The organism is Steroidobacteraceae bacterium, from assembly GCA_041395505.1.
Classification (GTDB): Bacteria; Pseudomonadota; Gammaproteobacteria; order Steroidobacterales; family Steroidobacteraceae; genus JAWLAG01.
In genome coordinates, this window is sequence record JAWLAG010000001.1 from 2,416,867 (window position 1) to 2,474,537 (window position 57,671).

Genomic DNA, 57,671 nt, shown 5'->3' on the forward strand with positions numbered 1-57,671 from the left:
CTCGCATGTCACGCTCGTGCACCGGCGGGACCGGCTACGCGCCGAGAAGATCATGCAGGATCGCCTGTTTGCACTCGAGCAGCAGGGACGCGTTGGCTTCGAGTGGAATTCGACGGTGGCCGAGGTGCTGGGCGACGATACCGGTGTCAATGGACTCGCCATCGTCAGTCGCGACGGCACGCGAAAATCGCTCGAGGTGACCGGCGTGTTCATCGCCATCGGCCATACGCCCAACACCGGGATCTTTACTGGCCAGCTCGAAATGAACAACGGCTATATAAAGGTGCAAAGCGGTACGGATGGCAATGCGACGGCCACCAGCGTCCCGGGCGTGTTCGCCGCCGGCGACGTCGCCGACCATGTGTATCGGCAGGCCGTCACTTCGGCGGGTTCCGGCTGCATGGCGGCGCTCGATGCCGACCATTACCTCGAAACGCTGGACCACGGCGCAGGATAGACGGACCGTGCCTGCGCCAGGCGCGACGCTGCACTCGAGCATCCGGCAGGTCGACGCGGCGCAATGGAATGCCATGGTCGGAGGCTATCCCTTCCTGCGCCACGAATTCCTTGCGGCGCTCGAGCGTCATGGTTGCGTAGGCGGTGATACGGGTTGGCAACCGCTGATACTGACCCTTTCCGACCGCGCGGGCATTTGCGCCGGCGTCGCGGCCTATCTCAAGTACCACTCCTACGGCGAATTCGTCTTCGATTTCGCCTGGGCCCAGGCCTATCATCGTCACGGGCTCGAGTATTACCCGAAGCTGCTCATCGCCGCGCCATTCACGCCCGCCACCGGACCGCGCCTGCTGGTGCGCGACACCGATGCCTTCGAACTGCGCGCCGCCGAGCTCATCGCTGCGCTGCAGGCGCTGCAGAGGCAGCAGCAGTTCTCCAGCATCCATGCGCTCTTCCTTCCCGAGCGCGAGCAACGCGCCTTCGCCGCCGCCGGCTGGCTCGCCCGACGCGACTGCCAGTTTCACTGGCAGAATCGCGGCTATTCGAGTTTCGAGGGCTACCTCGAGACGTTCAGCGCCGACAAGCGCAAGAAGGCGCGGCGTGAACGGCGCAGGGTCAGTGAAGCCGCGATCCACTTCACGACCCTGAGCGGATCGGATGCATCGCCCGCGCAGCTCGAGCAGGTCCATGCAATGGTGCGGTCAACCTTCCTTGCGCGTGGCCATGAACCCTATATTTCCCTGCCCTGCTTGCGGGAAATCGCCGAGCACATGGGCGATGCCTTGTTGATCAAGCTCGCGTGGCAAAACGATGAGCCGGTGGGTACGGCGATATTCTTCCAGGATGAGCACACACTCTATGGGCGTTACTGGGGTGCCCGCGAACATTTCCACAGCCTGCACTTCGAGACCTGTTACTACCAGGGAATCGAACATGCCATCGCCGCCGGGCTCGAGCACTTCGATCCAGGTGCCCAGGGCGAGCACAAATTGAGCCGCGGATTCGACCCGGTGCCGACCTGGTCGGCGCACTGGATCGGCGACAGCCGGTTCCGGCGCGCGATTGCCGACTACCTCGAGCAGGAAACCGTCGCCGTCGCGCGCTATCAGCAAGAAGCGGCACTTCATCGACCTTTCCGCAATCCATGAACCGCAAGCCGCGCATGCAGGGCATCGTGTGGTTGCCCGCCGACGGCGATCCCGATGACTTTCCGCCGGTCGAGCAGGCACTCGAACAACCCGACGGCCTGCTGGCGGCCGGCGGCGACCTGTCGCGTGCACGACTGCTCAGCGCCTATCGCCGCGGCATCTTTCCCTGGTACAGCGATGGCCAACCCATTCTGTGGTGGTCCCCCGACCCACGCGAGATCCTCTGGCCCGCGGAATTTCATTGCAGCCGCTCGCTCGCGCGCAGCCTGCGCAAGCGCGGCTACGAAACACGCTACGACAGTGATTTCGCGGCGGTCATCGACGCCTGCGCTGCACCACGGGGCGACTCGACCGGCACCTGGATCACCGCGGCTATGCGCTCGGCCTACCTCGACCTGCACGCCTTCGGTCTTGCCCACAGCATCGAGAGCTGGCGGGACGGGGTACTGGCGGGCGGCCTCTACGGCGTGCAGCTAGGCAGGGTGTTCTTCGGCGAGAGCATGTTCAGCCACGAGACCGATGCATCGAAGGTCGCACTTGCGCGCCTGGTTGGCGACGCCCGGGCTCGCGACCTCCAGCTGATCGACTGTCAAATGGCAACCCAGCACTTGCGTCGCATGGGCAGCCGGCCGATGCCGCGCGCCGATTTCGTCACCTGGCTCGACAAGCTCTGCCCTGCCGTGGCGGGAGATCGGCCCCATTGATTGCAATGCCGCGGCCATTTATGCAGAATGCCGCGCTATTTTGGCGTATCGATCGGGTTTAATGGCGAAAGAAGACGCAATTCAGATGGACGGCGAGGTTGTCGAAACCCTGCCGAACACGACATTCCGGGTCAAACTCGAGAACGGCCACGTCGTCACTGCCCATATCTCGGGCAAGATGCGCAAGCACTATATTCGTATCCTGACGGGCGACCAGGTGAAGGTCGAGATCACGCCTTACGACCTGACCAAGGGCCGCATCATCTACCGCGGCCGCTAGCGCTGGCGTCAGCTCTCCTGCGGTGCCGCCAGTTCGCGTCGCGGCATCGGTTCGCTCGTCAACGTAAGCTCCTTGCCATCGGCGCTGACACCGACCTTGACCGTACCGCCGTCGGCCAGCTTGCCGAACAGCAGTTCCTCGGCCAGCGGCCGCTTCACGCGTTCCTGAATGAGCCGGGCCATCGGCCGGGCGCCCATCTTGACATCGTAGCCATGGGTCGCAATCCACTGCCGCGCCGCCTCATCGAACAGGATCGCAACGCCTTTTGATTCGAGCTGTGCCTCGACCTCGACCAGCAGCTTGTCGACGACACGTTCGATCGTTTTCGTATCGAGCGGCGCAAACTGGATGACGGCGTCGAGGCGATTGCGAAACTCCGGAGAGAATAGGCGCTTGATCGCCTCCATGCCATCGGGCCGATTGTCGGACTCGGTGAAGCCGATGGCCGGCCGGCTCATCTCCTGCGCGCCGGCATTGGTGGTCATGACGATGGTGACGTGGCGGAAATCGGCCTTGCGTCCGTTGTTGTCGGTCAGTGTGCCGTGATCCATGACCTGCAACAGCAGATTGAAAACGTCCGGATGCGCTTTTTCGATTTCGTCAAGCAACAGGACGCTATGTGGATGCTTGGTGATGGCCTCGGTGAGCAACCCGCCCTGGTCGAATCCCACGTAGCCCGGCGGTGCGCCGATCAGACGCGAGACCGTGTGCCGCTCCATGTACTCGGACATGTCGAAACGGATGAGTTCGACGCCGAGTGCAATCGCGAGCTGGCGAGTCACCTCGGTCTTGCCAACGCCGGTCGGACCTGCGAACAGCAGGGAGCCGACCGGGCGACGCTGATCGCCAAGCCCGGCGCGCGCCATCTTGATGGCAGCACCCAGCGTTTCGATCGCCTGGTCCTGGCCGAATATGACCAGCTTGAGGTTGCGCTCGAGATTTCGCAGCACCTCGCGGTCGGAGGTCGAGACGCTCTTGGGCGGAATGCGCGCCATGCGCGCGACGACGTCCTCGATGTGCGAGACATCGACCACTTCCTCGCGCTCGGCAACATTGCGCAGTCGCATGCGCGCGCCGGCTTCATCGACCACGTCGATGGCCTTGTCCGGCAGGTGCCGTTCGTTGATATGGCGCGCGGCGAGCTCCGCCGCGGCCGCAAGTGCCGCATCGGTATAGCGGATGCCGTGGTGCTCTTCGAACCGGCTGCGCAAACCACGCAGTATCTCGACCGTTTCGCTGACACTCGGCTCGACGACGTCGATCTTCTGGAAGCGCCGCGCGAGCGCATGATCCTTCTCGAAGATGCCGCGGTACTCCTGATAGGTCGTCGAACCAATGCAGCGAATCTCGCCATTGCTCAATACGGGTTTGATCAGGTTGGACGCATCCATGACGCCGCCGGAGGCCGCGCCGGCACCGATCACGGTGTGAATTTCGTCGATGAACAGGATGGCGCCCGGGAGCTTCTTGAGCTCGCCGATCACGGCTTTCAGCCGTTTTTCGAAATCGCCGCGGTACTTCGTGCCCGCGATCAACGCGCCCATGTCGAGGGCGAATATGGTGCAGTCGGTGAGCACCTCCGGCACGTTGTTCTCGACGATGCGCCGCGCCAGTCCTTCTGCGATGGCGGTTTTGCCGACGCCGGCCTCGCCGACGAAGAGGGGATTGTTCTTGCGACGCCGGCACAGGATTTCGATGGTCCGCTCGAGTTCCAGCTGCCGACCGATCAGCGGATCGATGTGCCCCTCGCTCGCCCGCTGGTTGAGGTTGATCGCGTATTTCTCGAGCGCGCTGCCGCCTTCCGCGTCGCGCTCGCCTTCCGCCGTTTCGGTCTTTTCGGTTTTCTCGTCGCCGACGCGGGCAACGCCGTGGGAAATGTAATTGACGATGTCGAGCCGTTGCACGTCCTGCTTGGCGAGCAGGAACACCGCGTGGCTCTGCTTCTCGCTGAAGATCGCGACCAGCACGTTGACCACACCCACTTCGCGCTTGCCGCTCGACTGCACGTGAAAGACCGCCCGTTGCAACACCCGCTGGAAACCAAGCGTCGGCTGCACCTCGTGCTCATCCTGCCCGGCAATGCGCGGCGTATTGCGATCGACGTGCTCGGTGAGCTCGTGCTTGAGGGCGGTGAGGTCCGCACCGCATGCGCGCAGCACTTCCTGGACGCGCGGCGAGTCCAGTATCGACAGCAGGAGGTGTTCGACGGTGAGAAATTCGTGGCGCGAATCCCGCGCGCGGCGGAATGCGTCGTTCAGGCATTGTTCGAGTTCGCTCGACAGCACCTCAGGCTTCCTCCAGGGTACACATCAGTGGATGTTGGTTGTCACGCGCATAGGTCATTACTTGCGCAACCTTCGTCTCGGCGATTTCGTAAGTATAGACACCGCAGACACCCTTGCCGCGAGTATGTACCTCGAGCATGACGCGCGTCGCATTCGGTCGGTTCATGGAGAAAAAACGCTCGAGGACATCAACGACGAACTCCATGGGCGTATAGTCGTCATTCAGGAGGACGACGCGAAACAGCGGCGGCTTCGCGAGCTTTGGCTTGGCCTCTTCGACCAGTATTCCGGTATCGCCGCGTTGTGGGTCCTGTTCGCTCATGGGAGTCGTTTGGGTGCTGGTCGCCGTTTGGCAACAGAGTTTACTCGGATCAGGTCACATTTTGACGAAACAAAACAGTCACTTGTGATGCAATCCGGGCAATCATTAATATTAGACCCTTTATAGCGGATTCGGTTGCACTCGTGCCCCGGGGAAAAGGACGATGAACGCACTGTCATTGGGTGGAGCATTTGGCCACCAAGCCGGCCTGCGTCAGCTGCTCAATACCCGTGGGCCGCAATGGCTGACAATCATCCTGGGCCTCGTCGTCGCCGTGCAGCTTGGCCTGCTGGTCACCAGCATCGGCAGCGATCCACTACCCGATCTTCGCGCGGGCAACGCCATCGCCAACTCGACCCCGGCTGCGCGCTCGCTCGATCTGGCGGGGCTCATCAATGCGCACCTGTTTGGCGAACCGGCGGCCGTGCCTGGCTCGCTCGACAACAACGCACCACAGACCTCCGCATCGCTGGTGCTTGCGGGCGTGCTGGCGGCCGACGACCCACAGCGCGGTGTCGCACTGATCGGCCAGAGCGCGGCAGCCACCAAGGTCTACGCGGTGGGCGACAGCCTGCCGGGCGGTATGAAACTGCACGCTGTCTACAGCGACAAGGTATTGCTCAATCGTGGCGGCAGCATCGAGTCGCTGCCGCTGCCGCGCCAGCGCAGCGGCAGTCTGACCGCGCCGCCTCCCAGCGCGAATGCACTGCAAATGACACCCAACCCGGTCGTCAACCAGATGCGACAGCTGGTCACCCAGAACCCGGCGGCGGTGGGCCAGCTCATCCGGCCGCAGCCGGTTTTCTCGCAGGGCAAACAGGTTGGCGTGCGCGTCTACCCTGGCGGCAACAGCCGCGCGTTCTTCCAACTGGGCTTGCGCCCCGGTGACCTGGTGACCGCGATCAACGGCACCACGCTCGATGATCCGGCCCGCAGCGACGAGATCTTCCGCACCATCGAGTCGTCCAGCCAGGTCGAAGTGGCCGTCACGCGCAACGGTCGGCAACAACAACTCACACTGAACATGTCGGACATCGCCAATTCCGCACAGGAACTGGCGAATTCGGCCGCCAACGATCAATCCGCGGCAAACCCGGATCCACCGCCAGGACCGAGCGACGCTCCCGTGCAGTGAAGCCGCAGCAAGCACAACAGAATCGACGGAATCGAATGATGAACATGAAAGCACTGACGATCCTCCTCACCTGCGGGTTGCTCGCCCTGGCCGGATCCCGGCCGCTCGGCGCCCAGCAGGGCGGCCAGCGCATCACGCCAAATTTCAAGGACGCGGACATCACGCAGATCGTCGAGGCGGTCAGTGCCGCGACCGGCAAGAATTTCATCATCGACCCGCGGGTGCGCGCCAACGTCACCATGCTGTCGACGACCCCGATGTCGCCGGATGCGTTCTACGAGGCCTTTCTGTCGATCCTGGCGGTCCATGGCTACGTCGCCGCGCCGTCGGGTAACGTCATCAAGATCGTGCCGGATGCGAATGCGCGGCAGATGCCGGGCGATGACCTGCCCAATCGCATCAGCTCGACCTCGGACGAGATCGTCACCCAGGTGATCGCGGTGCGAAATGTCAGCGCGGCGCAGCTCGTGCCGATCATTCGGCCATTGATTCCCCAGCAAGGTCACCTCGCGGCCTACCCGGGCTCGAACATCCTGATCATTTCGGATCGCGCGAACAACGTGAACCGCATCATGCGCATCGTGCAGCGCATCGACCAGACGAGCGATGCCGAGATCGAAGTGGTCCAGCTGACACACGCATCGGCAGTGGAAGTCGTGCGAATTCTGAGCAGCCTGACGCAGGGCCAGGGTGCCGACGCAGGTGGCGGTGGCGGTGTGCGCGCCGTGGCGGATGAGCGATCGAACAGCATCCTGCTGTCGGGCGACAGCGGCCAGCGGCTGCGCACCCGGACGCTCATTGCCCACCTCGATACGCCGCTCGAGAACGGCGGCGCGACCCAGGTCCGCTATCTTCGCTATGCGGATGCCGAGAAAATCGCCGCGAGTCTCAAGGAACAGGCGACGGGTGTCGTGCAGGCAGCGGCGGGCGGCGGCCAGGCCGGCGCAGCGGCTGCGGCTGCGGCCGATCGCAGCACCACGATCTGGGCGGAACCGGAAACGAACGCGTTGGTCATCACCGCGCCGCCCAAGATCATGCGCGAGCTGATGGCGGTCGTCGACAAGCTCGACATCCGCCGTGCCCAGGTGCTGGTCGAAGCCATCATCGTGGACGTCGTTGCCGGCAAGGAATCACAGCTCGGCGTGTCCTGGGCCGTGGACGGCTCCAAAGAGGACCAGGCGGTCGGCGGCTTTCTGCCGAACGGCGGCGCCTCGCCGGTCATCAATCTCGCCAATGCGGCGCTCGACCCGACGGCGGCCAATGTCGGCACCCTGCCCTCCGGGTTCCTGGTCGGCATCGGACGACTGCAGCAGACCGGCATCAATTTCGCCGCGGTCCTGAAGGCGTTGCGCACCGATACCAGCACCAACATCGTCGCCACGCCCTCGGCCGTCACCATGGATAACCAGGAGGCGGAGCTCAAGGTCGCTCGCGAAGTGCCGTTCCTGACCGGCCAGTTCACCAACACCGGCGCGACCAACGGCTCTATCAATCCGTTCCAGACCATCCAGCGCCAGGAGGTCGGAACCATCCTGAAGGTCACGCCGCAGATCAACGAAGGCGACAGCGTGCTCCTGAAGATCGAGATCGAGAGCTCATCGCTCGAAGGCAGCACCGCCGGCGGCGTGGCCAATCTCAATCAGATCACCAGCAAGCGCAGCATCAAGACCAATATCCTCATCGAGGACAATGGCACGGTCGTGCTCGGCGGACTGCTGAGCGATGAGTACACGGAAAGCGAGTCGCGTGTGCCGTTTCTTGGTCGCATCCCGTTGATCGGCGAATTGTTCCGTGACCGCGGCGCCAAGAAGGACAAACGCAACCTGATGGTCTTCCTCAAGCCGCGCATACTGCGCGACGGAGTCGATGCCGCCATCGAAACCAACGCCAAATACAACTATATCCGCAACGAACAGCAGCGCAGCAATCGCAAATTCGAAGTACTGCCGTTGCTGCCGGGGGTCAAGAAACCGGAGTTGCCGCCCGGCGATCCACCGCCTGTCAAGCGCGAAGCGCCCGCGGCACCGGCAAATAAGAACCAGTCTGAATCCCCGACGACGACGGAGCCGCCGACTGCGGAGCCCCAGACGGCAACCCCAACGGAACCCAAATCGTGAGCGTCGCCGCCAGTGATATGTCGCCGGGCCGTGTCTCGTTTGCATTTGCCAAACGCCACGGCGTCGTCGTCAAGAAGATCACTGACGGCGTCGCCGAATGCGCCTACCGCAGCGGCGCCACCCCGGCTGCGCTCTCGGAACTTCGGCGCGTGGTGCGCATTCCGGTCAAGCTCGAGAAGCTCTCCGCCGAGGATTTCGACAAGCTCCTCCAACGTGCCTATGAAGCGGGCTCGGATGCCATCGAGGCCGCCTCGGGCCTCGATGACAACAACGACCTGGCGCACCTTGCGCTGGAGCTGCCCGAACAGGCGGATCTGCTCGAGAGCGAGGACGATGCGCCGGTCATACGCCTGATCAACGCGCTGCTCACGCAGGCGGTCAAGGAAAACGCTTCCGATATCCATATCGAACCGTTCGAGAACCGGCTGGTCATTCGCTTTCGGGTCGACGGCGTATTGCGTGAAGTCCTGCAGTCAAAACGCGCCGCTGCGCCGCTCGTCGTATCGCGCATCAAGGTGATGTCCAAGCTCGATATCGCCGAGAAGCGCCTGCCCCAGGATGGCCGTATCAGCCTCAAGATTGCGGGGCGCGCGGTGGACGTACGCGTCTCGACCATTCCGTCCGGGCACGGCGAACGGGTCGTGTTGCGCATCCTCGACAAGCAAGCGGGCCGCCTCGATCTCGGCCAGCTCGGCATGGACTCGAAGACACAGTTCATGGTGGATGAACTGATCCACAAGCCGCACGGCATCATCCTTGTGACAGGCCCGACCGGATCGGGAAAAACCACGACGCTGTACGCCGCGCTCGAGCGCCTCAATGACAACACCCGCAATATCATGACGGTCGAGGATCCGATCGAGTATTACATCGACGGCATCGGCCAGACGCAGGTCAACACCAAGGTCGAGATGACTTTTGCGCGCGGCCTGCGCGCCATACTGCGCCAGGACCCTGATGTCGTGATGGTCGGCGAAATCCGCGATCTCGAGACGGCGCAGATCGCGGTGCAGGCGAGCCTCACCGGACACCTCGTGCTCTCCACGTTGCACACCAACACGGCAGCGGGTGCGGTGACGCGCCTTCGTGACATGGGCATCGAGCCCTTCCTGCTGTCATCGAGCCTGATTGGCGTCCTCGCGCAACGCCTGGTGCGCGTACTCAATCCGGAAACAAAGAAAGCCTATGCGGCCGGCGAATACGAACGGCGCCTGCTCGGAATCGACAACCAGGCGGAAGCGCCCGTGTTGTACCGGCCAGGCGATGACCCGAGCGGTGGTTATCGTGGTCGGACGGGCATCTACGAACTCATCCCCATCGACGATCAATTGCGTGCCATGATTCACGATGGCGCCTCGGAGCTCGATATCGAACGCTATGCGCGCACGTTTACGCGCTCGATCCGCGACGATGGCCGTGACAAGGTATTGAAAGGCGAGACCACGCTGGAGGAAATTCTCCGCGTCACCCGCGAGGATTGATGGGGGCATACGAATACACCGCGCTCGATGCCGATGGCCGCGAGCGCAAAGGTGTTCTCGAAGGGGACAATGCACGGCAGGTGCGACAGCTCCTGCGCGAGCGCCGGCTCCTGCCTGTCGCGGTCGATGAGGTCAGCGAGGAAGCCAGCAAGCCGGGCGCGCGGGTCCTGCTGCAACGGCGCGGCGCATCGAGTGCGGACGTTGCGCTCCTCACCCGCCAGCTTGCGACCCTGTCCCGAGCCGGCCTGCCGCTCGAAGAGGCCCTGCTTGCGGTGTCGCAGCAGACGGAAAAGCCGCGCGTGCAGCGCATCGTCATGGGCGTGCGGGCACGGGTCATGGAAGGACACAGCCTCGCGACCGGCCTCGCGGAGTTTCCGCGGGTCTTTCCGGAAATCTACCGTGCGACGGTTGCGGCGGGCGAGCAATCAGGACACCTCGACACGGTGCTGGAGCGACTGGCCGACTACACCGAGGGCCGCGAAGTCATACGCCAGCGTATCCTCGGCGCGCTGCTCTACCCCATCGTCCTGACCATCATGTGCCTTGGCATCGTCGCCGGTCTCATGGTCTTCGTGGTGCCGAAGGTCGTGGGCGTGTTCGAGTCGAGCCGCGCCAAGCTGCCCTTCATCACCCGTGCCTTGATTGGCATCAGCGACTTCCTGCGCGATTACGGCATCTGGCTGGTCCTCGCGCTGGTCGTCGCAGTGGTGCTGTTCGTGCGGGCATTGCGGGACCATGATTTCCGGCGCCGCGTCCATCGACGCCTGTTCGCGCTACCGCTTGTCGGCCGCCTGGTGCGCGGCTTCAACACGGCCCGCTTTACCCGCACCTTCAGCATCCTCGCCGGGAGCGCCGTACCCATACTCGAGGCACTCAGGATTTCGGGCGAAGTTGTGACCAACATCCCGATGCGCGAGGCGGTCGCACAGGCGGCGGAGCGCGTGCGCGAAGGTGCGCCCATCGGCCGGTCGCTCGGCGTGAGCAAGCTGTTCCCGCCCATGACCATTCACCTGATATCGAGCGGCGAATCCTCAGGCGAACTCGACTCGATGCTGGAACGTGCAGCGCTCAGCCAGGAGCGGGAGCTGGACGGGCTGCTGACGGCGATGGTCGGCCTGCTCGGACCGCTCCTTATCATTGTGATGGGTTTGTTCGTCATGGGCATCGTTTTTGCGATGCTGCTCCCGATTTTCGAAATGAATACCCTAATTCGCTGATCGGCCCCATTGCAGTGCGCCCCCCGCTTGCGCTATAGATCGCCCGTCAAGCGGACGAAGCTCCTATGGGCGACAAAGCGAAAGCAAAACAGGTCGAGACCGAAGAGGACGAGGACGATCTCGTCGACGACATCGACGACGAACTCGACGACGATGGTGATGACGTCGACCGTGTATTTCGTGACCTTGAAAAAGCCGGCCGGATCGGCGCCAAGTGCGATGACCCGGCCTGGCGGCGCCTGGAACGATTACGCGAGGAAAAACTGACCGCCGAGCTGGTCAGCGATTTCGACGATTACGACATTGGAGTCGACGACGACGGCGATACGCCGGCGGGCAAACGCACGTACCGACGCCTCGCGGGCTGATCAAACGCGATTCTTCGCCACCGGCCGGTCGGTGTGGCGCGGCGCCGCTGCCCGGTGTCTGCTGGTTTAACCAGCCGCCGGCAGCCTGAAGTGGCGCAGCCGAGCCAGGCCTGCTCACCCATGCCACCATCGCCTGCCGAGTCGGCAACATGGCCGTTCGCGGTCGACGCACGCTCGCCGTCATGGTGCCGCCGGTCGCCACCATCGATGCGCTGCTGCGTGCCAACACGATGAAATCGTGCCGCAAGCTCCGGCCTTGATTCTCCCCGGCAGTCACCTTGCTCTGCAGGCCAAAACCGAGCAGCACGACCTCGACTTGCAGCGGGCCCGACTGCGTGACCGGCTCGAAGCTGACATCGACCTGCTGATCCTGCACGGCGAGTTCCAGCACGCCCGCCGGGAGGCGACGCCCGGTGACAGTGCGCTCGCCGGCGTACCAGCCACGCCATTCGCGGCCGTTCACCACGAAGCCCGGCGTATAGACGGTGCTGGAGCCCTCTGCATCGGCATGTTGCGATTGGCGCTGGCTGTTGGCACGGCTCGCGAACGGATCGCGCCAGCCGAGTTCGTCCCAGTAATCGACGTGAAACGCGACCGGAATGAAATCGCGCCACAGACCTTCTCGCGTGACGAGCGAACTCAACCAGCGATCCGCCGGCGGACAGCTGCTGCAACCTTCGGACGTGTAGAGTTCGACCAGCGTCGTTTGCGTGAAGCCGCTACGAAAGCGTTGTGCATCCGCCGCCCCGACGGCGGCGCTGATTGCCAGGGCAGCAAGGAGCACCGCGGCCGGGTAACGGGCAGAGATCATTCTCATACCACAAGATGACCGGCCGGGTCAGGCCGGTATTGCAGCCATCATGCCCGCAGGGCGCGTGTTCCACCTCGTGCCGCCGCTACGAATCCTCGTCCGCGGTAGCGGTCGGCGACTGGTGCGGATGGCTTGCGCTCGCGAACAGTTCACCACTCGAACTCGTGCCCGGCGGCGTACTGACAAAGGGCGATTTCTGGGGCGCAGGTACGGGCGCACGGCGCACGATGCGATACAGGGAGAAAGCTGCGAGCGAGATGTGCATTGCGGCCAGCAGGTACAGGAACGATCCATTGCCTGCCTTTTGCATGATCGCAGCAACAAGGACCGGCCCAACCGCCGCGCCCGCGCCGTTCAGCAGCACGATCGTGCCGCTTGCGCTCAGCATCTGCGCATCACTCAGTTGATCGTTGATATGGGCAAGGTTGAGCGCATAGAGCGTCAGGCTGAACCCGCCGTAGATACCGATCAGCGGCAGCAACCACGCCCCGCCGCGTGCAATGTCCTGGGCCGCAGACAGCGCCGCCGCCGCCGAGAGGACGCAGGCGGCAACCAGCACGAATCGGCGATCGACGCGGTCGGAGAGGCGACCGACCGGCAGTTGCGTGAGGCAGGCCGCGAGAATCGCCGCCGCCATGAAACTCGCCACCTCGGCGGCATCAAATCCGAGCCTTGCCACGTAGACCGCCCCGAGCGAGAACAGGCAGCCGGAAATCGCGCCCGACATCGTGACGCCGACGACACCGAGGGGCGACATCCTGTAGAGCTCTGTCACACGCACGGCCACGGCGGCGCGCGGCGCGGGCGCTGTACGCGAAGCGAGTGCCATGGGCACCAGCGCGAGCGCGATCAGGATGGCAACCAGCATGAACAACTCGACACTTGCCGGATCCGCGAGATTCAGCAACAACTGGCCGAGGCCCTGGCCGCCGAAGCAGATGAGCATGTAAACCGCGAGCAGCGCGCCGCGCTGCGTCGCGCTCGACTGGTCATTGAGCCAGCTCTCGGCCACCACGTACAAGCCGGCGAAGCAGAACCCGGAGACGAACCGCAGCGCTATCCACAATGGCGCGGCAATCAGGAAAGTCATCGACAGGACGACCACAGCCGCAAGCGCGCAGAATGCGGCGAACACGCGAATATGGCCGACATCGCGCACGAGGCGCGGCGCCGCGGCCGAGCCGGCGACATAGCCGACGTAATAGGCGGCGAGGATCAGCCCCGTCACCAGCGTCGAATAGCCCTCGAGGGTCGCGCGCAAGGCGACGAGCGTGCCTTGCAGGCCCCCGCCCAGCATCAGCAATGCCATGCCGAGCAAAAGCGTCCAGGTGGCTCCCAGCGTCGTGCGCATCGCCCGTCATCGACTCCCTGTTGCACGCAGCTGGCTGCGCACTCGCGCGATTTTAGCTGGGCCGCCGCTCGTTATTGCTGCATTCTGTGCCGTGCCGACCCGGATTCGGGTCGGCACGTGGCGTTTGCAGCGTATTGGCAACGCTCAGTGAAAATCGCGCGAACGGGTGGCCAGCCGACCGAGCCAGGCGGTGCGATTGAGCAACCTGGCGGCGATCACATGCGTGACGATACCCTCGCGCTGCAGCTCGCCATGTACCTCCATCAGCCGCGACTCGAGCAGCGCGCGCCGTTGCGCCTGGCCCACGCTCTCCCAGACGATCAGGTTGACATGACCGGTCTCGTCCTCGAGCGTGACAAACGTGACTCCGCTTGCGCTCGCGGGCCGCTGCCGGGTGATGACGATGCCGGCAACGCGCACCGACCTGCCATTGTTCAAATCACCCAGTTGCGCCGCAGTGACGATGCGCTGGCGTTGCAGCCGTTCGCGCAACAGGGCCATGGGATGACGCCCGAGCGTCAGGCCGAGAGCGCGATAATCGGCAACGATATTCTCAGCCTCCGTCGGTCGGCTGAGCAGCGGCCGCGCTGCATCTGCGACCGCGACCGGCGCAAGCGGCAACTCGCGCTCGGTACCCGCCACGTCCCAGAAAGCCAGATGGCGATGCCCGGTCAGCCGCGACAGCGCGCCGGCGGCGGCGAGCGCCTCGAGATCGCCGCGCTCGAGCACCGCCCGCCGCGCGAGATCGGCCACGGAGGCAAAGCCCGCGTGCGCACGCGCCGCCATGATGCGCTGCATGGCAACGCCGGACAGTGACTTCACCAGTCGCAGGCCGAGTCGCAACGCAGGCCTGCCTTGCGCATCAGCGCTGCCGCGCTCGAGCCGTGCGTCGGCATCGCTCGCCGTGACACAGACCGGCAGGATCTCGACGCCGGCATGGGCCGCGGCACGCACCAGCTGTGCCGGCGCATAGAAACCCATCGGTTGACTGTTGAGCAGCGCCGCCGTGAACGCCGCCGGTTCGTGACATTTGAGCCAGGCGGACACATAGACCAGCAAGGCGAAGCTCGCGGCGTGCGATTCTGGAAATCCGTATTCGCCAAAACCAAGGATCTGCTGAAAGATCTGCCGGGCGAACTGCTCGTCATAGCCGCGCTCGCGCATGCCATTGATCAATCGCTCTTCGAACGGCCCGAGACCCCCGCGGCGCTTCCAGGCCGCCATGGCGCGACGCAGGCGATCTGCCTCACCCGGAGTGAAACCCGCTGCGACAATGGCGAGCTGCATGACCTGCTCCTGGAAAATAGGCACGCCGAGGGTGCGCTTGAGCACATCCTTGACCGCTTCGCTGGGATAATCGACAGCCTCCTCGCCGTTGCGCCGCCGCAGATAGGGGTGGACCATGTCGCCCTGGATCGGGCCCGGGCGGATGATCGCAACCTCGATCACGAGGTCGTAGTAGTTGCGCGGCTTGAGGCGCGGCAGCATCGCCATCTGCGCGCGCGATTCGATCTGAAAGACCCCGGTGGTATCGCCTTGCGAGATCATCTCGTAGGTGAGCGGACATTCGGGCGGGACATCGGCCATGGTAAATGGCTGGCCGCGCCAACCCGAGATGAGGTCGAGTGCGCGGCGGATTGCACTCAGCATGCCGAGCCCCAGCAGGTCGACCTTGAGCAGACCGAGATCATCGAGGTCGTCCTTGTCCCACTGGATGACGGTTCTCTCGGGCATGGCCGCGTTCTCGATGGGCACCAGCTCCTCGAGCAGCCCTTCGCTGATGACGAAACCGCCCACGTGCTGCGACAAATGGCGCGGAAAGCCTTGCAACTCGCCCGCCAGCTCAAGTAGCAGCTGCACCCGCGGGTTGTCGGGATCGAAACCGACGTCGCGGATACGACTCGCATCGATCCCCTCGTGCCACCATTGCATGGTGCTCGCGAGCTTCTCGCTCTGCAGCGGATCGAATCCCAGCACCTTGCCGAGGTCGCGCAGCGCGCTGCGCGCGCGGTAGCTGATGACGGTGGCCGTGAGCGCCGTGCGCTCCCGACCGTATTTGCGGTAAACATACTGGATGACTTCTTCGCGCCGCTCGTGCTCGAAGTCGATGTCGATATCGGGTGGTTCGTTGCGCTCGCGCGATATGAAGCGCTCGACCAGCATGGACATGCGCGCCGGATCGACTTCGGTGATGCCAAGCGCATAGCACACGGTCGAATTGGCGGCCGACCCGCGTCCCTGGCACAAAATACCCTGGCCACGCGCGAAACTGACCACATCGTAGACAGTGAGGAAGTAGGGTTCGTAGCCGAGATCGGCGATGAGCGCGAGTTCGTGTTCGATCAATGCGCGCACTTTCGGCGCCATGCCCTGCGGCCAGCGTCGCTCGGCGCCTTCGTAGGTGATGCGGCGCAGATAACTGGCGGGTGTCTCGCCCGCGGGGGTGACTTCACGTGGATACTCGTAGCGCAGTTCGTCGAGCGAGAAATGGCAGCGCTCGGCAATGGCAACCGTGGCCGCGAGCCAGTCGCGCGGATAGATGCGCAGGAGCCGTTCGCGCTCGCGCAGATAGCGCTCGCCATTGGCATACAGCGCCGTGCCCGCCCCGCCGAGGGTCGTGCCGAGGCGGATCGCCGTCAGTGCATCCTGCAAACGACGGCGCTCACGCCGATGCATATGCACATCGCCACTGGCGACGATCGGCAAGCCCAGCTGCGCGCCGAGTCGCTCGAGGCGGCGCGCGCGCAGCGCATCAGTGCCATCGCACAACAGCTCGACGGCGAGCCAGGCCGCGCCGTCGAAATGGGTCTTGATCCACATCGCCTGCTCCATGGCCTGCGCCTCGGCAGCACCCGAAATCGCACTCGCTGGAGGCAACCAGAGCAGCACGCAATCGTGCAGCCATTCGACAACGTCTGCGCGCGTGAGCCGGTAGCTGCCTTTGTCGGCAGCGCGGCGGCCGCGGGTGATCAAACGGCACAGACGACCATAGCCGCGCCGATTCTCCGCAAGGGCGACCAGACGGGTACCGCAATCGAGCGTGAACTCGGCGCCGATGATCAGCGGCAGTGCGTGCTCCCTGGTCGCCGTGTGCGCACGTACCACGCCCGCCACCGAACACTCGTCGGTGATGGCCAGTGCGCGGTAGCCGAGTTCCCGGGCGCGACAGACCAGCTCCTCGGGCCGCGATGCACCGCGCAGGAAGGTGAAGTTCGTGAGGCAGTGCAGTTCGGCATAAGCCGGTGCAGCGGCGCGCATCATGCACTTCTCACGGCACGCATGAAATCACTTTCGGTGTGTGGCCCAGGCGAATGGGTCACGGCGTTCCTGAAAACAGGACAGGATACGCAGACAAGCACAACGACATTCGAACACGCGTAAGTGCGAGGCACTAGGCAAACACACCATGCAGATACCAGGCATGGGGCGGTGAACGCTCGCGATAAACCCACAAGCTCATGCCCGCCGCATTACACGCAAGGTAATAGTCGCGTGCGATATCGCGGCCATCCCACCAGCCGCTCTCGATTCGTTCAGGCCCGGACGACAATTGCAGAGTCTCACCGTAGCAAGGCCGGCCCTCGCGGGTATCGAGCCGCTGCGGCTCGCCCAGCAACCACAGTGGCCGCCGGTACATCGACGTCTCGGACGGATATGAAGTCGGCACCGAAGCACTGGCCAATGGCGAGAGGACGGGCTCCGCAACGCGCCAGGCCGCTTCCGGCCGATGTTCCGGCACCAGGCACAAGCCATGGACTGCCTCGACGCCAAGGCGCGCACGCAGACGCTCGATGAAAGCCGGCAACTCCCGGTCGGCGCTGCCGCCATGCTCGCCCCGTCGCCACAGCGATGCGCTGCTGGTGGTCATGGGCAAGAGCGGCCCCGTGCGCAGCTGCAACCCTGTAACGGCCGCCGGCAGCTGCAATCGCGCCAGATGTTCTCCGAACAGGAAATCCAATTGTGCGGCGGCGAACTCGGTTGTAGTGAGAGTCAATCGCAAGCTCGTTGCCGGTCGTGCACGATGCGACAGGCGCAGCTGCAATTGATTGAGCGCCGACTGGCGCTGGCGCAGGAAATCCTCGAGCTGCCATAGCAGTGGCTGCAGCGCCAGACGAATCTGTGCGCTGCTGGTCAGCTCGTGATCCAGCTCGACACGGCCGTGAAAGCGCTCTGCGGTGATGAATGTGCGGCGCGGTGCGGCTACCTTGCCGGCAAGCTCATCGAGCATGCGCAATCGCGCAGGACCGAAACGCTGCGCAAAACCGGCGCGCGGCAAACGCAGCAATTCACCGAGGCGATGCACGCCCATGTTCGCCAGACGCGCAAGCTCATCGTCCGGCCAGCGCAATGCCCCGAGCGGCAGCTTGGCCAGTTGTCCCCGGAGTTGCCCAGGGTCGGTGATGTGCGCACCAACACCCGCGCGGGCGCAGATCAGTGCCGCCAGGGCCTGCGGCGTCAACGCCTGGGTGACGGCGATACCCGCATCCTCGCAAGCCAATGCAATCTGCCGACACAGCACCGCTGCGCCACCGAACAGGCGCAGACTGCCCTTGACCTCGAGCAGCACCGCATCCGGCGGCTCGAGGCTGACCCGCGGCGAGAACTGCAGCATGCACGCCGCGAGTCGCTCGAGCAGTGCCCGCTCCCGTGCCGGGTCGCGCTCGCACACGCGCAGGTCTGCCTGCAGCGCAAGCGCGGCATTGAGCCCCATGCCAGGCGCGATTCCCGCCTGCCGCGCCTTGCTATTGGCGTGGAGTACCCGCTGCACACGCTGTTCGATGGCGACGACAACGAGAGGTGAATCGTCAGTTGCAATTGCCACTGCCTGCAGTGCGACTGCAGGAATGTGCAGCGCCATCCACAACTGCGATGCGATCGCGGTACGCTGGGTTTGTTCGACGACGGTAATGGCCGGGGTCGTCGGAGCCGGTAACGACGAGGTGTGCGGGGCGCACAGCAAAGTCTGTTTCACCAAGCGAGTATCGGGGAGCGACTGAAACAGACTTTGCTGTGCGCTCCGTGCACGCCCTGCCAACCGCAGGCCTCTCAATCTGCGCTCAGCCATGACCGGATGGCCAATCGATATCGATGGGCGCACGCGTGCCGCCACGACTCTTGTGCAGCGTGACGCGCAAGCCGCCCGGACGCGGGTTGAGGATCAGCCGCAGTTGCGCCGCCGATGACTCGCGTGCGCTTGATAGCGCACGAAACACGAAACCGAGCGTCTGGCCGCGCTCGCTGGCGATCTGCAGACGGCGGATGCTGCGCGGACTGGCGCGGCGCACCCAGGTCAAGGCCACCGTGCAGGCACCGCCGCCGAGCGCCTGCTCCATGGCCCACAGTGCCGTCTCGGTGCGCACGATGAGCTGCCGCGCCAGCGCCAGGCCATGTGCAACGAGGGCGGGTGCATAGGGTTCGAAGGGTGGTGCAATCCAGGTGATCCAGCGAGCGGGCTCGGCGTGGCTGGCCTGCGCCAGCATGGGCATCAACAGTCGCAATTCACCCAGGCCGTGATATGGCGTGAGAATCTCGACCAGACCGGTTTGTGGCCAGCCCCCTCCGGGCAGACCGGTATCGAGCAACTGGAAGCCGCTGCTGAAACAGGGGATGGCGGCACTGCTGCGACCGCGCCAGATGGCGGGGTGCATCAGCAACTGTGCGAGACGAGGCTCCTTGAGTGACTCCCTGAGAGAATCCTTGGACATGGGGCAGGCTGCGGCTTGAGCACGGGGCGATTACCCGGACTGCCCGAAATGGGGATTCTCGATGAGACCGAAGACATTGCCGAAAGGATCGAGCACCGTGGCGACCTTGATGCCACCGCCGACATCCTGGATGTCGGCATGCGGCTTTGCGCCGAGGGTGAGCAGATGTGCGCGAGCGGCCACGATATCGGGCACGCCCCAGTAGACCGTGACACTGCCCTCGCCTTCGGCGCTACTCGCGGGATCGGGATCGAGGCCGAGTTCGAAGCCGCCGACATTGAAACCGACATAGAACGGTTCGTCGAAATAAGGTGCGATGCCGAGCGCCTGGCTGTACCAATCGCGCGCGCGGGTAATGTCGGTTGCACGGTACTTGGCAGTGCGCAAACCGAGGAAGCTGACTTTTTTGTTGGCGTTCATCGCAATGATCTCGCGGCTGGGCAATAGCCAACGAATCAGGTGAGGCCGGCGCGGGCCGAGCCGCGGCGCACGACACCGACGACGACGCCCTCGATGAGCATCTCGGTTTTCTTCAGATCGACCTTGATGGGCTCGAAGTCGGGGTTCTCCGGCAGCAACCAGGCGAAAGCGCCCTCCTGGCGATAGCGCTTGACGGTGACTTCGTTCTCGAGCCGCGCGACGATGATCTGGCGGTTGCGCACCTCAGCCGTGCGGTGCACGGCGACCAGATCGCCATCGAGGATGCCGGCGTCTTTCATGGACATGCCGGTGACCTTGAGCAGGTAATGCGGGCGCGGCGAGAACACGGCCGGGTCGATGGACAGGTGCGCTTCGAAATTCTCCTCCGAGAAGATGGGTTTGCCCGCCGCCACCCGACCGATGAGCGGCAGACCGAGCTGCTCGCGCAGGGTGTCCTTGAGCTGAATGCCGCGGGAGGTGCCCGGTATGAGCGCAATGACCCCTTTGCGGGCCAGGGCACGCAGATGCTCCTCGGCGGCGTTGGCGGACTTGAACCCGAGCTCTTGCGCGATTTCTGCCCGCGTGGGCGGCATACCGGTCTCGGCAATGGCTCTCTGGATGAGGCGGAGAATTTCTGTCTGGCGAGGTGTCAGGTCGGACATGTGGAACCTGTTGGGATATACAGTATCTGTGATTATATACAGCTTCCAACCAGATGCAAGCCCCACGCTGCCGTTCTCAATTCCTCTACAAAAGCCGCCTAAGCAATTGACCTTGGTACACAATCTCGCCCCGTCGCTCGCCCAAAACCCGTGGAGACCTGCCCGTGCCCCCGGCCGGACTGCCCATCGAGTTCCTGCTCTTCGGCGCTACCCTGCTCGCCGTCGCCCTGTGGCACGACCACAGCCTGACCGCCGCGCTGCTCGGCCTGCTCGTGATCACGCTCTACAAGATACTCATCACCGGCTTTGGCGCTGCCACGGGACTGGCCGGACTTGGCCACCACCTCGCGCATGAGTGGGTCACACTCGCCAACCTCTTCGGCCTGCTCGTCGGCTTCGCACTCATCGCACGACATTTTGAACTGAGCGAACTGCCAAGGAAGCTGCCCCACTACCTGCCCGACAACTGGACCGGCGGATTGTGGCTGCTGTTCGGCATCTTTGTGATCTCGAGCTTCCTCGACAACATCGCCGCGGCATTGATCGGTGGCGCGCTGGCGCACAGCGTCTACCGCGGCCGCGTGCGCATCGGCTATCTGGCCGCAATCGTTGCGGCAGCCAACGCCGGCGGCGCCGGCAGCGTCATCGGCGACACCACGACCACCATGATCTGGATCCATGGCAAGGCGCCGTCGGAAGTGTTCCACGCCTACATCGGTGCCATCGCCGCACTGCTGGTCTGCGGCATTCCAGCCGCCCTGGCGCAACAGCGACACGCACCGATCATGGCCGACACGCCGAAGGACACACGCGTCGATCTGCCGCGCATTCTCATCGTGCTGCTCGTGCTCGCGCTGGCCGTAGCAGCCAATGTCATCGCCAATACGCATCAGCCGCAGCTGCTCGAACGCCTGCCGCTGCTCGGTGCCGTGGTGAGTGGTAGCTTGTTGTTGAGCGTGCCGTTGCGCCGGCCCGACTGGACCGTCCTGCCGAGCGCGCTGCGCAGCGCACTGTTCCTGCTCGCACTCGTGACTGCAGCGTCCATGATGCCGGTTGAACGATTGCCGACGCCGACCTGGCACTCCACCGCCGGCATCGGCATCGTGTCGGCACTGTTCGACAACATACCGCTGACCGCACTGGCGTTGCGCCAGGGCGGATATGACTGGGGCGTCCTTGCCTATGCGGTCGGCTTCGGCGGCTCGATGATCTGGTTCGGCTCATCGGCAGGTGTCGCCGTCACGGCCCTGTACCCCGAAGCGCGCTCGGCGCGTCGCTGGTTGCGCGAGGGCTGGTACGTCGCATTGAGCTATGTCGCCGGCTTCGCTGCCCTGCTCCTGCTCGCAGGGTGGCGGCCGGACTAACCGACCCGCGCCGATCGCGCCAACGCTGGCATGATGCACTCGTCATCGTGATGAGGAGTTCGACATGCACCGCCGCTTTGCCTTGCCGTTCGCGTTGCTGCTCACATTATCCTTCCATTTTCCACTCGGCCGCGCCGAACTGCTCGGCGATGACGAAGTGCGCACGGGCCTTGCCGCGCTCGACTGGAATGCGAAAATGACCTGCGGCACGACCGAGGCGGGCGTCACCCGCTACGGTTTGTGGGAGGGCCGACTCTACAGTCGCGTGCCCGGCGAGCGCGACCGACACCTCTTCAATGTCATCGGCATCAACACGCGCCAGTGCGCGCGCCTCGAGGATGCCAGGCGTGGTCCTGGTTTCCGCAGTGTCTCGCGCGAGGTCATGATCTATCTCGACCCGAAGAGCAACGAGATCGTCGATCGCTGGACCAACCCCTGGACCGACGAGACGGTGGACGTCATCCATGTCGCGAACGACCCGGTCAACATGCGCGCGCCGGCCTTCGCCTTTGCCGATGACGGTACCGCCTCGCGCGCTGCACTGCGCCGCTACGACGACACCGTGGTCTCTTCGAGCGAGTTTCCACTCTTCTATACGAATCCACTCGCGGGCGAGTATCAGGACTATGTCGGCGGCACCTACCACGCGATCGAAATCTTCAATACCTATTATCGCGCGGCCGATTTTCTCGATGCGCGCAGGAAGCGCATCGGCGAGTCACGCATCTCCTGGCAGCGCGTGTCCGCATGGATGCCATGGATGAAAATGGGCGACCGGCCCGGGCTCATGATCTTCAACGCCACCGGCTTCTCGACTTTCGACGCCAAGCGCATTCCCGCGCAGCTCATCGACGCGCTGAAGTCGCGCTACCCGGCCTATCTAACGCCGCCGCCGCTCGACGACACGCGGCCGAACGAGACGACCTGGACCGTGACGCGCAGGATCATCGACGAGGCGCGCGCGAAGAGTCGCTGATGTGCAATTACCGCAGCAGGATGAAGTGACCATCGCGCGTGGCCACGCCAGTCGTACGGTCGCTCGTGCGGGTGACGGCCTCGCCCTGCTCGATCTGCGCGAAGGTATCCAGCGCGAGTAACGACCACCGCAGGAGCTTCCGGTCTTTCCACGCGACCAGCACGGAATTGCCGCTCACCAGCACCAGGGGATATTTTCCGGCGCCGAGCGCTGCGCGCCGCGTGACTTGCATTGCATCGAGATCGACTGCGGCCAACAACACGGCGCCGTCGTGCTCCCAGGCGATGACAGCACGCTGAGCCTCGAGCGCCATGCCCACACCGGAGATCGGGCAAGCGTCGATGATCCAGCTCTCTGCATCCAGGCGCAGTCGTCGTTGTTCGCCGGTTTGCAGATCAACGCGCTGCAGATACTCGTCGCGCCTGTTGCCCTCCCGGTCGCGATAAACCGCCCACAGCACTTGATCGGCATTCATTGCGAGCGAGGTGTCGCAACATTCACATGCCAGGGAACGCAATTCGAGCGGCGCGGCGAATTCGTCGGCACCCGATGCCCTGCGCGCAACAAAGACGGCGCGATCATCGTGCCAGGCGACCGTCACGATATTGTCGAACGCTGTAATCGAATAGCCATCCGCACCGCCACGATATGCGTAGCTCGTAGCGACCTCTGGCCCGGGGCCCAATTGCGAATACATTACCCCCCAGGCCGTGCGATCGAGCCCCAGCGCATAGGCCCGGTTGTACCAGACGATATGCGCCCGGCCATCGGCCGTGATCGCGATCTTCGGGCCACGGAACAGTCCGCCCGCCGCAAAACCCTTGCGCTCATTGATCCGTAGCGATGGCGCGAACTGGCGCCCCAGGTCAGCGCTTACCGTGTAGTACAGATCGTCGTTGCGCAGAAAGGCGAGATGCAGCCTGCCGGCCGCATCCATGGCCGCATCGGCGAGAGTGCCGTTGTCGGGCACGGGCAGCACCCGCACGCGCGCGCTCGCCTGGCCGGCGTTGCCATCGCAGGCGGCCAGGGTGAATGCCACAGCGGCCGTGCCCATCGTGATCCGCAGCAAACTACGGCGTTTACGACTCGCGCATGCATCGCTCACTTGTCTGCTCCACCCCGGATCCCGATCGCCAAGCCCTATCGTACGCCCAATCCGGTCGAGGGCGACTCGTGCCGACGGAGCGCCTTCGCGTCGCGCCGCGATTTGCTGCTGTTGACGGTTCAAGTGCAATTAGTTACAATTGCAACTAATTACCCGCTGGCGGAGATGGTGCGGTGGCAGATTTGTTCGACAACCCGATGGGGCTCGACGGCTTCGAATTCGTCGAGTTTGCTGCGCCCGACAAAGGCGCACTCGAATCCGTTTTCGACAGCCTCGGCTTCAATGCCATTGCAAGGCATCGATCCAAGGACGTCACGCTCTATCGCCAGGGCAACATCAATTTCATCGTCAACCACGAGCCCAAAAGCCTCGCCGCCTACTTCGCCGAAGAGCACGGCCCCGGCGCCTGCGGCATGGCCTTCCGTGTGCGCGATGCGCACAAGGCCTATCAGCTTGCACTCGATCTCGGTGCGCAGCCCATCGATATCCCCACGGGCCCGATGGAATTGCGCCTGCCGGCCATCAAGGGCATCGGCGGCGCGCCGCTTTATCTCATCGACCGTTATGGCGAAGGCAGCAGCATCTACGACATCGACTTCCAGTTCTTCCAGGACGCGGATCGCGCGCCCGCGGGTGCCTTGCTGACCGAAATCGACCATCTGACGCACAATGTCTACCGTGGACGCATGGGCTTCTGGGCGGCCTTCTACGAGCGGCTGTTCAATTTTCGCGAGATCCGATATTTCGACATCAAGGGTGAATACACCGGCCTCACCAGCAAGGCGATGACCGCACCCGACGGCCGCATCCGCATTCCGCTCAACGAGGAAGCGGCCCAGGGCGGCGGCCAGATCGAGGAATACCTGATGCGCTTCAATGGCGAGGGAATCCAGCACGTCGCACTGTCAACGCCCGACATCTTCGCGACCGTCGACCGTCTGCGCGCGAATGGTGTCAAGCTCATGACACCGCCGCCCGATACCTACTACGAAATGCTCGAAGAGCGCCTGCCGGGTCATGGCGAGGACGTGGCCAGGCTGCAAAAGCGAGGCATTCTTCTCGATGGCACGACCAAGGGCGAACCGCGTCTGCTGTTGCAGATCTTCTCCGAATGCCTCATCGGCCCGGTCTTCTTCGAGTTCATCCAGCGAAAGCGCGACGAAGGATTTGGCGAGGGCAACTTCAAGGCGCTGTTCGAGTCCTTGGAGCGTGATCAGATGCGCCGCGGCGCACTGAAGGTCTGAGTCACCCAACCACCAGGAGCCCGCATGGCACTCAAACGCATCCATCACGTGGCCTATCGTTGCAGCGATGCCAAGCGCACGGTCGAGTTCTATCGCGACTTGCTCGGCATGGATTTCACCATGGCTTTCTCCGAGGACTACGTCCCTTCGACCAAGGCTTACGATCCTTACATGCACGTGTTTCTCGATGCCGGCATGGGCAACGTGCTCGCGTTCTTCGAGTTGCCGCAGCAACCGCCGATGGGCCGCGACGAGAACACGCCGCCCTGGGTGCAGCACATCGCATTCGAGGTCGACACGCTGGCCGAGCAACAGGCCATCAAGGAGCGCGCCGAAAAACACGGCCTCGAGATCGTTGGACCAACGGACCATGGACTGTTCAGGTCGATATATTTTTTCGATCCCGATGGTCATCGCCTCGAGGTTGCGGTCAACACCGGCACGGCCGAAATGTTGCGCAAAGCGAAGGAAGTCGCGCCGGCGATGCTCGACGAGTGGAGCCGCACCAAGAAGGCGCCGCGACATGCTGCTTTCCTTCACGAAGGGGAATTCAACAGTGCCGGCACTCGCGAAAAGGACTGACGAGGAGCCTCTCCTGCGGCTCGAGACCTTCCTGCCCTATCGACTCTCGGTCGTCTCGAACACCATCAGCAACGCAATCGCGGCTGCTTATTCGGCCCGCTTCGATCTGTCGATTCCAGAGTGGCGCGTGATGGCCGTACTCGGCGCGACCCCTGATCTCGCGGCCGCGGAAGTCGCCGAGCGCACGGCCATGGACAAAGTCGCTGTCAGTCGCAGCGTCGCCTCCCTCCTGCAAAGCGGGCGGTTACTGCGACGGACAGATGCAAACGACCGGCGGCGCTCCATACTGCGCCTGTCGGCACGGGGCCAGGCGGTCTACAACGAGGTCGCGCCGCTCGCGCTCGGCTACGAGCGCGCCTTGCTCGCCGGCCTCGATGACGGCGACCGCCGCGCGCTCGAGCGCATTCTCAATCGTCTGCAGCAAGCAGCGAACGCCACGCCGCATCGACCGCACTGCGCCTGAAGCGGGCCGAGCCCGCAACCACGGGTCGCCCGCCCGCACGCCACCGGTCGATCAATTCGCGGTAATCAGCGAACAGCGGCGTCAACATGCCCGAGCCCGCAAGGGCGCAACGCAACCTGGACCCAAGTGGCGCACCTGCGCGAGCGAGAATTCGCTGCGATTTCTTCACCGGCAAAACCGGCTGGCGGGGATCCAGGACCTCCCGTGCCGCACCGACATCGTGCGCCAGAACCGGCGTGCCGACGGCATTGGCCTCTGCGAAAACCAGCCCGAAGGTCTCTGGCAAGACGAAGTTCGGACTGAAGACGGCCAGGGCGGAGCGCATTTCGGTTATTCCCCGGTCGCGCGGCAGCGCACCGAGCCATGTCACGCCGGGGAGCCTGGTCGGCAGGTTGCGTTTGTAGCCGGGATTCGTGACGTGAAGACGCAATTGAGGCCGGTGACGGCGCAGCGAGGCGAAAGCCGCGAGCGCATAGTCGAGGCCCTTGTTGGGCGAAGAAGCGAACAACAGCTTGTCCGGATCGACCGGAGTCGCGTCGGGCAGCAGATCGTCCGCGATAGCGTTGTATATGGTGGTGGTAGGTGGCGCGGGTTGTACCGACGCATTGCGAAGGGTTGCCTCGACCGCCTTGCGCTGGGACTCGGACACACAGACGATGCCGGCCAGCGCACTGCCGATGGCAGGCAACGCTTTCAGTAATTGCCGGGCGCGCGTCGAACCGGGTTCGATGCGATCATGACACCACAGCAGGATACGCGCCGCTGGAAACAACCGCCGCGCCGTGGCAACTCCGTCCGGGTCGCGCAGCACGATGACATTGCCGACGCCCGCGCGCCCCGCCACGGGCAGGTAGCGACCGTCGGCCGCAGTGCGATTGTGCTGCATCACCTCGAGATCGAGCGATTCGGCGAGACCGATGACCATGGCCTCGGTCCCACCGATGCCACCTTGCTGCAACGACACGCCTGAATAGGCGCGCGGGCAAACGCCATCGAATATGACCGTCGTAGATCGGCCGCTCATTGCCTGCGCTGCATGGTCTCGCTTTTCACGCCGGGCCGCAGGAAGCTCCGGCCGGCCTCGCGCTGCGCCAACCAGACCCGCAGGTATTTCTCGCGCACGTAGCGAGCCTCGACGAGATGAAAGGCGAAACCGCGCCAGCCATCCAGCACTCCGGCCTTTATCAGCATGCCGCGCAGGAATCGCCACCACGGCCGCAGCCAGACACCGGGCGCGGTCACACTGCGCCCCGATTCGTGCAGGGACTCGGCCATGAGTGTCGCGTAGCGGCTCATGCGCGTGAGGTGATCGTCCAGGTCCCGATAGGAATAGTGCTCGAGTGGCGCGGCGATGCGCCCCACCGTCCCCTCCACGCGCACATGTTCATGGACTTCGCGTCCAGCGTACTGGCCACGACGACGATCGAACAGGCGCACGATGCGATCCGGCCAGGCGTTGCCATGACGAAGGAAGCGGCCGGCGTATTCGGTCATGCGCGGGATCGACCATCCGGCATGTTGCTGGAAGCCCTCCGCACGCAATGCCAGAATCTCCTCGCGCAATGGGTCAGTCACCACCTCATCGGCATCGACGCACAGGATCCACTCGTGCCTTGCCTGCTCGACTGCGAATTGCTTCTGGCTGCGATAGCCGGTGAAAGGCCGGCTCAGAACCCGCGCGCCGCGGGCCGTGGCGAGCGCCACGGTGGCGTCGGTCGACAGCGAATCGACCACGAGGATCTCATCGCAAAACGTGAGTGCCGACAGACAGCGGTCGATCCGGTCTGCCTCATTGTAGGTGATCACGCAGGCGCTCAGCTTCACGCGCCTAGAATAACCTCAATAGTCGGGCGCCGGCGTCTGGCGGCGGCGTGCCGGCGCGAAAAACGGGCCATCGACCACGCGGCATCGAGCCATGGTGCGATGCCACTGCAATTCCTTGCGATAGTAGATATCGGCCCACAGCTCATCGCCGGCCGCACCCCAGGGCATCTCGAGCGAGGCCAGCGCAATACTCGCTTTTGCGGCTGGTGACCACATGGACGAAGTCACCGCGCCGACGACCTGCTGGCGGCGGTTGTAGATGTAGGCATCCTTCGCGGGTTTGTTGCCTTCGACGTCGAGTCTGACCAACCGATAGCGCGAGCCGCGCTCGAGTTCGCGCGCGAGCGCGCGGCGGCCATTGAAATTCGCCTTGTTCATGTCGACGAGCCAGGCAAGGTCGAGCTCAAATGGCGAGCGCGTGCGCCCGGGCCGCACGGCACGGTCAGCCGGCAGGAAATCGACGCCCGCCTGGATGAACCCCGCCTCGATGCGACTCAGGTCGAGCGCCAACGTGCCCATCGGCGCGATGCCATGCTCGCGGCCTGCACCAAAAAGCTGATCCCAGAGTCTTTCCGCGTGGCTCGGTGCGATCCACAATTCGTAGCCGAGGTCGCCCGTGAAACCGGTGCGCGAGACCATCAGCGTCGCGCCGAGAAAATCGTATTCCGCCATGGCGAAGGGTTTCAGTTGTTCGATATTGGGCAGCCCGAGCGCTTTCAGCACCGCGCAACTCGTCGGTCCCTGCAGTGCGAGCGCCGCGACGTCGTGTGTATCCTCGCTGATGCGCACATCGAATCCCTGCGCCGCGGCACTCAGCCAATCCAGCTGTCGCTCCTGCGAACAGAGCCTGAATACATTGTCGGTCAAGTGGAAGATAGTGCCGTCGTCGATCACCTGCCCCGCATCGTCACACCACACGGCATAGCCAACGCGGCCGGGCTTGAGCTTGGCGACATCGCGAGTCACGAGCCGGTTCATGTAGGCGAGCGCATCGGGTCCTCTGATCAAGTGCTTGGTCATCGGCGACAGGTCGAACACGGTGCAGCGCGCGCGCAGCGCCGTGTATTCGAGCGCCACATCGAAATAGGCGTCGGCGACGGTGCAATCGGACCAGCGATGCCACAGGTTGAGCACATTGGCTGCCTGCGTGCGGCTGTGAAACGGGCTCGGATAAACGGCCCGGCGATGATGCTCGCGGGTAATGTTCATGCCGCATCCTCGATCAGCGCCCGTGCGGCATTGCGACCCGCGTGTCCCATCAGTCCGCCGCCGGGATGCGTTCCGGCGCCGCCAAGGTAAAGGCCGGCAACCGGCGTCGCATACTGCGCGGCACCGTATACCGGACGCAGCATCAGCCACTGATCGAGCGAGAGCTCCAGGTGATGCCAGTGGCCACCGCTATTGCGATGGCGTGTCGCGAGATCGGCGGCGCTCACCACTTCCGATGCGACAACGAGACCGCGCAACCCCGGCGCATAGCGCTCCAGAACGTCGATCAGCCGCTCGCGGAATGCATCCCGCCGCTCGTTCCAGCCGCCAGCGAGGTCGTGGGGTGCGTACTGGACGATGGCGGACAATACATGACGCCCCTCCGGGGCGAGGGTGCGATCGTGCACGGTCGGAATGTTGATCTCCATCACGGGCTCGGCGGAGAACTCGCCATACTTGGCCGGATTGAAGGCGCGCTCGATATAGTCCATGTCCGGCGCGATCAGCAAGCGCTCGCCCACCTCGGCCTCGGGCAGGCCAGTGAAGCGCGGCAGATCGGCCAGCGCGAGATGCAGCTTCGCGGCCATACCCTGGCCACGTGTGTGCTGTACCCGCCGCGTGAATTCGATTTCCAGGTGCCGCGGTCCGAGCAATTCGAGCAAGGTCGTGCGCGCATCGGCTGTCGAGAGCACGGCATCGGCGCGCACCTCCTCGCCGCTCGCAAGCCGCACGCCCGCCGCTCGACCATCGTGCATCGTAATTTCGCTGACAACGGCATCGCACTGAATCCTGACACCGGCCGCACTCGCTGCCGCCGCCAACGCGAGCGACAATGCACCGAGCCCGCCTTGCGGCAAGTCGTAGCTGACGGCGCCGCCGTCGCCCGTACCGAGGCGATGCAGCGCGTTGAACACGCTGTTGCCCGAACGCGGGCCCAACCGAGCGCCGATGACACCCTCGAAGGCGAGCATGCCTTTCAAGGCCTCGCTGCGGAATCGCTCATTCAGCAAGTCATGGATATTCATGGTGACGATGCGCAGGAATTCGCGCATCTCGCGCCGCCCCAGACGTCGCAGGTCAAGCCCAAGCTTCGCCGCCGGTGCGGCTTCGCCGAGCGATCCGAAGGCGAGCCGAGGCGGTGTGCGTCCATGCTGGCGGGCGAGCAGCGCCGCGAAGCGGCCCATGCGCGCGAGATATCCGCGCAACTCGCGACGATCGTCGTCGTCAACCTCGCCACCCACGACCTGGTCACCCGCCAGCACGAGGGGTTCTTTGTCAACGCCAAGCCCGACCGAGCGCAGGTTCCGCCGCGCATATCGAAGGCCATGTCGCTCGAGGTCGAATTCGCGCGCAATCGTCGTGTCGAACAAGCTGATCAAATGCGCGCAGCAGGAAACATTGAAGCCGGGCGCGAATTCGCGCGTCGCGGCCATACCGCCCACCTGGGCGCCGGCTTCGAGGAGCTGTACGTCGCATCCTGCGCGCGCAAGATCCGTCGCGGCAACCAGGCCGTTGTGGCCGCCTCCGATGACGATGATGCGGCGCCTGTCAGTCATCGCTCCACCCTTCCGGCACCAACCTCGGTCGGCGCAGATCGCGCAGGATCTCGCGCGCCGCATTGGCACCGGGCGCCGCCATGACGCCGCCGCCCGGATGGGTGGCCGAACCGCACATGTACATGCCCTTCACCGGACCACGATATTGCGCATAGCCGGGGAAAGGCCGGTTGAACAGCAGTTGATCGAACGTCAACTCGCCCTGGAAAATATTGCCCTCGGTGAGTCCGACCTCGCTTTCCAGTTCGCGCGGCGTGCGCACTTCGGCATGCAGGACCAGCTGGCGGAAGTTGGGACTGTAGCGACCGATCTGCTCGAACACCGTATCGCGAAAAGCGTCGCGATCGGCATCGGTCCAGTCGCGGCCATTGATGGTCGGCGGAACATATTGCACGAAGACAGACATGTAATGCTTGCCGGGCGGCGCCATGGTCGGGTCGGTCAGTGACGGGATCAGCAGGTCGAGGTAGGGATCCTTCGACCAGGTGCCGGCTTTCCAGTCATCGTAAGCGCGTTCGTAGCGCTCCAGTGTGTCGAGGAAATGGAGGTCGCCCGCGTGCAGCGGGTTGTTCTCCCCCAGCGCCGGAAAATCGGGCAGCCCATCGAGTGCGATATTGAGCTTGCCCGAGGATCCGCGGATCTTGAAATTCTTCGCCAGGCGCAGCAGGTCCGCATCGAGATCACGTTCCTCGAGGAGCTTCAGGAAGGTGCGCCTCGCGTCGAGGTTCGACACCACGATGCGCGATCGAATCTCCTCGCCGCTCTCGAGGGCGACACCGCGTGCGCGGCGACCGCGGGTGATGATCTGCGCGACAGGGGCCGAAGTGCGGATCTCGCCCCCGTGCGCCTTGAGCGCCCCGGCCAGTGCCTGTGATACCGCGCCCATGCCGCCACGCGCAAAACCCCAGGCCCCCATTTGCCCGTCGACGTCGCCCATGTAGTGGTGCAGCAGCACATAGGCCGTGCCGGGCGATTGCACGCCGAGCGCCGTGCCGATGATGCCGCTGCCGGCGAGATGCGCCTTGATGAGGTCCGACTCGAAGTACTCGTTGAGATAATCGGCGATCGACAAGGTATAGAAGCGCATCGTGTCATAGATGCCCTCCTCGCCCAGCCGCGCGAACTCGCGCCCCAGGTAGAGCATTTCGCGCAGATCGCGCCACCGCCAGGATGTGGGGTCGGGCGGCGTGCGCAACAGCAACGAGCGAATAAAGCGCGTCTGGCGCATGGTGTCGCGTGCATAGCGCAGGTAGGCGTCGGCGTCGCGCGCATTGTGGCGCGCGAATTCGCGGCGGCGCACATCCTTGTCGACGTAGCCACCGATCACATCGCCATCACGCGAGAATGTTGCGCCACCACCGTAGGGAGCGACCGTCAAGCCGTGCCGCGCCAGCTCGAGGTCACGGTAGATCTCCGGCCGCAACAGGCTGCACACATAGGAGCAGTTCGAATAGATCCAGTTCTCGTGCAGCTCGCGACTTACCGCGGCGCCGCCGATGTGCGGGTTCTTCTCGAGCACCAGAACTTTCAGTCCCGACTTCGCCAGATAGGCGGCGTTGGTCAGGCCATTGTGGCCCGCACCAATGACAATGGCGTCGTAATCGGCAGCACTCATGGTTCGTGCGCTAGATCAGCGCGTCCAGTTGATCGGCGTACCAGCGATCGAAGGTATGCACGCAGTCTTCCGAGGATTGATAGGGACCCTGACGGTAGCCGCGCGATGCAACGCCCGCCTGCGTGCGCTCACAGAGCTGCCAGTCCTGGCGATTGGTGATATCCCAGAAATCGACGATGTCCGACGGATCGAAATCGCTCGCGGCGGCCGCCTCGGCCGTGACAAGCCATTCGCAGACAATGCGCGTGCGATCGGCGGCAAGCGGCCAGACCGTGTGCACCAGCACGTAGTCGGGATGCGGACTCAACAGCATGTTCGGATAGACGACGTAGTAGTGCACATAGCGGCAATCGTCGTGCGACAACCCGGGGATTGTCGGCAGGCTGCGCCGGCCGCTGTTTGACATGGTCTCGACGCCCGCACGAAGACGCATCGGCCCGCCATTGAAGCAATTGCCGACTTCCATCTCGCGTTCATTTCGGCCGATGGATTCGGTCAGGCGATGCAGCTGCGGATGCGCACCGGCACAGTGATAGCACTCGCTGTAGTTCTCCGTCAGCAATTTCCAGTTGGCCGCGACGTCGTACTCGATCCGCTTGCCGCACACGAGATCGGCCATGCGAAAGCGCGCAAGGTCGGGCATCTCGGCAAGTGCCTCAGCCAATGCCGGCGCCGATTCATCCAGATTGACGAACACGAATCCCTGCCACTCGGCACAACGAACCGGAACAAGACCACTCGCTGCCCTGTCGAAGCCAGGCGGCATCTGCGGCGCGGAGTGCAGGGAGCCATCCAGGTTGTAGCTCCAGGCATGATAGGGACAGACCAACCTCCCCGATGCATGACCTTGGCAGGAATCGACCAGCCGCGAGCCGCGATGCCGGCAGACATTATAGAAGGCGCCAAGGCGGCCGCCGCCATCGCGCAGCAGCAGCAACGGATTGCCGGCGACCTCCACGGCGAGGAAATCGCCAGCCGTGGCGACATCGCGCGCCCGTCCTATGCACACCCATTGGCGCGCGAACAGACCGCGCCGTTCCAGCTCGAAAACCCCAGGCGAGGTATAGACCGCGCCTGGCAGTGTTTCGGCCGACGCGAAGGATTGGCGGGTCTTCGCGAGTTCGGCATGCGTGACTGGCACGGCCGGTGACCCGAAGCCACCTCGATCCCTGGGTACGGCAGCGTGCAGCTGATGTTTCATGGCGGCGCCCGATAGCGGTTGTATTTCTCAAGCAAGCCGATCAAGCGATCCTGCGGCAATGCAATCACGCGCCGGTTGTCGACGCCTGTCATGGTGCGTGCCGCCACCAGCGCATTGATGATGGCCTCCTCGGTCGCTTCCGCTGTTGCCTGGAACAACGGTGTGATGCGATCGTTCGGCAGCATTTTAATCGAAGCCAGGGATTCGGGCGAGCGCTCCCCGGCGGGCGCGGTCGAAAATGCTATGAATATGTCGCCTGAAGAATTGCTGGCGGTGCCACCGGTGCGGGCGATGCCCATGCTGGCGCGCTTGGCGATTCGTTTGAGCTGATGCGGCAGCAGCGGCGCATCAGTCGCGATGACGACGATGATCGAGCCCATGTCGCTCCCGCCCTGATGGCCGCGCAGGTTTGCGTAGGCAGGCTCCTCGGTGATCTCCTCTCCAACCGGCACGCCGGCCACCACCAGTTGCCCCCGGCGGCCGAAGTTTGCCTGTACCAGCACGCCCAGTGTGTACTCTCCTGCCGCATCGGCAACGCGGCGCGACGCCGTACCGATGCCGCCTTTGAACTCATAACAGATCATGCCGGTGCCGCCACCGACATTGCCTTCGGCCACAGGACCGCTCGCCGCGCCGTCGAGTGCAGCGAAGGCGTGCGACTGCTTGACGTGAAAGCCGTTGAGGTCGTTGAGCCAGCCGTCCCAGGTCTCGCCCACAACCGGCAGCGCCCACCAGTCCTCCAGGTCGATCTGGTAACGCGCGAGCGACCAGGCGATGACGGCGTCGCGCACGACGCCCACACTATGCGTGTTGGTGATCATCACCGGGCCGTACAATTCACCGGATTCCTCGACCCAGGTGGTGCCGGTCATCTCGCCATTGCCATTCTGCGTGAACCATGCAGCGAAGACGGGATCGGCCGGCGCATTCTTGCCGCGTGGCAACACGGCCGTGACACCAGTTCGCACCGGACCCTTGCCCGCCACCAGCGCGCCTTCACCCTCGATCAACGTCACATGCCCGACCTCGACGCCGGCAACATCCGTGATCGCATTCCATTTGCCGGGTGTTCCCGTGAACGGCACCCCGAGATCGCGGGCACGCGGCGCGCCGGCCGACGGCGCTGCCATTGACGCCGCGGAGCAATATGCCAACGCGATCAAAATCGACAGCACTCGCCGGGTCATCACGGCGCCTCCGCAGCGTGCTGGTGCACGTCCGGGCCGATCCGCACCAATAGCCAGAGTATGGCTGCCAGCACTGCGAAGGCCGAACCGCTCGCGAGGGTCGCAAACCAGCCGAGCCGATCCACGATCAGGCCAACGACGGGCGCCAGGAAACCGGCGAGATTCCCGCCCATGTTGAGCACACCGCAGGCTGCTGCGGTGTGCGGTCCGGCGGTGAAGGTCGTCCCCGACCAGTACGCACCTTCGGTGAACTGCGTAAATCCGAAACACAGCGACAGCAGCGCGACCGCCAGTGTGGCGTTCGATGCCTCCGCACCCGCAAGCAGGAGGACAGCCACCAGCAACAGACCGACGACCGCCGGCAGACGGCAGCCCCAGCGCGGCCCAAGTCGATGGCAAAGCCAGTCGCAGCTCAAGCCACCGAGCGTGGCGAGCACGGCACCGACGATGAACGGCAACGCATACAGCAGTCCGCTTTCGAGCAGCGTGAAACCCCTCTCCTCGACCAGATAGGTGAAAAGCCATTGGCTGAAGATATAGAACACATAGTTCATGCAGAAATAACTGCCGGCGAGCAATAGCACATTCGGGCGGGTCAGCACATCGCGCCAGTTCGACGGCGCAGTCGCGGCAACGTTGTCTCGACCCGCCTCGATCAACGCGATTTCCTCGGCAGTCGTGGCGCGATGTTCGCGGGGCCGGTCGCGCCCATACCACCACCACCACGCCGCGGCGGCGAATCCAACTGGCGCCAGGACGTAGAACGACTCACGCCAGCCATATCGCACGATAAGAAAGGTAACGACCGGCCCGACGGCCGCCTGGCCGAGGGTCAGGCCCGCGCTCAGCATGGAATTCGGGAATGCCCAGTTGCCGACCGGAAACCAGTTCGCAAACGTACCAGCGGCAACAGGAAACATCGGCGCATTGGCGATGCCCATCAGGAAGCGCGCAATCATCAAGGCGTACATTGCGCCCGCTGCCGAAGCGGCCATGAGACCTGGCGCGAACCCCGTAAGCAGCGACAACAATCCCCAGCTCGCTGCGGCAATCGTGAGCGCAAGGCGCGGTCCCGCGACATCACCGAAAATACCGCCCGGCACCTGGAAAAGCGCATAGGCAATATTGAAACTTGCCAGTATCCAGCCTATTTCGACCGATGAAAACCCGAACTCCTCGCGAATGCTCGGCAGTGCAACTGACATGTTGTTGCGCAACAGGTAGTTGACGAAACTCAACACGAACAGCAATCCGAGTATGCGCATACGCACCGGTAGTGCACCTCTGCGCGCAGCCATCACATTTGTATTCACTTTTTGGTCTCCGGCGCCGCGACGGGGCGCGTGCTCACGCTGCCCCCAGCGCGCCATCGCGCAGCAGTTGTCGTGCCGCATTGTAGCCCGGCGCACCCGTCACACCACCACCCGGGTGGCCGCCCGCGCTGCAAAGGTAAAGGCCCCGCAGCGGCCCGCGATAGCGGCTGTATTGCGGCACCGGCCGCATGTGCCACAGCTGGTCGAGCGCGATGTCGCCGTGGAAGATATTGCCTTCGGTGATCCCGAAGCGCTGCTCGAGATCGAACGGAGTCAGTACGTCGCGCGCGACAACCGTGCTCGAAAACCCCGGCGCGTAATTTTCGATTTGGCGTGTCACCTGGTCGCCGAGTGCATCGCGACGCGATGGCCAATCGCCATCGCTCGGTTGCCATGGCAGGAACTGCACGAAGCAGGTCATGACGTGCCGATCGGCCGTGACCAATGAGGAATCCACGTTCGATGCGAGCACGCAATCGATCCACAGCCGATCGTGGATCTTGCCGCGCTGCGAGGCGTGGTAGCCGGCTTCGGCGTCGGCAAGAGTCGGCACCAGTGTGAACAACGAGCGCTCGGCGGGCGTGCGGTCCGCCGGCATGCCCGTAACACGCGGTTCGGCACTCAACACGTAATTGACCTTGCCGCAGGGTCCAGCCATGCGAATGGCACGCACGGAGTTCAGGAACTGCGGTTCGAACCAGCGCGCATCGAGCAAGCCGAGGTAGGTGCGTTTGGGGTCGGCGTTGGACAGGACGACGCCGGCGGCCAGCGATTGCCCACATTGCAACGTTACGCCACGCACCGCATGGTCGTGCACGTCGATCGATGCGACCTCGCTGTCGCAGCGAATTTCAACGCCCAGGTCACGACAGGCCGAGGCGAGCGCCGCCGTGATGCTGCCCATGCCACCCATGACGTGCCCCTGGAACCCTGCCTGGCGCCGCTCGCCACCGGATAACAAATGAAACAGCAAGCCCATCGCCGTGCCGGGCTGCCAGGGTCCGCCGTGCTTGCCGTAAAGCGAATTCGCGAGGACGAGGCGTTGCAGCTTGGGGTGTGCGAATTGGCTTTCGAGCAGCTGCGCGAGCGATGTCGTCATGAAGCGCGTCAGCGGCGCAAGATCCCTGCCGCGCAGTGCACGCAGTCGCCACCACAGTTGCAGCCAGTCACGCCAGCGCGCAACGCCGCTCGCCGCGAAATCGGGCGGCGCCTGCAGGAAGAGCGGTTCGAGATAGCCCGCGAGGTGCTTGAGCTCCTGCTCGAGGGCGATGAAACCAGCCACGTCGCCCGGTGAAACAGCCTCGAGTTCGCGCACGAGGCGCCCCCGATCCGACCACCACGCAAGCACACTGCCGTCTTCGAATGCGACTTGAACGCCCGGCTCGCAGGGCTCCATGCGCAAACCGTAATTGCCAAGCCGCAGGTCGCTGATGACTTCCGGGCGCAGCATGCTGGCGATATAGGATGCCGTCGACACGCGACAGCCGGGCGCGCGGAGCGGATCGATTTCCTCTGTGACGGCGCAACCGCCGACAACGGCGCGACGCTCGAGCACCAGCACGCGTCGGCCGGCGCGCGCCAGGTAGGCAGCAGCGGTCAGGCCATTGTGGCCCGCGCCCACGACGATGACGTCGAACTGACGATGCGTTGCTGCCGCGCCCATGCTGGGGCCCGCTTATAATTGTTGCACTGCCGCCAGTTTGACAGGAAATCCGATGACCGGCACACCCGAACCCGTGGGCACCGTGGAGGTTGCGCTGGCCCATACGGCGCGCCTCATGGAGCAGGATCCCGCGCTCGCCGCGACACAGGCTCGCGAAATCCTGCAACAGTTGCCAGAACACCCGATCGCGCGGCTGCTGCTTGGCGGATCGCTGCGCCGCAATGGCGAGCTCGATGCCGCCATCGCCGTGCTCGAACCCCTGGTACAGGAACAACCACTGGCAGCCGCTGCCCACTACGAGTACGCGCTCGCGCTCGGTCGCGTTGGCCGCGGCGACGAAGCCGTCGCGCAGATACGCCGCACGCTCGAATTGAAGCCCGACCTGGCCGACGCCTGGCTGGCGCTCGCCGATCATTTGCGCGCAATCGGCGAAACGCATGCAGCCGACGAGGCCTATGCGCGGCACATCAAGACCGCAGCACGCGATCCGCGTCTGCTCGCACCCGCCACCGCATTGTGCGACGGCCGGATTGCGGTGGCCGAGAGCCAGTTACGCGAGCACTTGCGCGATTATCCGACTGACATTGCCGCCATCCGCATGCTGGCGGAAGTGGCGGCCCGTCTCGGTCGCGACAGCGACGCCATCGCGCTGCTCGAGCGATGCCTCGAACTCGCGCCTGGATTTACCGCGGCGCGCAACAACTATGCGACCCTGTTGAATCGCCAGAATCGCAGCACCGAGGCACTGCAGCAGATAGAGCGGGTGCTCGCAGATGAACCGCAGAACCCCGGCGCGCGATTTCTCAAGGCTGCCGCATTGACTCGCATCGGCGAGTACGAGGCGGCGATCACTGCCTACGAGGACGTTCTTCGGGAATATCCGCAACAGGCGAAGGCCTGGATGAGTTACGGGCACACGCTCAAAACGACCGGACGCACCGACGAGAGCATTCGCGCCTATCGGCGCAGCATCGAACTGATGCCCGAGCTCGGCGAAAGCTACTGGAGTCTCGCCAATCTCAAGACCTTTCGCTTTGCCGCCAAGGAGCTCGAGGCCATGTCGCGGCAGCTCGCCCGCAGTGATCTCGATGGCGAGCATCGCTTTCATTTTCATTTTGCCGTCGGCAAGGCGATGGAAGACGCGGACGAATTCGAGGCCTCCTTCCGCCATTACGCCGAGGGCAATCGCCTGCGCCGTGGCATGTTGAAGTACCGCGCCGAGGATACGAGTGCGCAACTCAAGCGGATCGAAAAAACACTTACGCGGGAATTCTTCGCCGCCCGCACGGGCATGGGCCACGAGGCGCCGGATCCCATTTTCATCGTCGGCATGCCGCGGGCCGGCTCGACGCTCCTAGAGCAGATCCTGGCGAGTCACTCGCAGGTCGAAGGCACGATGGAGCTGCCCAATATCATTGCCATGGCGCGCGAACTCGGCGGCCGCCAGTCGCGGCAGGATGAGAATCGCTACCCCGAGATCCTGGCCGAACTCGGCGCGGACGAACTCCGTGCCCTCGGCGAGCGCTATGTCGCGGAAACCCGCGTACAGCGCAAGACCGATGCCCGGTATTTCATCGACAAGATGCCGAACAACTTCCAGCACGTGGGACTCATCCACCTCATCCTGCCGAATGCCCGGATCATCGACGCGCGCCGTCATCCCCTCGGGTGCTGCTTTTCCGGGTTCAAGCAGCACTTCGCGCGCGGCCAGAACTATTCATACAGCCTCGCGGACATCGGCCAGTTCTATCGTGCCTATGTCGAGCTGATGCGTCACTACGATGCGGTGCTGCCAGGACGGGTTCATCGCGTCATCTACGAGCGGATGGTCGATGACACCGAACAGGAGATTCGCCGCCTGCTCGACTATTGTGGCCTGCCCTTCGAGGATGCCTGCCTGCGCTTCTACGAGACCGAACGCGCCGTGCGTACGCCGAGCTCCGAGCAGGTCAGGCAGCCGATTTTCCGTGCTGGCGTCGAACAGTGGCGCAAATACGACAACTGGTTGGAGCCGCTGAAAATAGCGTTGGGACCAGTACTCGATGCTTATCCCGGTGTCCCCCCTTTCTAAAAGCCCATGCTCCCGGTGTAGAATCGCGACAACAACGATTCGGGGAGATACTCATGACGCGCAGTCGTAAACGCAAACTGCAACGCGCCAAGGTGGCACTGGCCAGCATGCCCATTGCTTCGGGATTCCTGGCGGCAAGCCAGGCGGCGATGGCGCAGGATGAAGCGGCCACGAGTGGCGGCCTCGAGGAAGTGGTCGTCACGGCGCAGAAGCGTTCCGAGAATCTGCAGCAGGTCCCTCTCAGCATCCAGGCGATTGGCACCGAAAAGCTCGACCAGCTCAATATCACGAGCTTCACCGACTACGCCAAGTTCCTGCCGAGCGTCGCCTACACCAGCATTGGCCCGGGCCAGTCGGCCGTTTACATGCGCGGCGTGGCCAGCGGCGAGAACAACAACCACTCGGGACCGCTGCCGAGCGTCGGCATCTATCTCGACGAGCAGCCCATTACGACCATCCAGGGCTCACTCGACATCCATCCCTACGACATCGCGCGCGTCGAGTCGCTCGCAGGTCCGCAGGGCACGCTGTACGGCGCCAGCTCCCAGTCGGGCACGATCCGCATCATCACCAACAAGCCGAGCACCGAGTACGTCGACGGCGGATACGGCGTCGAACTCAATCAATACACAGGCCATGGCGCCGGCTACATTGCCGAGGGCTTTGTCAACCTGCCGATCAACGACAAGGCCGCGGTGCGCCTCGTCGGCTGGGCCAAACGCGACGGCGGCTATATCTCGAACCTGGCCGGCACCCGCAATTACGAAAGCGGCGCGGTCGAGGACACGACGCCTTTCGCGGGCAAGGACCTGAACGAGGTCGACACCTATGGCGCGCGCGCGGCACTCGGGATTCACCTCAACGAGTCCTGGACCGTGACGCCCACGCTCATGGCCCAACAGCAGAAGTACGATGGCAGTTTCAGCAACGACCTGACCAAAGGCGACTTCGCGACCCAGCACTCGCGTGCCGAGTTCTACAAGGACAAGTGGTGGCAGGGAGCGATGACCGTCGAAGGAAGAATCGGCAATTTCGATGTCGTCTATGCCGGTGCCTACCTCAAGCGTGATGCGACGGGCCTCACCGACTACGCGGACTACACCTACTGGTATGACCAGTACTACGCGAGTTTCGGCACCGGCGCGTGCTTCTCCTGCTATTTCTATGACAATGCCGGCGATCCGGTTGCGAATCCGTCGCAATACTTCCGCTCGAATGACCGTTACAACAAGATCAGCCACGAAGTACGTTTGTCCACGCCGAAGGAAAATCGCGTGCGCGCGGTCTTCGGCTACTTCTGGCAGCGCCAGGTCCACAACATCGAGCAGCGCTACATGGTCGACGGCATCGCCGATGCCATCACGGTCACCGGCTGGCCCGATACCATCTGGCTCACCGAACAGCAACGCGTCGATCGCGACAAGGCATTGTTCACCGAAGTCTCGTTCGACATGACCGACAAGTTGAGCGGCACGGTCGGCGTACGCTTCTTCGAGGCGAACAATACGCTGCACGGCTTCTTCGGCTACAGCTCCGGGTTCAGCAGCCGCACCGGCGAGGCCGCCTGCGTGACGCCAGTCGTGGCCGGCAGCGGCGTCAACGGCGGACCCTGCATCAATCTGTATGCCCTGTCCGATCCGACAGGCGCCACACCAAAAGGCGTCAAGGAAAGCGGCAACACACCGAAGTTCAACCTGACCTACAAATTCGACCCCGACCGCATGGTCTATGCCACCTACTCCCGAGGCTTCCGTCCGGGTGGTGTCAACCGGCGTGGCGATTTCGAGTCTTATCGTGCCGACTTCCTCAAGAACTACGAGCTCGGCTGGAAGACCAGCTGGGCGGACAACCGCATTCGCCTCAACGGTGCGATTTACAAAGAGGATTGGAACGACATCCAGTTTTCGTTCATCCCGCCCGGTGGCAGCGGCCTCACCGTCATCGGCAATGCCGGCAAGGCGGAAGTGAAAGGCATCGAAGCGAGCCTCGACTGGCGGCCCAACGAAAGCCTGCTGTTGAGCCTCGGCGCCGCGTACAACGACGCCAAGCTGAAGGAAAACTATCCGCCCGGCTCCACGGCGGCCAATGGCGACGTGCAGGCGCCGAACGGCACCCAGCTGCCGGTCACGCCCAAGTTCAAAGGCAATCTGATCGCGCGCTACAACTTCCCGCTCGGGGCCTACGACGCCCACGTGCAGGGGGCATTGTCGACGCAGTCGAGTAGCTGGTCCGACCTGCGGGACAGTGACCGCGCGGTCCTTGGCCAGAATGACAGTTACAGCATCGCCGACTTCACCTTCGGCATCGAGAAGGACCGATACGCCATCGAACTGTTCGTCAACAATGCCTTCGACGAGCGTGCCGTGGTGACGACCTTCGTCGGCTGCGAAACCAGTGTTTGCGGCCCCGAGCCTTACATCACGGCTGTGACGCCGCGCAAGGTCGGCATCAAGTTCAGTCAGAAGTTTCGCTGATAACTGACTGATTCATAAACATTGAACGGCGCCGCTTGCGGCGCCGTTTTTTTATATGGTCGGGCCTGGCACGATCGGCGTACCGTCGAAAAACCGGCTGAGACGAAACGGCTCGAGTTCGCAGGCCGTGCTGGCGCCCAGCATCATGCGCGCAGCCAGTTCGCCGGCCGCGGGCCCCAAGCCAAATCCGTGTCCGCTGAATCCGGTGGCGAAGGCAAGCCCCGGATTCGACTCTGCGCCGCTGATGATGGGCAATACATCGGGCGAGGTTTCGATCATGCCCGCCCAGGTCTCGACGATCGGAACCCGGGTCAGTGCTGGGAAAAACTTCCCGAGCGCGCGGCGGATTTCGCCGAGCAGCGCGGCGGATGGCAGCGGGGCCAGCATGCGCTCGCGCTCGAATACGGTTGCGGGAGGCTGCGCTCGCGAAGGCTCGCCGACCTGACTGCTCGCGGACGGGAACAACCGCATGCGGATCGAGCCATGTTCCTGGCGCAGCGCAGGAAAGAACATGCGCGCCAGGCGAAGGCTATCCCATTCCAGGAAGTGTTCGAACGCCGAACCATGGGCGACGGTGTAGCCGCCATCACGACGCCGGCGCAAGGCCACGGCATCCGACCACGCGCAACCATCCAGGAAGGCCGGCGCGGCTGCGGTGCGCGCCACCGTGCCCCGCACGCGCAACTGCGGCAGATCGATGCCAAGCATGCGGGCAAATTCGCGCGACCAGGCGCCGGCGGCAACGAGTATGGATTGCGCTTTCACCACTCCATGTTCGGTCACGACGTCGCGCCATTCACCTGCAACGCGCTCCAGGCCGCGCACCGCGCAGTGACTGACAACGCGCGCACCTGCCGCGACCGCAGCGCGTGCAAAGGCAGGCGACGCCAGGTGCGGCTCCGCGCGCCCGTCGCTCGCGGTATAGAGCGCGCCGGCCCATGCGCCGCCATCGCGCAATACGCGGGCGAGTGCCGCACGATCGAGGCGTTGCGTGTCGAGCCCGGCCTCACGCGCAGTCTCGAGCCAGGTGCACAGCGCATCGAGCTCGGCGACCGTTCGTCCCAGGTAAAGGCAGCCGCCTTGGGCGAAACCCGTGACCTCGCCGGTCTCAGCCGTGAATGACTTCCAGATGTCGAGGCTTCGCATCATCAGAGGCAGTTCGACGCGCGCGCGGCCCTGCTGCCTCACCCAGCCCCAGTTGCGGCCCGATTGCTCGCCGCCTATGCGGCCTTTCTCGAGGAGCAATACGGGAACACCGTGGCGCGCGAGGTACCATGCTGCCGCACAACCCACGATGCCGCCGCCGACGATGACGACGGCGGATTGCGCAGGTAGCCGGTCATGCACAGGATCGAACCGCCACTCATCGAGGACGTGGCCTGCGACCTGCTGCTCGCCCTGGTGCCGTTGTGACAGAATGTCTGCCATGAGTTTTCGCCTGACCTACGCGACGATGTTCGACCCGCCGGCCGAACTGCACGATGCCTTCGACGCGGCACTGCTGCGTGTCCGGTCCCGACTGGGGGCTACCCACGCGCACTATATCAACGGCCGCGACTGCAATGCGGCGGGGACCCAGGCCACGGTCTCGCCCATTGACACCAGTGTGCGTCTAGGTGACTTTCCACGCGCATCCGCCGACGACGTCAACGCAGCCGTCAGTGCCGCCGCGGGCGCATACCCGGGCTGGCGTCGCACGCCCGCACAGGCGCGCGCCGCGGCGCTCGGACGAGTGGCGCGACTCATTGAATCACGCGTCTACGATATCGCCGCCGCCGTGAGCCTTGAAGTCGGCAAGAATCGCTCGGAGGCGCTCGGCGAAGTGCAGGAGACGGCCGATTTCTTCGACTACTATGCGCAGGATTTTCTCGGCAAGGGTTTCGACCGCGAGCTGCCCGATGATCCGGTCAAGGGCGCGCGCAGTCGCAATCGTTCTGTACTGAAACCCTACGGCGCCTGGGGCGTCATCGCACCGTTCAATTTTCCTTTCGCGCTGGCGGGCGGCCCCGTCGCCGCGGCGCTGATGACCGGCAATACCGTCGTGCTGAAGGGCTCGCACGACACGCCCTGGGCCGGACGGTTGCTGGCCGACTGCATTCGCGACGCCGACTTGCCGCCCGGCGTGTTCAACTATACCAACGGCGACGGCGCGGATGCCGGTGCGGCCCTCGTTGCACACCCCGCTACGGCTGGCGTGACCTTCACGGGCTCGCAACGCACCGGCCTGCAGATCGCGAGGCGTTTGCTGGCTGGCAATGTGCCACGCCCCTGCATTGCGGAAATGGGCGGCAAGAATGCCACCATCGTGACCGCCAGGGCCGATCTCGAGCGCGCCACCACCGGCATATTGCGCTCGGCCTTCGGCCTCAGTGGGCAAAAATGTTCCGCCCTTTCGCGCATCTACGTCGATGCAAGTGTTGCCGATGAATTGCTGGCCAGGTTGCGCTCTGCCGTAGCGGCCGTCGCGGTGGGCGATCCCACGCAGCGCGATAACTGGATGGGGCCGGTCATCAATGCCCGCGCCTACGGCAACTACTCCCGCTATTGCACGGCATTGCGCGAAAGCGGGGCGCGCATCGTGGCCGGCGGCGAACAGCTGCGCGGCGGCGCCCTGGCGCGCGGCTACTATTGCGCGCCGACACTGGCGGAGGCACCGCTCGATCACCCGCTGTGGCAGCAGGAGCTTTTCGTGCCCGTCGCCATGCTCGCACGCGTCCCCGATCGCGACCGGGCCATGCAACTCGCGAATGACAGCGAACTCGGCCTGACCGCCGGTTTCTACGGTGGGCCGGACGAGGTCGATTGGTTTTTCGAACATATCGAAGCCGGCGTTGCCTATGCCAACCGGCCCCAGGGCGCGACCACCGGCGCCTGGCCCGGGTACCAGCCCTTCGGCGGCTGGAAGGGATCGGGCACGACCGGCAAGGGCATCGCCTCGGACTATTACCTCGCGCTCTACCAGCGCGAACAGTCACAAACTCGGGTCGACTGACTTGGGGAGCTACGCATGAATGACACGTCGCGGCAAATGAAGCTGCCTGGACCAAAAGCCGCCGCATTGATCGCCCGCGACCGCGAAGTGGTCTCGCCATCCTATGTGCGCGACTACCCCTTCGTGATGAGTCGCGGCGAAGGCGCGATCGCCTGGGACGTCGACGGCAACCGTTTCGTCGACTTCGCCGCGGGCATCGCCGTGTGTTCGACCGGCCACGCACATCCGCAGGTGGTTGCTGCGGTGCGCGAGGCTGCCGGCGAATTCCTGCACATCTCTTCCGATTACTGGCACGAGCGGCAGGTGCAACTGGCCGAAAAGATGCGCGCGCTCGATCCGGTGAGCGGCCCGGCCATGACCTTCTTTGCCAACTCGGGAACCGAAGCCGTGGAAGCTGCGTTGAAACTCGCACGCCAGGTCACGGGACGCGGCCGCTACATCGGCTTCCTCGGCGCGTTTCATGGCCGCACGATGGGGTCCCTGTCGGTGACCGCGAGCAAATACACCCAGCAGCGCGGCTATTTCCCGACCACGCCGGGCGTGACCCACGTGCCCTACCCCAATCCCTATCGACCGCTGTTTGCCGGTGACGACCAGGGCACCGCGGTACTCGATTACATCGGGCAGGTACTCGAGCGCAACCTGCCCGCGAATGAAGTGGCGGCCGTCATCGTCGAACCCATCCAGGGCGAGGGTGGCTACATCGTCCCACCGTCCGGCTTTCTCGCCGGACTCAGAAAGCTGTGCGATGCGCACGGTATGCTGCTCATTTTCGACGAAGTGCAGGCCGGTATTGGCCGCACAGGCCGGATGTTCGCCTGGCAGCATGAGGGCGTGCGCCCGGATATCATCACGCTCGCAAAGGGACTCGGTTCAGGTCTGCCCATCGGTCTCGCGGTCGCCAATCGCGCCGTCATGGAAAAATGGCCACCGGGATCACACGCCAACACCTATGGCGGCAATCCCATTGCCTGCGCTGCCGCGCTGGCAACGCTTGAGCTCGTCGAGAAGGACTACGCGGCGAACGCAGCGCGGATGGGCGATCGCATCATGCAGCGCCTGCGCACGCTCGCGCAGCAGCACGCCATCATCGGCGATGTGCGCGGCCGCGGACTGATGATCGGCGTCGAGTTCGTGAACGATCGCAAGAAGAAGACGCCGGCCAGGACGCTTGCCGCCCGCGTCGTCAATCGCGCCTATCACAACGGCCTGCTGTTGCTCGAGTGCGGCACGAGCGGCATACGCATCATTCCGCCGCTCATGATCGACGAAAGACTTTGCGATGAAGGAATGCGAATTCTCGAGATCGCCATCGGCGAGGCCCTGGCAGACCCGTCCGCATAGATTGTGGTATGGACCTTGCGGCTAGCCGCGGGATGCGGCCAGCTCGCGTTCGTAGTCGGCGAGCGTTGCCGCCAGGCCGTCCACCATTTCATCGAGTTCCGCTTCGCTCACGATCAAGGGCGGCGTCAGCATGATCCAATCGCCAAACCGGCCGCCATGTGTACGCCGCCCGTAAATGAGGAGCCCTCGCGAAAGGGCCAGCGACTTGACTCGCCCGAGCACATCGAGCTTACGTGGCAGCATCGCGCGCGTTTCGCGGTCGGCGACGATCTCGACGGCATTCAGCAGCCCCATGCCGCGTACATCGCCGACCAGGACATTGTTGCGACAGGCGTGGCGCATGCGATCGCGCAGATACTGGCCACGCTGGGTGGCCCGGTCCATCAGCCGTCCTGCGACCAGCTCATCGAGCACCGCATCGGCCACCGCACAACCGAGTGGATTGGCCTTGTAGGTATGGCCGAGGTGGAACCCCCCATTTCGCGCGACGAGCTCGACCATCGGCGCCGGGGCCAGGAAGGCGGCCAGCGGGTAGTAACCGCTGCCGAGACCCTTGGCGAGCACGACGAGATCGGGCCTGCCGTCCGGCCAGTTGGCGGCAGCGAGGAACCGGCCCGTGCGCCCCGAACCGCTGATGGTTTCGTCGAAGATCAACAGCACACCGAATTCATCGCAGATCTCGCGTATGCGCCGGTAGTAACCGGGCGGCGCGAACGTTGCGCCGCCGCAGAAACCCATGACCGGCTCGATGATGAATGCAAGCACGCTGTCCGGGCCCAGTCCGACTATTGCCGCGCGCAAGGCTTCGGCACATTCATCGGCATGCATCTCGGGCGAGATGCCGTCGGGAACGCGATAGCTCCAGGGCGCATTCACATGCGTCACCCCGGCATGGCTACCAAGGTAGGCCGCATAGACCGGATCGGCTGACAAGGCCATGGTGGCAACCGTGCTGCCGTGGTAGCAGGGATTGCGGGAGATGACCTGGTGTCTTTGCGGCTGACCGGTCGCGAGCGCATGGCGGCGTGCGAACTGCAGGCACTTCTCCACGGCTTCGGAACCGCTGGAGACGAAGAAGGCGTGTTCGAACGGCGGTCCGGCAAGATCACGCAGGGCGGCGCCGAGGCGCAGATTCGCTTCACTGACGAAACTGCTTGGGTAGGCGAAGGTCGCCCGCACGGCCTGCTCACGCATGGCGGCGAGTACACGTTCATTGCCATGACCCAGGTTGACGGCAGCCGGTCCCGCGGTGACGTCGAGATAACGACGTCCGCTCGCGTCGAAAACCTCGACACCTCTTGCCCGGGCGAGCATCGGCGGCAGTGTGCCGTCCGGTGCAATCCAGAATGACTGCACGCCACCGTCGCGCGGGTAAATGATTTCGTGGCTCATGCGGCGCCCATCGACGATAGCAAGATCGCGGGCGCTTTTCACTCGGGACCTCGCACCGCCCCGGAAGTCGGCCTATGCTTCGTACCGTGACCATGGAACAATCCCTGCCCTCGAGTTGGTACCGCCGAAGCGAAATCTTCGAGCTCGAACGCAGGCAGATTTTCTCACGCGAGTGGTATTGCGTTTGCCGCGCCAGCGAGCTTGCCGGCCCCGGCTCGCATCGCGTAGTCGATGTCGCCGGCAGTTCGGTGCTGGTGCTGCGCAACGCCCAGGGTGATCTGAGGGCCTTTCACAACACTTGCCGTCATCGCGGCGCGCAGCTTTGCACGCCACCCGGTTTCGTCTCACATCACGCACCACTTGGCGGTGGGGTGGTTGGTGCGCGAACCATCGTCTGCCCGTATCACGCCTGGACCTATGACCTCGACGGCCGATTGTTGCGGGCACCCTTCCTGGGCCGCGACGATGGCTTCGACGCGAGCCGCATGGCGCTGCATGCCGTGGCCGTCGGGCAGTGGGGAGGATTCGTTTTCGTGAACCTGGGTGAGGCGCCCACCGATCTCGCCGCCGCCATGGCGACCTACCAGCAACGCTATGAACGCTATCCGCTGGCTGACCTCGAAACCGCCGAGACGTTGGTCTACGACGTTGCAGCCAACTGGAAGATCATCTGCGAGAACTACAACGAATGCTATCACTGCGGACCCGTCCACCCGGAACTGTGCGCGCTGGTGCCGGCGTTTCGCGAACGTGGCGGCGCCGGCCTCGACTGGCAACGCGGCATACCGCATCGTCCCGGGGCGGACACCTTTACCCGCAGCGGCTTGTCGGATCGTCGCTCCTTTCCTGGACTCAATGCCGATGAGCAGCAGCGCCACAAGGGCGAACTGATTTACCCCAACCTCTTCATTAGCCTCGCGAGGGAGCATGTTGCGGCTTTCATTCTCGAACCCCTCGGAGCGACCCGTACGCGCATCAGCTGCCTGTTCCTGTTCGAGACTTATGAAATGTCGCGCGCGCAGTTCTGCGCAGCAGATGCCATCGAATTCTGGGACGTCGTGAACCGCCAGGACTGGGCAATTTGCGAGGCCGTACAGCGCGGCATCGCAAGCCCGAGGCACGGCGTCGGCCTGCTGGCACCGATGGAAGACTGGAACCTCGACATCCGCCGCTACGTCACGGAGAGAATCGGCGACGCGGCTGCCCAATTGCCCTGAGTGCGTGTCAGAATCGTCCTATATCTGCAACAGGCGCCCGTCGGCGACCGTGCCCCTGCAATCAGCCGATTTCGCCAGATTGAGCCGCAAGTAGTTGCGATAGCTTGAAAATCAGGCCTGGCACATGGTGCTACGCGGGCCTCGATGTCTGTCGCAGTCCAGAGACAGCACGTATAATTCCTGTTGCATTTGCAGCGCAAATTTGTTGCAGTTGCGCCGCCGTAATGGAATGCGACAATTGGTTGTCGCGCAAGCGGCATCTTGTTTCACCAGGCATTTGCCGAAAGGGGATTGATACTATGAAGAACGCCATGCTGAAGGTCGCTGGTGTGGCCGCCGTTGCGGCACTCGTTGGATGCACCGATCTGAAGCCGCTGCAGGCCGAGGTTGATAGCCTCAAGTCGCAGGTATCCAGCCTGCAAAGTGAACTGTCCGCTGCCAAGAGCGCTGCTGATTCCGCGAACAGCGCCGCTCAGTCGGCTTCAGACACGGCCAACAGCGCGCAGAGCGCCGCCAACCAGGCGTTGGCTGCGGCACAGGCCAGCCAGTCCTGCTGCGACGCAACGAATGAGAAGATCGACCGGATGTTCCGTCGCTCGATCTCGAAGTAATTCAGTCCTTGTTACTGACCAAACGCCGCGCAATTGCGCGGCGTTTTTTTTGGGCCTGTCACAAGCGGATGAGCGCCGAGCCCCAGGTGAATCCGCCACCGAAGGCTTCCAGCAACAGCAATTGGCCGCGCTGGATACGTCCGTCACGCACCCCAGCATCGAGCGCAAGCGGCACCGATGCCGCCGACGTATTGCCGTGCTCGCCCACCGTGATGATCACCCGCTCCATGGGCATGCTGAGTTTGCGAGCGGTCGCCTGGATAATGCGGATATTGGCCTGGTGCGGTACAAGCCAGTCAATGGCAGATTTGTCCAGTTGGTTGGCCGCGAGCGTCTCATCGACGATGCGTCCCAGCGTGTTGACCGCGACCTTGAAGACCTCGTTACCAGCCATGTGGATATGCATGCGGCGTACTTCGTTGCCGTCGCCGAAGCCCTTCGAAACACCGACCGGCACGTACAACAGGTCTTTGAAGTCGCCCTCGGCATGCAGATGCGTCGAAATGACGCCGGGCTCCGCGCTCGCCTTCAGCACCACGGCGCCGGCGCCGTCGCCGAACAAGATCGCCGTGCTGCGGTCGGTCCAGTCGGTAATGCGGGATAGCGTCTCGGCGCCGACCACAAGCGCGCAACGCGCTGCACCTGTGCGGATGAATTTGTCTGCCACCGACAACGCATAGATGAACCCGCTGCATGCGGCTTCGAGACCAAGCGCCGGGCAGCTGTGAATGCCGAGATTGGCCTGCAGCAGGACACCGCAGTTTGGAAAGACCACATCCGGCGTCGTGGTGCCAAAGACGATGAGGTCGATTTCGCCAGGTTCGACACCGGCGGCCTGCATGGCCCGGCGCGCAGCCTGGGTAGCGAGGTCCACCGTGGTTTCGCCGGGAGCCGCGACATGGCGCTGCCGTATGCCCGTGCGTTCGCGGATCCACTGATCCGAAGTTTCCAGGGTCTTCTCGAGCTCCTGATTGGTGACGATCCTGTCGGGGAGATGGCTGCCGGTTCCTGCTACTCGCGAATACATGCCACCGCTTCCTCAGGCCGCCAGCGCATCGCGCACGTGCTGCATCAAGCCGCGCGAGACGGCCTGGTGGGCAAGGTCCATGGCCGCGCCAAATGCCGCTGCGTCGGCACTGCCATGACTCTTGACCACGATACCGTTCAATCCCACCATGCAGGCGCCATTGTAGCGACGTGGATCGAGTTTGTTGGCAAATCGGCGCAATACGCCCATGGCGGCCATCGCCGCAAGCTTGCTGCCGGCATCGCGCGAGAATTCGCTGCGGAGCTGTTCGGCGATAAAACGCGCCAATCCCTCCATTGCCTTGAGCGCGACATTGCCGGTGAACCCGTCGGTGACCACGACATCGACGTCGCGCCCGAAGATATCGTCGCCTTCGACGAATCCGATGTAGTTGAGACCTGCCGCGGCGATCAGTTTGTGGGCATCCTGGACAACCTGGTGGCCCTTGATGTCTTCATCGCCAATATTGAGCAATCCGACTCGTGGATTCGCCACGGCGTATACGTCGCGAGCGACGACCGAACCCATCTGCGCGAATTGCAGCAATTGTGCGGCCGTGGCCGACGTGTTGGCTCCGAGATCGAGCATGTAGGTGAATCCGTCGGCTGATGGCACCGCAGACATGATGGCGGCACGTTCGATGCGGCTCAGGGTGCGCAGGACGAAGTGCGCCATGGCAGTGAGTGCGCCCGTGTTGCCGGCGCTGACGCAGGCCTCGGCGTCGCCGCTTTGCACCAGATCGATGGCGAGGCGCATGGATGAAAGCTTGCGTCGCCGGATGGCATCGCGCGGCCGATCGTCCATGGCGACCACATCGGTCGCGGGAATGATGCGGATCCGACTTCGTTCGCCGTCCGGCAGCGAGCGTAGTTCGCCGTCGATGAGTCCCGGGTCGCCAACGAGCAACAACGACATCGAGGCGTGCCGACGTAGCGCCGGTGCGATCGCCTGCAGTCGCTCGAGCGCGACGCGATCGCCGCTCATCAGATCAATAGCCAGGGTCGGCATGCCGCCGCTCCCGCAATGACTCAGTGGTTATGGTCGTGATCGTGATCGTGATCGTGGTCGTGCGTCGCCTTCGGTTCGACGACACGGCGGCCGCGATAGAAACCATCGGCACTGATGCAGTGCCGCAGGTGGGTCTCGCCGGACTGTGGCTCGATCGATAGCGCCGGTGCCGCGACCGCTGCGTGCGAACGGTGCATTCCGCGTTTGGATGGGGTCTTGCGGCTTTTCTGTACTGGCATTTCCTGGTGCTCCAATAAATTCTTCAGCCGTCACGTTTGAGCAGCTCACCGAGCTCGGCAAACGGCCGGCGCATCCTGACTGCCTGCGCCGGCCCGTCCTGTGGCGGCCCGGCGTGGCAGTCTTCATTCTCGTGGCGCGCCACGATTGGCAACGCCAGCAACAACTCTTCTTCGACCAGCTCGCTGATCGAAACCTGCATCCCCGGTGCGAGCAGGCTGTCGAGCCCGCCAGGCACTTTGCGTTCTTCCCGGTCACTACCGATCACCGCAAGCTGCGAACTCGCGCTCACCGGCCAACGAACGGTGCGCAGGCAGCGTTGGCAAACCAGCGGCAGCTCAGCCTGCAGTTCGATCGAAACCAGCGACAGTCCATAGTCGCGTCCGAACTCGGCATGACCGCGCACCCAACCCTCATCCGCCGCCAGTTCCGGTGCAATCCGGGCCAGCGATGCCGGCTTGAGTTCAAAATCGAACCGGCTGTTGCGCTCGGACTCGCGTTCCACAGCCAGCGGACGTGACCAGTCGGCGCGCATGGGGCGCGTATAATAGGTAGGCGCCTGCCGCAAGTCAAAGCGAATTATCGCTAACCTATTGTTTCCTTGGGAATTACCTGCTTGATGCCGCCCCTGATACTGGCCTCGACCTCGCCCTACCGCCGCGCCCTGCTCCTGCGGCTGGGCCTGCCTTTCGAAGCGCGCGCACCGCAGGTGGACGAATCCGCCGTCGGCATCGACGACGCGGCCGCGCGCGCTTCACATCTGGCGCTCGCCAAGGCGGAAGCCGTGGCAGCCGCGGCGCCCGATGCCGCAGTGATCGGCAGCGACCAGGTGGCGCTCCTTGGGAAGACGCTCCTCGGCAAGCCGGGTAGCATCGACAATTGCCGCAGACAACTGGCGGCCGCATCTGGCCATCGCATCAGCTTCTTTACTGCGGTAGCCGTCGTTGCGGCATCCCGCTCGTACTCGGTTGCGCACCTCGATCGGACCGATGTCATGGTTCGCAGGCTCGGCAGCGACGAAATCGACCGCTATATCGAGCGCGAACGACCGCTCGACTGTGCCGGCGGCTTCAAGGCCGAAGCCGCCGGGATCTGCCTGTTCGATTCGATAGACAGCCACGACCCGACGGCATTGATCGGTCTGCCGCTCATCTGGTTGAGCGGCGTATTGCGCGAGCTCGGCTATCAATTGCCCTGACCGGGGCGCTACTGGAGACGCCCCTTCGCCTGCATCGGGGACAAAGCGTCGAGGACGGCTCGCAGGTCGTCGGCGAGCGGCGCATTGAAACTCTCCGCCTTGCCCCCCGGCCACTCGAAACTGATGCTCGAGGCGTGCAGGAACATGCGTTTGAGCCCCCGTTCGCGCCACAGCGCATTCGCATCGGCGTCGCCATATTTCTCATCGCCTGCAACCGCATGTCCCGCATGCGCGGCATGCACGCGAATCTGATGGGTGCGACCCGTATCGATCGCCACCTCGAGTAGTGTGGCCCGTTTGCCAAAGAACTCCACCGGACGAAACCGGCTCACCGCAGCCTTGCCGCCAGCATCGACGCGTACCGTGCGTTCGCCGCTGACGCGTGCGTCGGTACGAAGCGGAAAATCGATTACTTTCTGCCCGAGCTGCCAGCTGCCGTTCAACAGCGCGAGATAACGTTTGTCGAAGCATTGTTCGCGTATCAGCGCGTGCAATTCGCGCAAGGCGGCACGCTTGCGTGCCACCAGCAATACGCCACTCGTGTCGCGATCGAGACGATGCACGAGTTCGAGCGTCTCATCGGGACGCAGTGTTCGCAACGCTTCGATCACGCCGAAGCTGACGCCACTGCCTCCATGCACCGCCATGCCGGCCGGCTTGTTGATGACCAGCAATTCACGAGTCTCGGCAATGATGCAGCCGGCGACAGCCTCGACCAGGGAGCGCGACGGCCGCCTGACCGCCGCGGGCGAGTCCGCACTTGCGTGCATCAAGGGCGGCACCCGCACGTTGTCGCCTGGTTGCAGGCGGAGCTCCGGGCGGGCCCGTCGCGAGTTGACCCGGACTTCTCCACGACGCACCAGCCGAAACAACCGGCTGCGGGGAACGTCCGGCAGCAGCCGCTCGAGGAAGCGGTCCAGCCTGACGCCCGCCTCGTCGGCCGGCACGGCAACATGTCTCACCTTGGAGCGGGATTCGGCTGGAACTGGAAGATCTGCCACGGTTTTTTGCGTAAATTGTTGTTTTTTAAAAGATCAGCTTATATGATGCCGCCGTTTCCGGTCGCTGCGCGGTTCGCAGGCTGGCCGGAGCAACAAAGTCCGCGGCGTGCGCGCCGCATGTTAGTTGGTCTGCGCAAGCGTGACCATCGATTGTCCGGCCGACACTGGATCAGGCAACCCGCAGCGAGCGAACAAGCCGCCCCGGGGCCACCATTGCAACGGTTGGTAGTGAAGGTTTCGGCACCCGCCAGGGCTCTGGCTGGCGCCACCCGACAAGAGTCATTCATGCTCTTTACGCCGCAAGCACCCCGCGTCGATGCCGCTGCCCCCAAGGGCGCGTCGCGCGCGCTGCGGCCGCCAACCTGGCAATCAAACCTGTCCCCGTCGTCGGCCCCGTACTACCTGGTAGGGGTAAATGAAAAGAATGCTCGTCAATGCAACTCAGCAAGAGGAGTTGCGCGTCGCACTGGTTGATGGTCAGAAGCTATTCGACCTCAGCATCGAGTTACTGTCGAAAGAACAAAAGAAAGCCAACGTCTACAAAGGCCGGATATCCCGCATCGAGCCCTCGCTCGAAGCATGCTTCGTCGATTACGGCAGTGAGCGACATGGCTTCCTGCCGCTGAAGGAAATCTCCCGCGAATATTTCAAGCGCGACGCCCAGGGCAGTCGCCAGAACATTCGCGACCTGTTGCACGAAGGTCAGGAGCTACTGGTTCAGGTCGAGAAGGAGGAACGCGGCAACAAGGGCGCGGCACTCACGACCTTCATCAGCCTGGCGGGCCGTTTCCTGGTGCTGATGCCGAACAACCCCCGCGCGGGCGGCGTGTCGCGTCGCATCGAGGGCGAGGACCGCGACCAGCTCCGTGAAGCAATGGACCAGCTGCAGATACCCGACGGCATGGGCGCCATCGTGCGCACCGCCGGTGTCGGCCGCAAGGCCGAGGAGCTGCAGTGGGACCTCAATAACCTGGTCACGCAATGGCAGCAGATCGAAGGCGCCTCGAAGGAACGCAACGCGCCATTTCTCGTCTATCGCGACAGCGATCCGGTGACCCGCGCGCTTCGCGATTACTTCTCCGATGACATTGGCGAAGTACTGATCGACGACTCGAATGCCTACAACATGGCGCTCGAGTACATGCAGCGATTCATGCCGCCTGAATCGCAGCGCCACCTCAAGCAGTACAACGATGACATTCCGTTGTTCACGCGCTATCAGATCGAGAGCCAGATCGAATCGGCCTATGCCCACAAGGTCCAGCTGCCCTCGGGCGGTAGCATAGTTATCGACTACACCGAAGCGCTGGTGTCGATCGACATCAATTCCGCGCGCGCCACGCGCGGCGGCGATATAGAAACGACGGCGCTCAATACCAATCTCGAGGCCGCAGATGAGGTCGCGCGGCAACTGCGCATCCGGGACATCGGCGGGCTGATCGTCATCGATTTCATCGACATGGAATCACAGCAGAATCAGCGCGAGGTCGAGGAGCGGCTGCGTAGCGCCGTGCACATGGATCGCGCGCGCATACAGATCGGCAGGCTGTCGCGTTTCGGCCTGTTGGAGATGTCGCGCCAGCGCCTGAGACCGAGCCTCGACGAGTCGAGCCACGTGGTCTGTCCGCGCTGCGCCGGGATCGGCAGCATCCGCAGCGTCGAGTCGATGGCGCTTTCGATCCTGCGCCTGGTTGGCGAGGAAGCGCGCAAGGAGCGCACCGCAAAGGTCATCGTCGAATTGCCGGTGGAAGTCGCGACATTCCTTATCAACGAGAAACGCGACTGGCTGCGCACGCTCGAGGACAAGTCGCATGCCGAGCTCGTCATCGTACCGAACACCAACATGCAGACACCGGATTACACGATACGACGCATCCGCAATGATGAAGCCGAAGCGCCGGACGTTCGCAAGGCGAGCTACCTCATGCCGACGCCAGCGCCAGTCGTCGAACCAAGCGGCACGGGCGAGAAGATCAGCGGTCGCGAACAGGCGGCCGTCGCGGCCATCCTGCCGCCGACCGCCGCGCCAGCGCCCGTTGCAGCGGCTGCGGTCGCCGTGGCCGCAGAGAAGCCCGGGATATTCCGGCGCATGTGGCGGGCATTGTTTGGCGCCGGCAGTGATCCTGGCGCGACCCCGGCGCATCGCACCGCGGGAGCGCGGCGCGATGCATCGCGCCGCGGCACACGCCCCGACCGTAACCGACGCGATGGTCGCCATCGTGACCGCGATCGTGACCGCGACCGCAAGCCCCGCGGAGGCGACGGCGGCGATGCGCGCCGCCGCAAGGAGACACAGGGCGGCCACGATGCGCGGCCACGCAATGACGCTGCGCGCCAGGGCGCCAATACGCCGAAGCCGCAGGGTGAGCAACCACGCCGAGAACGCGACGGCGACGAGCACAAGGCGCAGTCGGAGCGGCGCGGCCGACGCGGCCGGCGCGGCGGACGGCGGCGCGGACGCCGCCCAGGCGAAGGTAGCGAGGCACTGCCGCGCAATGACCAGGGCGCATCGCAATCAACCGAAGGCAATGGCAGCGGTCACGAGGCCGCCGCTCGTGCCGCAGCGCCGAATTCACCCACGCCGCCAGCACCACCCGCTGCGCAAGCTGCGCCGCAGAGCGAGAGCAAGCCTTTCGTCGTATGGTCCTCCGACGCGGGCAACCGCACGACCTTTCCCGACGACAGGTAGAACCAGCTCAGGCCCCCGTCACGAGCGTGCGGGGGCCGCTCGCTCCTGCAGTGCATGCAGCAGGCCGCGCGAGGCGGCCTCGATGAGATCGAGCACGGTCTCAAAGCCTTCGCTGCCGCCGTAATATGGGTCCGGCACCTCGAGCACCGGCGGCTCAGGGTGATATTCGAGCAGCAACCGCGCCCGTTCGCGATGCGCCGCAGGTGCAATACGACGCATGTTCGCGAGGTTCTGGCGGTCCATCGCCAGCAGCAAGTCGAATCTTGAAAAATCCTCACGCGTAATCTGCCGCGCGCGTAGCGGCGCCAGATCGTAGCCGCGGCCCGCGCCCGCGCGTTGCGCGCGTGCATCCGGCGGCTCCCCGACGTGATAGCCCGCGGTACCGGCGGAGTCGACCTGCAGCGCGAGCTGCGGCGCTTCGGTCGCGGCGATCCTGCGCAGCACGGCCTCGGCGGTGGGCGAGCGACAGATATTGCCTAGGCACACCATCAGCACGCGCACGCCGAACTCCCGGTCCGCGACGATTGCGGTCACTGCGCAGCGCCCGAAACCAGTTCGCAGAGCGCGTCGATCGCGACAACGCGCGAGCTGGAACGGATCCACATGGCGCCAATCGAGCGTTGTGGAGCCGGAGGCGCAAACGGCC

At 64.1% G+C, this 57,671-nt stretch carries 50 protein-coding genes (2 of these 50 only partly in view); 22 read left to right on the forward strand and 28 right to left on the reverse strand.

The window, feature by feature from the left end:
• The 4 genes from trxB to infA form a co-directional block, all read left to right on the forward strand.
• Positions 1-457: the 3' portion of a thioredoxin-disulfide reductase gene (gene trxB / locus R3E77_11340; GenBank protein ID MEZ5500004.1), read on the forward strand. It extends 503 nt beyond the left edge of the window; 457 of the gene's 960 nt are visible here — the last part of the coding sequence; its start codon lies off the left edge, out of view; it ends in the stop codon at positions 455-457.
• Positions 414-1,604: a GNAT family N-acetyltransferase gene (locus R3E77_11345; protein ID MEZ5500005.1), complete on the forward strand. Its 1,191-nt coding sequence runs from the start codon at positions 414-416 to the stop codon at positions 1,602-1,604. Before trxB ends, R3E77_11345 begins: the two co-directional genes overlap by 44 nt.
• The gene (aat, locus tag R3E77_11350; GenBank protein ID MEZ5500006.1) at positions 1,601-2,308 is read left to right on the forward strand and encodes a leucyl/phenylalanyl-tRNA--protein transferase; all 708 of its coding nucleotides are present in this window, start codon (positions 1,601-1,603) and stop codon (positions 2,306-2,308) included. The genes R3E77_11345 and aat overlap by 4 nt, the downstream gene beginning before the upstream one ends.
• A 61-nt stretch (positions 2,309-2,369) precedes the next feature.
• Positions 2,370-2,588, forward strand: a complete 219-nt coding sequence (infA, locus tag R3E77_11355) for a translation initiation factor IF-1 (GenBank protein ID MEZ5500007.1) — start codon at positions 2,370-2,372, stop codon at positions 2,586-2,588.
• Positions 2,589-2,596: 8 nt separating this feature from the next.
• Here infA and clpA read toward each other — a convergent pair whose 3' ends face one another.
• Together clpA and clpS are read right to left on the reverse strand one after the other, a co-directional pair.
• The gene (gene clpA / locus R3E77_11360; protein MEZ5500008.1) at positions 2,597-4,873 is read right to left on the reverse strand and encodes an ATP-dependent Clp protease ATP-binding subunit ClpA; all 2,277 of its coding nucleotides are present in this window, start codon (positions 4,871-4,873) and stop codon (positions 2,597-2,599) included.
• A 1-nt stretch (position 4,874) separates the two neighbouring features.
• On the reverse strand, positions 4,875-5,195 hold the full coding sequence (gene clpS / locus R3E77_11365) for an ATP-dependent Clp protease adapter ClpS (protein ID MEZ5500009.1): 321 nt from the start codon (positions 5,193-5,195) through the stop codon (positions 4,875-4,877).
• 163 nt (positions 5,196-5,358) lie between these two features.
• Between clpS and gspC the strand changes: the two genes are divergently transcribed.
• From gspC to R3E77_11390, 5 genes are all read left to right on the forward strand, one after another.
• On the forward strand, positions 5,359-6,330 hold the full coding sequence (gene gspC, locus R3E77_11370; GenBank protein ID MEZ5500010.1) for a type II secretion system protein GspC: 972 nt from the start codon (positions 5,359-5,361) through the stop codon (positions 6,328-6,330).
• A gap of 44 nt (positions 6,331-6,374) precedes the next feature.
• Positions 6,375-8,447, forward strand: a complete 2,073-nt coding sequence (gspD, locus tag R3E77_11375) for a type II secretion system secretin GspD (GenBank protein ID MEZ5500011.1) — start codon at positions 6,375-6,377, stop codon at positions 8,445-8,447.
• Positions 8,448-8,464: 17 nt separating this feature from the next.
• Positions 8,465-9,928, forward strand: a complete 1,464-nt coding sequence (gspE, locus tag R3E77_11380) for a type II secretion system ATPase GspE (GenBank protein ID MEZ5500012.1) — start codon at positions 8,465-8,467, stop codon at positions 9,926-9,928.
• A complete protein-coding gene (gene gspF, locus R3E77_11385) occupies positions 9,928-11,145 on the forward strand; it encodes a type II secretion system inner membrane protein GspF (GenBank protein ID MEZ5500013.1) in 1,218 nt (405 codons plus the stop codon). The genes gspE and gspF overlap by 1 nt, the downstream gene beginning before the upstream one ends.
• A 65-nt stretch (positions 11,146-11,210) precedes the next feature.
• The gene (locus R3E77_11390; GenBank protein ID MEZ5500014.1) at positions 11,211-11,513 is read left to right on the forward strand and encodes a hypothetical protein; all 303 of its coding nucleotides are present in this window, start codon (positions 11,211-11,213) and stop codon (positions 11,511-11,513) included.
• Here R3E77_11390 and R3E77_11395 read toward each other — a convergent pair.
• From R3E77_11395 to lexA, 7 genes are all read right to left on the reverse strand, one after another.
• The gene (locus tag R3E77_11395; GenBank protein ID MEZ5500015.1) at positions 11,425-12,324 is read right to left on the reverse strand and encodes a DUF1223 domain-containing protein; all 900 of its coding nucleotides are present in this window, start codon (positions 12,322-12,324) and stop codon (positions 11,425-11,427) included. The genes R3E77_11390 and R3E77_11395 overlap by 89 nt on opposite strands.
• A gap of 85 nt (positions 12,325-12,409) precedes the next feature.
• Entirely contained in the window at positions 12,410-13,675 is a 1,266-nt protein-coding gene (locus R3E77_11400) for an MFS transporter (GenBank protein MEZ5500016.1), read from the reverse strand.
• A 144-nt stretch (positions 13,676-13,819) separates the two neighbouring features.
• Positions 13,820-16,936, reverse strand: coding sequence for an error-prone DNA polymerase (locus tag R3E77_11405; GenBank protein ID MEZ5500017.1), 3,117 nt, complete (start codon positions 16,934-16,936; stop codon positions 13,820-13,822).
• 130 nt (positions 16,937-17,066) lie between these two features.
• Positions 17,067-18,647, reverse strand: a complete 1,581-nt coding sequence (locus R3E77_11410; protein ID MEZ5500018.1) for a DNA polymerase Y family protein — start codon at positions 18,645-18,647, stop codon at positions 17,067-17,069.
• 85 nt (positions 18,648-18,732) lie between these two features.
• Positions 18,733-19,380 carry a translesion DNA synthesis-associated protein ImuA gene (gene imuA, locus R3E77_11415; protein MEZ5500019.1) on the reverse strand — a complete coding sequence of 216 codons (648 nt, stop codon included), beginning with the start codon at positions 19,378-19,380 and terminating at the stop codon, positions 18,733-18,735.
• Between the two features lie 30 nt (positions 19,381-19,410).
• A complete protein-coding gene (locus tag R3E77_11420) occupies positions 19,411-19,800 on the reverse strand; it encodes a VOC family protein (protein ID MEZ5500020.1) in 390 nt (129 codons plus the stop codon).
• 35 nt (positions 19,801-19,835) lie between these two features.
• On the reverse strand, positions 19,836-20,462 hold the full coding sequence (gene lexA, locus R3E77_11425; GenBank protein ID MEZ5500021.1) for a transcriptional repressor LexA: 627 nt from the start codon (positions 20,460-20,462) through the stop codon (positions 19,836-19,838).
• A 164-nt stretch (positions 20,463-20,626) separates the two neighbouring features.
• Here lexA and R3E77_11430 point away from each other — a divergent pair, with 164 nt between their 5' ends.
• Both R3E77_11430 and R3E77_11435 read left to right on the forward strand, forming a co-directional pair.
• Positions 20,627-21,826, forward strand: a complete 1,200-nt coding sequence (locus R3E77_11430; GenBank protein MEZ5500022.1) for a hypothetical protein — start codon at positions 20,627-20,629, stop codon at positions 21,824-21,826.
• A 64-nt stretch (positions 21,827-21,890) separates the two neighbouring features.
• A complete protein-coding gene (locus R3E77_11435; protein ID MEZ5500023.1) occupies positions 21,891-22,802 on the forward strand; it encodes a DUF1838 family protein in 912 nt (303 codons plus the stop codon).
• A 7-nt stretch (positions 22,803-22,809) separates the two neighbouring features.
• Here the strand turns inward: R3E77_11435 and R3E77_11440 are convergent, their stop codons facing one another.
• Positions 22,810-23,907: a hypothetical protein gene (locus tag R3E77_11440; GenBank protein ID MEZ5500024.1), complete on the reverse strand. Its 1,098-nt coding sequence runs from the start codon at positions 23,905-23,907 to the stop codon at positions 22,810-22,812.
• A gap of 197 nt (positions 23,908-24,104) precedes the next feature.
• Here R3E77_11440 and hppD point away from each other — a divergent pair, with 197 nt between their 5' ends.
• The 3 genes from hppD to R3E77_11455 are packed head-to-tail and all read left to right on the forward strand — an operon-like array spanning position 24,105 to position 26,196.
• Positions 24,105-25,151, forward strand: a complete 1,047-nt coding sequence (hppD, locus tag R3E77_11445) for a 4-hydroxyphenylpyruvate dioxygenase (GenBank protein MEZ5500025.1) — start codon at positions 24,105-24,107, stop codon at positions 25,149-25,151.
• A gap of 24 nt (positions 25,152-25,175) precedes the next feature.
• Positions 25,176-25,733, forward strand: a complete 558-nt coding sequence (locus R3E77_11450) for a VOC family protein (protein MEZ5500026.1) — start codon at positions 25,176-25,178, stop codon at positions 25,731-25,733.
• Positions 25,708-26,196, forward strand: coding sequence for a MarR family winged helix-turn-helix transcriptional regulator (locus R3E77_11455; GenBank protein ID MEZ5500027.1), 489 nt, complete (start codon positions 25,708-25,710; stop codon positions 26,194-26,196). Before R3E77_11450 ends, R3E77_11455 begins: the two co-directional genes overlap by 26 nt.
• On the opposite strand, the gene R3E77_11460 is transcribed toward R3E77_11455, so the two are convergent.
• The 9 genes from R3E77_11460 to R3E77_11500 are packed head-to-tail and all read right to left on the reverse strand — an operon-like array spanning position 26,141 to position 37,764.
• The gene (locus R3E77_11460; GenBank protein MEZ5500028.1) at positions 26,141-27,220 is read right to left on the reverse strand and encodes a glycosyltransferase family 4 protein; all 1,080 of its coding nucleotides are present in this window, start codon (positions 27,218-27,220) and stop codon (positions 26,141-26,143) included. The genes R3E77_11455 and R3E77_11460 overlap by 56 nt on opposite strands.
• Entirely contained in the window at positions 27,217-28,020 is an 804-nt protein-coding gene (locus R3E77_11465) for a glycosyltransferase family 2 protein (GenBank protein MEZ5500029.1), read from the reverse strand. Before R3E77_11465 ends, R3E77_11460 begins: the two co-directional genes overlap by 4 nt.
• A 15-nt stretch (positions 28,021-28,035) precedes the next feature.
• Positions 28,036-29,229 carry an aminomethyltransferase family protein gene (locus R3E77_11470; protein MEZ5500030.1) on the reverse strand — a complete coding sequence of 398 codons (1,194 nt, stop codon included), beginning with the start codon at positions 29,227-29,229 and terminating at the stop codon, positions 28,036-28,038.
• On the reverse strand, positions 29,226-30,785 hold the full coding sequence (locus R3E77_11475; protein ID MEZ5500031.1) for an NAD(P)/FAD-dependent oxidoreductase: 1,560 nt from the start codon (positions 30,783-30,785) through the stop codon (positions 29,226-29,228). The genes R3E77_11470 and R3E77_11475 overlap by 4 nt, the downstream gene beginning before the upstream one ends.
• Positions 30,778-32,400: an NAD(P)/FAD-dependent oxidoreductase gene (locus tag R3E77_11480; protein MEZ5500032.1), complete on the reverse strand. Its 1,623-nt coding sequence runs from the start codon at positions 32,398-32,400 to the stop codon at positions 30,778-30,780. The genes R3E77_11475 and R3E77_11480 overlap by 8 nt, the downstream gene beginning before the upstream one ends.
• A 10-nt stretch (positions 32,401-32,410) precedes the next feature.
• Positions 32,411-33,601 (reverse strand): aromatic ring-hydroxylating dioxygenase subunit alpha, encoded by a 1,191-nt coding sequence (locus tag R3E77_11485; protein ID MEZ5500033.1) that lies wholly within the window; start codon positions 33,599-33,601, stop codon positions 32,411-32,413.
• Positions 33,598-34,731 (reverse strand): P1 family peptidase, encoded by a 1,134-nt coding sequence (locus tag R3E77_11490; protein ID MEZ5500034.1) that lies wholly within the window; start codon positions 34,729-34,731, stop codon positions 33,598-33,600. Before R3E77_11490 ends, R3E77_11485 begins: the two co-directional genes overlap by 4 nt.
• A gap of 56 nt (positions 34,732-34,787) precedes the next feature.
• Complete coding sequence (locus R3E77_11495; protein MEZ5500035.1) at positions 34,788-36,086, reverse strand: MFS transporter; 1,299 nt, start codon at positions 36,084-36,086, stop codon at positions 34,788-34,790.
• A gap of 49 nt (positions 36,087-36,135) precedes the next feature.
• On the reverse strand, positions 36,136-37,764 hold the full coding sequence (locus R3E77_11500; GenBank protein ID MEZ5500036.1) for an NAD(P)/FAD-dependent oxidoreductase: 1,629 nt from the start codon (positions 37,762-37,764) through the stop codon (positions 36,136-36,138).
• A 52-nt stretch (positions 37,765-37,816) separates the two neighbouring features.
• Here R3E77_11500 and R3E77_11505 point away from each other — a divergent pair, with 52 nt between their 5' ends.
• Together R3E77_11505 and R3E77_11510 are read left to right on the forward strand one after the other, a co-directional pair.
• Positions 37,817-39,835 carry a sulfotransferase gene (locus tag R3E77_11505; protein ID MEZ5500037.1) on the forward strand — a complete coding sequence of 673 codons (2,019 nt, stop codon included), beginning with the start codon at positions 37,817-37,819 and terminating at the stop codon, positions 39,833-39,835.
• Positions 39,836-39,888: 53 nt separating this feature from the next.
• Positions 39,889-42,309 carry a TonB-dependent receptor gene (locus R3E77_11510; GenBank protein ID MEZ5500038.1) on the forward strand — a complete coding sequence of 807 codons (2,421 nt, stop codon included), beginning with the start codon at positions 39,889-39,891 and terminating at the stop codon, positions 42,307-42,309.
• Positions 42,310-42,360: 51 nt separating this feature from the next.
• Here the strand turns inward: R3E77_11510 and R3E77_11515 are convergent, their stop codons facing one another.
• On the reverse strand, positions 42,361-43,737 hold the full coding sequence (locus tag R3E77_11515) for an FAD-binding oxidoreductase (protein ID MEZ5500039.1): 1,377 nt from the start codon (positions 43,735-43,737) through the stop codon (positions 42,361-42,363).
• Between R3E77_11515 and R3E77_11520 the strand changes: the two genes are divergently transcribed.
• A complete protein-coding gene (locus tag R3E77_11520) occupies positions 43,736-45,301 on the forward strand; it encodes an aldehyde dehydrogenase family protein (GenBank protein ID MEZ5500040.1) in 1,566 nt (521 codons plus the stop codon). The genes R3E77_11515 and R3E77_11520 overlap by 2 nt on opposite strands.
• Positions 45,302-45,316: 15 nt before the next feature.
• Entirely contained in the window at positions 45,317-46,645 is a 1,329-nt protein-coding gene (locus R3E77_11525; protein ID MEZ5500041.1) for an acetyl ornithine aminotransferase family protein, read from the forward strand.
• Between the two features lie 21 nt (positions 46,646-46,666).
• Here R3E77_11525 and R3E77_11530 read toward each other — a convergent pair whose 3' ends face one another.
• Positions 46,667-48,079, reverse strand: coding sequence for an aminotransferase class III-fold pyridoxal phosphate-dependent enzyme (locus R3E77_11530; protein ID MEZ5500042.1), 1,413 nt, complete (start codon positions 48,077-48,079; stop codon positions 46,667-46,669).
• Positions 48,080-48,111: 32 nt separating this feature from the next.
• Between R3E77_11530 and R3E77_11535 the strand changes: the two genes are divergently transcribed.
• Entirely contained in the window at positions 48,112-49,254 is a 1,143-nt protein-coding gene (locus R3E77_11535; GenBank protein MEZ5500043.1) for an aromatic ring-hydroxylating dioxygenase subunit alpha, read from the forward strand.
• A gap of 224 nt (positions 49,255-49,478) precedes the next feature.
• Positions 49,479-49,865 carry an Lpp/OprI family alanine-zipper lipoprotein gene (locus R3E77_11540; GenBank protein ID MEZ5500044.1) on the forward strand — a complete coding sequence of 129 codons (387 nt, stop codon included), beginning with the start codon at positions 49,479-49,481 and terminating at the stop codon, positions 49,863-49,865.
• A 58-nt stretch (positions 49,866-49,923) separates the two neighbouring features.
• Here R3E77_11540 and R3E77_11545 read toward each other — a convergent pair whose 3' ends face one another.
• Genes R3E77_11545 through R3E77_11560 form a run of 4 tightly spaced genes read right to left on the reverse strand, consistent with a single transcriptional unit; the run spans position 49,924 to position 52,672 of the window.
• Complete coding sequence (locus R3E77_11545) at positions 49,924-50,892, reverse strand: beta-ketoacyl-ACP synthase III (protein ID MEZ5500045.1); 969 nt, start codon at positions 50,890-50,892, stop codon at positions 49,924-49,926.
• A 12-nt stretch (positions 50,893-50,904) separates the two neighbouring features.
• On the reverse strand, positions 50,905-51,900 hold the full coding sequence (gene plsX / locus R3E77_11550; protein MEZ5500046.1) for a phosphate acyltransferase PlsX: 996 nt from the start codon (positions 51,898-51,900) through the stop codon (positions 50,905-50,907).
• 20 nt (positions 51,901-51,920) lie between these two features.
• Entirely contained in the window at positions 51,921-52,139 is a 219-nt protein-coding gene (gene rpmF / locus R3E77_11555; GenBank protein MEZ5500047.1) for a 50S ribosomal protein L32, read from the reverse strand.
• Positions 52,140-52,162: 23 nt separating this feature from the next.
• A complete protein-coding gene (locus R3E77_11560; GenBank protein ID MEZ5500048.1) occupies positions 52,163-52,672 on the reverse strand; it encodes a YceD family protein in 510 nt (169 codons plus the stop codon).
• Between the two features lie 84 nt (positions 52,673-52,756).
• Here R3E77_11560 and R3E77_11565 point away from each other — a divergent pair, with 84 nt between their 5' ends.
• Entirely contained in the window at positions 52,757-53,335 is a 579-nt protein-coding gene (locus tag R3E77_11565; protein ID MEZ5500049.1) for a Maf family protein, read from the forward strand.
• Between the two features lie 8 nt (positions 53,336-53,343).
• Here R3E77_11565 and R3E77_11570 read toward each other — a convergent pair whose 3' ends face one another.
• Positions 53,344-54,336 carry an RluA family pseudouridine synthase gene (locus R3E77_11570; protein MEZ5500050.1) on the reverse strand — a complete coding sequence of 331 codons (993 nt, stop codon included), beginning with the start codon at positions 54,334-54,336 and terminating at the stop codon, positions 53,344-53,346.
• A gap of 415 nt (positions 54,337-54,751) precedes the next feature.
• Between R3E77_11570 and R3E77_11575 the strand changes: the two genes are divergently transcribed.
• A complete protein-coding gene (locus R3E77_11575; protein MEZ5500051.1) occupies positions 54,752-57,025 on the forward strand; it encodes an Rne/Rng family ribonuclease in 2,274 nt (757 codons plus the stop codon).
• Between the two features lie 18 nt (positions 57,026-57,043).
• On the opposite strand, the gene R3E77_11580 is transcribed toward R3E77_11575, so the two are convergent.
• Together R3E77_11580 and R3E77_11585 are read right to left on the reverse strand one after the other, a co-directional pair.
• The gene (locus R3E77_11580; GenBank protein ID MEZ5500052.1) at positions 57,044-57,559 is read right to left on the reverse strand and encodes a low molecular weight protein-tyrosine-phosphatase; all 516 of its coding nucleotides are present in this window, start codon (positions 57,557-57,559) and stop codon (positions 57,044-57,046) included.
• On the reverse strand, positions 57,556-57,671 hold the 3' end of the coding sequence (locus tag R3E77_11585) for a LysR substrate-binding domain-containing protein (protein ID MEZ5500053.1). It continues 772 nt past the right edge of the window; the window shows 116 of its 888 coding nt (coding positions 773-888); the start codon falls outside the window, past its right edge; the stop codon is at positions 57,556-57,558. Before R3E77_11585 ends, R3E77_11580 begins: the two co-directional genes overlap by 4 nt.

Bases quoted from the DNA above. Each gene is read 5' to 3' on its own strand.
- R3E77_11515 (MEZ5500039.1), bottom strand. From the start codon at position 43,737: ATGGCAGACATTCTGTCACAACGGCACCAGGGCGAGCAGCAGGTCGCA.
- infA (MEZ5500007.1), top strand. From the start codon at position 2,370: ATGGCGAAAGAAGACGCAATTCAGATGGACGGCGAGGTTGTCGAAACC.
- R3E77_11405 (MEZ5500017.1), bottom strand. From the start codon at position 16,936: ATGATGCGCGCCGCTGCACCGGCTTATGCCGAACTGCACTGCCTCACG.
- R3E77_11505 (MEZ5500037.1), top strand. From the start codon at position 37,817: ATGACCGGCACACCCGAACCCGTGGGCACCGTGGAGGTTGCGCTGGCC.
- R3E77_11400 (MEZ5500016.1), bottom strand. From the start codon at position 13,675: ATGCGCACGACGCTGGGAGCCACCTGGACGCTTTTGCTCGGCATGGCA.
- gspE (MEZ5500012.1), top strand. From the start codon at position 8,465: ATGTCGCCGGGCCGTGTCTCGTTTGCATTTGCCAAACGCCACGGCGTC.
- rpmF (MEZ5500047.1), bottom strand. From the start codon at position 52,139: ATGCCAGTACAGAAAAGCCGCAAGACCCCATCCAAACGCGGAATGCAC.
- lexA (MEZ5500021.1), bottom strand. From the start codon at position 20,462: ATGTCCGACCTGACACCTCGCCAGACAGAAATTCTCCGCCTCATCCAG.
- R3E77_11450 (MEZ5500026.1), top strand. From the start codon at position 25,176: ATGGCACTCAAACGCATCCATCACGTGGCCTATCGTTGCAGCGATGCC.
- R3E77_11575 (MEZ5500051.1), top strand. From the start codon at position 54,752: ATGAAAAGAATGCTCGTCAATGCAACTCAGCAAGAGGAGTTGCGCGTC.
- R3E77_11500 (MEZ5500036.1), bottom strand. From the start codon at position 37,764: ATGGGCGCGGCAGCAACGCATCGTCAGTTCGACGTCATCGTCGTGGGC.
- R3E77_11520 (MEZ5500040.1), top strand. From the start codon at position 43,736: ATGAGTTTTCGCCTGACCTACGCGACGATGTTCGACCCGCCGGCCGAA.
- R3E77_11395 (MEZ5500015.1), bottom strand. From the start codon at position 12,324: ATGATCTCTGCCCGTTACCCGGCCGCGGTGCTCCTTGCTGCCCTGGCA.
- R3E77_11480 (MEZ5500032.1), bottom strand. From the start codon at position 32,400: ATGAGTGCTGCCGATTACGACGCCATTGTCATTGGTGCGGGCCACAAT.
- R3E77_11540 (MEZ5500044.1), top strand. From the start codon at position 49,479: ATGGAATGCGACAATTGGTTGTCGCGCAAGCGGCATCTTGTTTCACCA.
- R3E77_11495 (MEZ5500035.1), bottom strand. From the start codon at position 36,086: ATGGCTGCGCGCAGAGGTGCACTACCGGTGCGTATGCGCATACTCGGA.
- gspF (MEZ5500013.1), top strand. From the start codon at position 9,928: ATGGGGGCATACGAATACACCGCGCTCGATGCCGATGGCCGCGAGCGC.
- clpS (MEZ5500009.1), bottom strand. From the start codon at position 5,195: ATGAGCGAACAGGACCCACAACGCGGCGATACCGGAATACTGGTCGAA.
- gspC (MEZ5500010.1), top strand. From the start codon at position 5,359: ATGAACGCACTGTCATTGGGTGGAGCATTTGGCCACCAAGCCGGCCTG.
- R3E77_11390 (MEZ5500014.1), top strand. From the start codon at position 11,211: ATGGGCGACAAAGCGAAAGCAAAACAGGTCGAGACCGAAGAGGACGAG.
- R3E77_11345 (MEZ5500005.1), top strand. From the start codon at position 414: ATGCCGACCATTACCTCGAAACGCTGGACCACGGCGCAGGATAGACGG.
- aat (MEZ5500006.1), top strand. From the start codon at position 1,601: ATGAACCGCAAGCCGCGCATGCAGGGCATCGTGTGGTTGCCCGCCGAC.
- R3E77_11435 (MEZ5500023.1), top strand. From the start codon at position 21,891: ATGCACCGCCGCTTTGCCTTGCCGTTCGCGTTGCTGCTCACATTATCC.
- R3E77_11485 (MEZ5500033.1), bottom strand. From the start codon at position 33,601: ATGAAACATCAGCTGCACGCTGCCGTACCCAGGGATCGAGGTGGCTTC.
- R3E77_11545 (MEZ5500045.1), bottom strand. From the start codon at position 50,892: ATGTATTCGCGAGTAGCAGGAACCGGCAGCCATCTCCCCGACAGGATC.
- R3E77_11420 (MEZ5500020.1), bottom strand. From the start codon at position 19,800: ATGAACGCCAACAAAAAAGTCAGCTTCCTCGGTTTGCGCACTGCCAAG.
- R3E77_11525 (MEZ5500041.1), top strand. From the start codon at position 45,317: ATGAATGACACGTCGCGGCAAATGAAGCTGCCTGGACCAAAAGCCGCC.
- R3E77_11475 (MEZ5500031.1), bottom strand. From the start codon at position 30,785: ATGACTGACAGGCGCCGCATCATCGTCATCGGAGGCGGCCACAACGGC.
- R3E77_11510 (MEZ5500038.1), top strand. From the start codon at position 39,889: ATGACGCGCAGTCGTAAACGCAAACTGCAACGCGCCAAGGTGGCACTG.
- plsX (MEZ5500046.1), bottom strand. From the start codon at position 51,900: ATGCCGACCCTGGCTATTGATCTGATGAGCGGCGATCGCGTCGCGCTC.
- imuA (MEZ5500019.1), bottom strand. From the start codon at position 19,380: ATGTCCAAGGATTCTCTCAGGGAGTCACTCAAGGAGCCTCGTCTCGCA.
- R3E77_11535 (MEZ5500043.1), top strand. From the start codon at position 48,112: ATGCTTCGTACCGTGACCATGGAACAATCCCTGCCCTCGAGTTGGTAC.
- R3E77_11560 (MEZ5500048.1), bottom strand. From the start codon at position 52,672: ATGCGCGCCGACTGGTCACGTCCGCTGGCTGTGGAACGCGAGTCCGAG.
- R3E77_11470 (MEZ5500030.1), bottom strand. From the start codon at position 29,229: ATGAACATTACCCGCGAGCATCATCGCCGGGCCGTTTATCCGAGCCCG.
- R3E77_11565 (MEZ5500049.1), top strand. From the start codon at position 52,757: ATGCCGCCCCTGATACTGGCCTCGACCTCGCCCTACCGCCGCGCCCTG.
- R3E77_11460 (MEZ5500028.1), bottom strand. From the start codon at position 27,220: ATGAGCGGCCGATCTACGACGGTCATATTCGATGGCGTTTGCCCGCGC.
- R3E77_11490 (MEZ5500034.1), bottom strand. From the start codon at position 34,731: ATGGCAGCGCCGTCGGCCGGCGCGCCGCGTGCCCGCGATCTCGGGGTG.
- gspD (MEZ5500011.1), top strand. From the start codon at position 6,375: ATGAAAGCACTGACGATCCTCCTCACCTGCGGGTTGCTCGCCCTGGCC.
- hppD (MEZ5500025.1), top strand. From the start codon at position 24,105: ATGGGGCTCGACGGCTTCGAATTCGTCGAGTTTGCTGCGCCCGACAAA.